We start from the raw sequence: 57,671 nt of genomic DNA, 5'->3' as shown, positions 1-57,671 counted from the left end.
CTGTCCGCCGCCACCTTCATGAACGTGCTCGACTCGTCGATCGCGAACGTGTCGCTGCCGGCCATCTCGGGCGACCTCGGCGTGAGCACCACGCAAGGCACCTGGGTCATCACCAGCTTCGCGGTGGCCAACGCCATCGCGGTGCCGCTCACGGGTTTCATGACCCAGCGTTTCGGCCAGGTGCGCCTGTTCATGGCCAGCGTGATCCTGTTCATGGTCGCTTCGCTGCTGTGCGGCCTGGCGCCCAACATGACCACGCTCATCCTGTTCCGTGCGCTGCAGGGCTTCGTGGCGGGGCCGATGATCCCGCTGTCGCAGACGCTGCTGCTGTCGAGCTACCCGAAGGCCAAGGCCGGCCTGGCCATGGCGATGTGGTCGATGACGACGCTGGTCGCGCCCGTGATGGGACCGCTGCTCGGCGGCTGGATCACCGACAACATCTCGTGGCCGTGGATTTTCTACATCAACATCCCGGTCGGCATCGTGGCCGCGGCCATCACCTGGACGCTGTACCACAAGCGCGAGAGCAAGACGCACAAGGTGCCGATCGACGCCATCGGCCTGGCGCTGCTGGTGCTGTGGGTGGGCTCGCTGCAGCTCATGCTCGACAAGGGCAAGGAGCTCGACTGGTTCCACTCGGCCGAGATCGTCACGATGGCTGTGGTGGCCGTGGTCGGCTTCGCCTTCTTCCTGGTCTGGGAGCTGACCGACAAGCATCCGGTGGTCGACCTGTCGCTGTTCAAGCGGCGCAACTTCTGGTCGGGCGCGGTGGCCACGGCCATCGCCTACGGCCTGTTCTTCGGCAACGTGGTGCTGCTGCCGCTGTGGCTGCAGCAGTGGATGGGCTACACCGCCACGCAGGCGGGGATGATCATGGCGCCCGTGGGGTTGCTGGCGATCTTCTTCTCGCCGGTGGTGGGCCTCACGGTGTCCAAGATCGACCCGCGCCGCTACGCGACCTTTTCGTTCCTGGTGTTCGCGCTGGTGCTGTGGATGCGCTCGAACTTCAACACGCAGGCCGACTTCGTGACGATCATCATCCCGACGATCATCCAGGGCATCGCGATGGCGTTCTTCTTCATTCCGCTGGTGACCATCACGCTGTCGGGCCTCACGCCCGACCGCATTCCGGCCGCGTCGGGGCTGTCGAACTTCCTGCGCATCACGGCGGGCGCCATGGGCACCTCGATCGCCACCACGCTGTGGGACAGCCGCGCGGCGCTGCACCACGCGCAGCTCGTGGAGTCGGTGAACCCGGGCAACAGCGCGGCCACCAGCGCCATCTCGGGGCTGACCGGCAGCGGCTTCAGTTCCGAGCAGGTGCTCGGGCAGATCAACCGCTTGGTCGACCAGCAGTCGTTCATGCTCGCGACGAACGACATCTTCTATGCCTCGGCGGTGCTGTTCCTGCTGCTGATTCCGCTGGTGTGGCTGGCGCGGCCGCAAAAGGGCGGCGCGGGCGGCGACGCGGCCGCCGGCGCGCACTGACAACCGGCAGCGCTCGCGCATGGACCAGTTCGCGGCCATGAAGGCGTTCCGCGCCGTCGTGGAGGCCGGCGGCTTCACCGCCGCGGCCGACGCGATGGACGTGTCGCACACGGTGGTCTCGCGCCACGTCAAGCAGCTGGAAACGGCGCTGGGCGTGCAGCTGCTGAACCGCACCACGCGCCGCTTCGCGCTCACGCAGGCGGGCCAGACCTACTACGAGCACGCGCGGCAGATCCTCGACCAGGTCGAGACCGCGGCGCTGGTCGTGGCGCAGCACCAGGTCGAGCCCACGGGCCTGCTGCGTATCAACGCGCCGATGTCCTTCGGGCTGGAGGAACTGGCGCAGTGGCTGCCGGCTTTTCTCGACGCGCACCCGCAGGTCAAGGCCGACCTCGTGTGCAATGACCGCTTCGTCGACCTGATCGAAGAGGGCTTCGACGTGGGATTGCGACTGGCGTACGCACTCTCGGATTCGACGCTGATCGTCAAGCGCCTCGCCAGCTTCGAGGAGTGGTGGGTGGCATCGCCCGCCTACCTGCAGCGGCGCGGCACGCCGCGCACGCCCGCCGACCTGGCGGCGCACGACTGCCTCAACTATTCATTGGCTGCGAAGGCCGCACAACCCAGCTTCACTGCGCCGGACGGCAGCGTCCACACAGTCGATGTCGGCGGGCGGCTGCAGGCCAACAGCGGGCTCGTGCTGCGCAGCGCCGCGCTGGCAGGCACGGGGCTGGCGGCGTCGCCGGCGTTCCTCGTGCGCGACCCTGTGGCGCGCGGCGACCTGGTGCGCGTGCTGCCCGAATTCCGCCAGCAACCGTTGAACCTGTACGCGCTGTATCCGCAGAACCGGCACCTGTCGCCGAAGGTGCGGGCGTTTGTCGACTTTGCCGCCGCGCGCTACCTGCCCGCGGACGGGCAGGGCGACTGAGCGCGGCAGCCGCGCCTTACTTCGCCGCGGTCGGCACCAGGTCGAAGCGGTCGCTTTGGTACTGGAACAACAGGCAGTTCGCCCCCGGCTCGCAGCCGCTGCGGTGCGGCAGCTGCGCCGGCAGCAGGTAGTACGAACCGGCCGGGTACAGCACCTTCTTGCCGTCATCGAAGATCGCGTAGAACACGCCCGAGAGCACGACGGACGGGAGCGCCTGCGTGTGGCGATGGTGCGGGTTGTCGAAGCCGGCCGGGAATTCGACAAAGGCTTCGTAGGGGCCATTGCCCGTCAGGTTGCCGCGCACGTTGGCGTAGCGGATGCCGCCCGCGAGGGCCTGCCATTGCAACGTGTCGGCGGGCGCCGAGATCGGCGTGCGGGGTGCCGGCGTGGCGGCGGTGGCGAAGCCCGGTGCGCACAGGGCACAGGACAGGGCGAGGAACAGGGCAGAAGAGCGTTTCATGGTCATGGATCGAAGAGAGTGGATTCGTGGGGGCATGCGAAGGGCAGGGCGTCAGTGGCCCGCTTCCAGTAGTTGCAGCACCTCGTCGGTCGAGCGAACCTCGGCCACCACGTCCGACACGCCGCGCAGCGCCGCACGATGCAGCTCGCGGTGGCCCAGCACGCCGCCTTCCTCCAGGTCGAGGTCGCGCGTCGCGCAGGCGTCGCCCACGATGAGGCTCTGGTAGCCGCGCGGTGCGGCGTCGAAGGCCGTGGCCGACACGCACATGTGCGTCATGAGGCCCGCGAGGATCAGCGTCGTGATGCCGCGCGCCTGCAGCTCGGCCTCGAGCGTGGTGCCGGCGAAAGCGCTCGGCGTGGCCTTGCGCAGCACGGCGTGTTGCGGCGCCGGGTGCAGTTCGTCGTGGATGCCGAAGGCGTGGCTGCCGTCCGCGAAGATCGGGCTGTCGGCGGGCGCCACGTGCTGCACATGGAACACCGGCATCGCATGCCGGTCGGCGGCATCGATCAGGCGCCGCGCCTGGCGCAGGGCGGCCAGCCCGTCGGGAATGGGCATGCGCCCGTCGAAGTACTCGTTCTGGAAATCGATCGCGATCAGCGCCGTGCTGGCGGGATCGAGGCGGTTCGTCGGCACAGCGCCGGTGAGGCTGCGGATGCTGGGGTGCTTCATGCGTTCTCTGCGTGAGTGAAAGAAGGCCTGAAGCGTAGGCAGCCCGCGGGCTGCGGGGTAGATGCGTGGCCGCACAAGATTTGTGCGGATCGTGACGATCAGCGTGGCTACTTCACGCCGTGGCCCAGCGCCTTCAGCACGTCATGGCACGCACCCATCGTGTGGTAATCGGTCTTGCCCGCCGGGCTCTTCTCGTCGCTGATCTTCGCGTTCTGCGGCGTGAGGATGCGATACCACGCGCCGTGCGCGTGGTCGACGAAGTGGCCCCAGCTGTAGGCCCAGATCCGGTCGTACCAGTCCCAGTAGCCGACGTCGCCCGTGCGCACCGCGAGCAGGGCGGCGGCGGCGAAGCTTTCGGCCTGCACCCAGAAGTACTTGTCGCCGTCGCACACCGCGCCGTCGGGCCCGAAGCCGTAGACCAGCCCGCCGTGTGCGGCGTCCCAGCCGCGCTGCATCGCGGTGTCGAAGAAGTGGCGTGCGCGCGGCACGAGCCATTCGGTGCCGGGCGCGTCGGGGCCGAGGTGGCCCTCGAGCTGCAACAGCAGCTTGGCCCATTCCGTGAGGTGGCCGGTCTGGAAGCCCCAGGGCCGGAAGATGTTGGTCTTGTCGCCGCGGTTGTAGTCCCAGTCGACCGACCAGTCCTCGCGATAGTGCTCCCACACCAGCCCGTCGGCGAGCGCGGCCTGCCGGCCCGTGATGCTTTCGGCGAGCGTGCGCGCGCGCTCGAGGTAGAAGGGCTCGCGCGTGGCGTCGTAGGCCGCGAGCATCGCCTCGCAGGCGTGCATGTTGGCGTTCTGGCCGCGGTAGGGGCCGACCTGCCAGCTTGGCGTGGCCTCGTCGGCGTACAGCTGGTGCGTGGGCTCCCAGAAATGCCGTTCCATCAGATCGCGGGTGTGCGCGAGGCCGGCGCGTGCTTCCTCGACGCCGGCCATCAGCGCATGCGCGTGCGCGAGCAGCACGAAGGCCAGGCCGTAGCAGTGCTGCGTGCCGTCCTGCACGGTGGCTTGATGGCCATCCCAGTCGATCTGCCATGCATAGCCACCATTCGGCTGCGCATGCGCGGTCTGCAAAAACGCCAGGCCGTGCCGCACCGCCGCGAGGTCGTCGGGCCGGCCGAAGCGGCGCCAGGCCATCGCGTGGTTGAACACGAAGCGCGTGCTGCTCACGAGGTGGCGCGTGCGGCGGTCGTACACGGTGCCGTCGTCCTTGAAGAAATGGAAGAAGCCGCCCGAGGCATCGCGGCTGCGCGGCGCGTAGAACGCCAGCGTGTGGGCGATGTGGCTGGCAAGGAATTCGGGTGAGCGGAAGTTCGGCATGGCGGTGATGGATTCAATCCGGGTGAAAGCGCATCGTGGCAGCGCAGCGGGCACGCGAGTTTTTCACGAAGCGTGCATGCGTGCTCGACATCCTCATGATGGTGCGCGTGCATGCATCGCGCGTTCGCAGGTGTGCGTGCTGCGGTGCGCAATGTCGTCGGGACGACAGTCGCTCGCACAGAGGGTGCGCACTCTGTGAATGGTTGCAGTGCAGCATAGGCATTTGCCCCAGTATGCAATTGCATAGCAGCCACCAACAATCGGTCCGCGCTCGATGGTGGCGCATTGAGATGGACCGCATGACCGATTTCTTTTTTCCGCACACGGACGACGCCGCGAGATGAGCGACGTCATTCTTGAAACACGCCAGCTCACCAAGGAATTCAAGGGATTCACCGCGGTCAGCAAGGTCGACCTCTCGGTGAAGCGCGGTTCGATCCACGCGCTCATCGGCCCCAACGGTGCCGGCAAGACGACCTGCTTCAACCTGCTCACCAAATTCCTCGAGCCCACGGCCGGCACGATCCTGTTCAACGGCCACGACATCACGGGCGAACGCCCGGCGCAGATCGCGCGGCGCGGCGTGATCCGCTCGTTCCAGATCTCCGCCGTGTTCCCGCACCTCACGCTGCTCGAGAACGTGCGCCTGGGCCTGCAGCGCAAGCTCGGCACCTCGTACCACTTCTGGAAGAGCGAGAAGTCGCTCAAGCCGCTCGATGCGCGCGCCCGCGAGCTGCTCGCCGAGGTGGGCCTCGAAGAGCTGGCCGACGAACAGACCGTGAACCTGCCCTACGGCCGCAAGCGCGCGCTCGAGATCGCCACCACGCTGGCCATGGAGCCCGAGCTGATGCTGCTGGACGAACCCACGCAGGGCATGGGCCACGAAGACGTGCACCGCGTGGCCGAGCTCATCAAGCGCGTGTCGGCCGGACGCACCATCCTGATGGTCGAACACAACATGAGCGTGGTCTCGACCATCGCCGACACCATCACGGTGCTGCAGCGCGGCGCCGTGCTGGCCGAAGGCCCGTACGCCGAAGTCTCGAAGAACCCGCAGGTGATGGAGGCCTACATGGGCACCACCGACGGCGAAATGCAGGGGGCTCACTGATGACCGCTGCACTCGAAATCAAGGGTCTGCAGGCCTGGTACGGCGAATCGCACGTGCTGCACGGCGTCGACATGGTCGTGCAGCCGGGCGAAGTCGTCACGCTGCTGGGCCGCAATGGCGCGGGCCGCACGACGACGATGCGCGCCGTGATGGGGCTCACCGGCGCCCGCAAGGGCAGCATCAAGGTCAACGGCGTCGAGACCGTCTCGATGGCGACGCACCGCATCGCCCACCTGGGCATCGGCTACTGCCCCGAAGAGCGCGGCATCTTCGCCAGCCTCTCGTGCGAAGAAAACCTGATGCTGCCGCCCGAACTCAAGGGCGCGGGGCAGGGCATGTCGGTCGACGAGATCTACGCCATGTTCCCCAACCTGGCCGAGCGCCGCCACAGCCAGGGCACGCGCCTGTCGGGCGGCGAGCAGCAGATGCTGGCCGTGGCGCGCATCCTGCGCACCGGCGCCAAGCTGCTGCTGCTCGACGAAATCTCCGAAGGCCTGGCGCCCGTCATCGTGCAGGCGCTGGCCCGCATGATCACCACGCTGCGCGCCAAGGGCTACACCATCGTCATGGTCGAGCAGAACTTCCGCTTCGCCGCGCCGCTGGCCGACCGCTTCTACGTGATGGAGCACGGCCGCATCGTCGAAAAGTTCGGCGCCGCCGAGCTCGAAGCCAAGATGCCCGTGCTGACCGAGTTGCTCGGCGTCTGAGTTCTTTCACCCCTTGCCACTGCTGGAGACATCCATGAAAAATCAGCTCACCGCTTTCGCCCTGGCTTTCAGCGCACTGGCGCTCGCAGCGTCCGCCCAGGCGCAAGGCCAGGACAAGGTCAAGATCGGCTTCATCACCGACATGTCCAGCCTGTACGCCGACCTCGAAGGCAAGAACGGCGCGCTGGCGATCCAGATGGCCATCGACGACTTCGGTGGCAAGGCGGCCGGCAAGCCGGTCGAGCTGCTCACCGTCGACCACCAGAACAAGCCCGACATCGCCGCCTCGAAGGCGCGCGAGTGGATCGACACGCAAGGCCTGAGCATGGTCTTCGGCGGCACCAACTCGGGCGTGGGCCTGGCGCTGGCCAAGGTCGCGGCCGAGAAGAAGCGCGTGTACTTCAACAACGGCGCGGCCTCCTCGGCGCTCACCAACGAACAGTGCTCGCCCTACACCGTGCACTACGCCTACGACACCGTCGCGCTCGCCAAGGGCACCGGCGCCGCGGTGGTCGACGGCGGCGGCAAGACCTGGTTCTTCCTGACGGCCGACTACGCCTTCGGCCACGCGCTCGAAGCCGACACCTCCACCGTCGTGAAGGCCAAGGGCGGCACGATCGTCGGCGCGGTGCGCCACCCGCTCAATGCGTCCGACTTCTCCTCGTTCCTGCTGCAGGCACAGAACTCCAAGGCGCAGATCCTCGGCCTGGCCAATGCGGGCGGCGACACCGTCAACAGCATCAAGGCGGCCAAGGAATTCGGCATCGGCAAGACCATGAAGCTGGCCGGCCTGCTGATCTTTTTGAGCGACGTGCACAGCCTGGGCCTGAAGAACACCGAAGGCCTGCAGTTCACCACCAGCTGGTACTGGGACCTGAACGACGAGACCCGCAAGTTCGCCAAGCGCTTCTTCGACAAGACCAAGCGCATGCCCACCGAGATCCAGGCCGCCGACTATTCGGCCACCATGACCTACCTCAAGGCCGTGGACGCCGCCAAGACCGACGATGCCGACAAGGTCATGGCCGAGCTCAAGAAGATGAAGCTCAACGACTTCTTCGGCACCGGCCAGATCCGCCCCGACGGCCGCTACGTGCACGACATGTACCTGATGCAGGTCAAGTCGCCCGCCGAATCGAAGACGCCGTGGGACTACTACAAGCTCGTGAAGAAGCTGCCCGGCGACACGGTGTTCACCACCAAGGCCGAGTCCAAGTGCACGCTCTGGAAGTGACACCACCGAACACCCCACAGGAACAACATCCATGAAGACCACCACATTCGCTCTCTCCGCCGTTTTCGCCGCCGCTGCGCTGGCCGCCGGTGCCGCCCAGGCACAGGACAAGGTCAAGATCGGCTTCGTCACCGACATGTCGAGCCTGTACGCCGACGTCGAAGGCAAGAACGGCGCGCTGGCGATCCAGATGGCCATCGACGACTTCGGCGGCAAGGTCAACGGCATGCCCATCGAGCTGCTCACGGCCGACCACCAGAACAAGGCCGACATCGCCGCCTCCAAGGCGCGCGAGTGGATCGACACGCAGGGCCTGACCATGCTGTTCGGCGGCACCAGCTCCGGCACGGCCCTGGCCATGGCCAAGGTGGCGCAGGAGAAGAAGCGCGTCTTCGTCGTGAACGGCGCGGGCAGCTCGGCGCTCACCAACGAGCAGTGCTCGCCCTACACCGTGCACTACGCCTACGACACCGTCGCGCTCGCCAAGGGTACCGGCGCGGCCGTGATCGGCCGTGGCGACAAGAGCTGGTACTTCCTGACCGCCGACTACGCCTTCGGCCAGGCCCTCGAAGCCGACGCGACCAAGGTCGTGAAGGAAAAGGGCGGCACCGTGCTGGGCTCGGTGAAGGCGCCGCTCAACACCTCCGACTTCTCGTCCTTCCTGCTGCAGGCGCAGAACTCCAAGGCGCAGGTGCTGGCGCTGGCCAATGCCGGCGGCGACACCATCAACAGCATCAAGGCCGCGAAAGAGTTCGGCATCACCAAGAGCATGAAGATGGTGGGCCTGCTGGTGTTCGTGACCGACGTGCACAGCCTGGGCCTGAAGAACACCGAAGGCCTGCTGCTCACCACCAGCTGGGACTGGAACCTGGACGACAAGACGCGCGCCTTCGGCAAGCGCTTCTTCGAGAAGACCAAGCGCATGCCCACCGACATCCAGGCCGCCGACTACTCGGCCACCATGACCTACCTGAAGGCCGTGCAGGCCGCCAAGACGGTCGATGCCGACAAGGTCATGGCCACGCTCAAGTCCACGCCCATCGACGACTTCTACGCCAAGGGCAGCATCCGCGCCGACGGCCGCTTCGTGCACGACATGTACCTGGTGCAGGTCAAGTCGCCGGCCGAATCCAAGCAGCCGTGGGACTACTACAAGGTGGTCCAGAAGTTGAAGGGCGAAGAAGTCTTCACCACGAAGGCCGAAAGCCGCTGCGCCCTCTGGAAGTGACCTCCCGCGGGCGCCCTTGCGGCGCCCGGGTTCGTTGAAACGCTTATGAACATTTCCCTTCCCGCCTTGTTGAGCCAGCTCCTTCTGGGGCTGGTCAACGGCTCGTTCTACGCCATCCTGAGCCTCGGGCTGGCGGTGATCTTCGGTTTGCTCAACGTCATCAACTTCGCGCACGGCGCGCTGTTCATGCTCGGGGCCGTCCTCACCTGGATGGCGATGGAGTACCTGGGCGTCAACTACTGGGTGATGCTGATCGCCGCGCCGGTCCTCATCGGCCTGTTCGGCGTGGTCATCGAACGGCTGCTGCTGCGCTGGATCTACAAGCTCGACCACCTCTACGGCCTGCTGCTCACGCTGGGCCTCACGTTGCTGATTGAAGGCGTGTTCCGCTCGGTCTACGGCGTGTCGGGGCTGCCCTACGATGCGCCCGAGCTGCTGTCCAGCGCCACCGACCTGGGCTTCATGGTGCTGCCCAACTACCGTGCCTGGGTGGTCGTGGCCTCGTTGGTGATCTGCTTCGCGACCTGGTACGTGATCGAGAAGACGCGCCTGGGTGCCTACCTGCGCGCCGGCACCGAGAACCCGCGCCTGGTGGAAGCCTTCGGCGTCAATGTGCCGTTGATGATCACGCTGACCTACGCCTTCGGCTGTGCGCTCGCCGCCTTCGCCGGCGTGCTGGCCGCGCCGGTGATGCAGGTGTCGCCGCTGATGGGGCAGAACCTCATCATCGTGGTGTTCGCGGTGGTCGTGATCGGCGGCATGGGCTCCATCATGGGCGCCATCCTCACGGGCCTGGGCCTGGGCGTGATCGAGGGGCTCACCAAGGTTTTCTATCCCGAGGCTTCTTCGACGGTTGTGTTCGTGATCATGGTCATCGTGCTGCTCATCCGCCCCGCCGGCCTGTTCGGCAAAGAGAAATAAGGCGAGCGGCATGAACATGAAAAAAATCTCCACCGTCGTCTACGCGCTGCTGCTGGTCGCCCTGGTGCTCGCGCCGTTCTTCGGCGCCTACCCGGTGTTCGTGATGAAGCTCATGTGCTTCGCGCTGTTCGCCGCGGCCTTCAACCTGCTGCTGGGCTACACCGGCCTGCTGTCCTTCGGCCACGCGGCCTTCCTGGGCGGCTCCGCGTACGTGGCGGGCCATGCGATCAAGGTCTGGGGCCTCACGCCCGAGCTGGGCCTGATCGCGGGCACGCTCACCGGCGCGCTGCTGGGCTGGCTGTTCGGCATGCTGGCCATCCGCCGCCAGGGCATCTACTTCGCGATGATCACGCTGGCGCTCGCGCAGATGATGTTCTTCGTCGCGCTGCAGGCCAAGTTCACGGGCGGCGAAGACGGCCTGCAGGGCGTGCCGCGCGGCAAGCTCTTCGGCATCGTCGACCTGTCCAACGACCTCACCATGTACTACGTGGCGCTGGTGATCGTGGTCGCGGCCTTCCTGCTGATCGTGCGCACCATCCACTCGCCGTTCGGTCAGGTGCTCAAGGGCATCAAGGAAAACGAGCCGCGCGCGCTGTCGCTGGGCTACGACGTGAGCCGCTTCAAGCTGCTGGCCTTCGTGATCTCGGCCGCGCTGTCGGGCCTGGCCGGCTCGCTCAAGACGCTGGTGCTGGGCTTTGCCACGCTGTCCGACGTGCACTGGACCGCCTCGGGCCAGGTCATCCTGATGACGCTGGTGGGCGGCCTGGGCACGCTGTCGGGCCCCATCGTGGGCTCGGCGGTAGTGGTGCTGCTCGAGAACAAGATCGGCGAACTCGGCAACTTCCTGGCGCGCATCACGACCGTCGACTGGTTCAACACGCTGGGCGAGTCGGTCACCATGGTCACGGGCCTGATCTTCGTGATCTGCGTGCTGGCCTTCCGCAAGGGCATCATGGGCGAGATCATCGCCTTCATCGAGCGCCGCCGCGCGAAGTAGCGATGCCGGTGGCGTGACAGCGGGGGGGTTACCCTCCCTGCGGCGCCACCGCTTGTGCCCCCCGTGCACGGGGCGCAGAATCCGGCTCCCACTTCGAGGAGCCGGCCATGGCCCTTCTTCCGTACTTTGTCCTCACGCCCGAGCGGCGCGAAACGCCCTTGAACGTGCTCGGCACGCAGGTGACGGTGCTGGCGTCGAATGCCTCGACGCAAAGCTACGGCGTCACCTTCCAGCGCGGCGACGAAGGCACGGGCCCGCCACCGCACAGTCACGACTGGGACGAGTCGTTCTACGTGCTCGGCGGCGAGGTCGAATTCCTCTGCGACGGCCAGGCGCATCGGTGCCAGCCCGGCACGCTGGTGCACGTGCCGCGCGGCACGGTGCATGGCTTTCACTACGGCAAGGGCGGCGGGCAGATGCTCGAGATCACGGGGCAGGATGCGATGGCCGCGCAGATGTTCACCGCCATCGACCGCGAGATTCCGGTCGGGCCGGCGCCCGACATTCCGAAGCTGCTGGCGGTGCTGGCGCGCAATGGGGTGACGGTCTCGGCGTGAGTCGCGGCCCTCATCGGCATTGACAATGCCGACGCTGTCCAAAACCACCGGTTCCCGTGGCGACGCCGCATGCAGCGCTCGGCACAATCATCCGCACCCGGCCGCACAGGCCTACACCGACAAGAAGATGGAGGAGACCCCCATGCGCAGACGGCTGCTCGCACTTTTCGTGGCGCTCGCGCTGACAGGGTGCATGACCCCGCCGCCGCTGCCGCCGAACGGCGGCCAGCTCGCGAAGGGCGCGAAGGTCGGCCTGCTGGTGCGCATCCCCACCGCCTCTGCGGAACACATGCACGTGGGCACGACCGTCTTCAACAACTTCTCGACCACGTACCCGTTCCCCTGGAACCCCACGGCCAAGGTCTACGAGGCCTTCACGTCGGAGCTCGAAAAGGCCGGCTTCCAGGTGGTGCGCCTGACGAGCTTTGCCACGACCTCCGTCAACGCGCTGGCCGTCTTCAAGCACGATCGATGGATCGCGAATCCTGCGCAGGCGTGGGCGACACGCAAGCTGAAGGACGACCAGATTGCCGCGGTGGTCCTCGTCGAGGCGACGCGAACGCAGGCGCGCCTGGAGTGCACCGGCGGGCCCTGTGGCGAGAGCGTCATGCAGAACTCGGGCCTCTTCACGCGCAGCATGCTGGGGTCGACGCGGTACTACGCGGTGCCCGCGATCGAAGCCAAGGTCTTCGTCATGGACCCGCCGCTGAACCTCGCGGCCTACGAGCCGATGCTCGCCCAGCAGCGGCAACGGGTGCGGCAGCTCAAGGATTTCCAGGAGCCGCGCGACCTCAAGCGGTTGAGCACCGCCGAGTTCGCGCCCGTCGCTTCGGCGATCGACGACCACGTCCGCGCGCTGTCGCGCAACACGGCGCAGGCGCTGAGCCAGGGCGTGAAGTAGCCCATCGCGCTGTGCTTCGGCTCACAGCCGCAGCGGCGCCGCGTACCCCGTCATCTCGAGGTAACCGCGCCCCACGCGCCGGCCTTGTTGCGCATCGCGCAGCTCGCTCAACCCTTCCCAGTACACGCCGCCCGTGGAGCCGCGGCTGTCCAGTTCCTGGTCGTCGAGCAGGGCCTGCACCTCGAAGCGGCCCGCGGGCGTGTCGATGCGCCAGTGTGTCGGGTAGCTCGCGCGCGTGCGCGGGCTGGTCCAGCTGCGCAGCGCCTCGAAGCGCACCTCGCCGGGCTGGAAGATGCGCGCCGCGCCGCCGCGCGGGCGGAACGAGCCGCCCGACCACAGCGCGCTGCCGTCGCGGCGGCGCAGGTGGAAGGCGGTGAGCGCGCTGCCGTCGTCGAGGTTCATGCCGATCCAGTCCCAGCCCACGGCCTCGGGGTGCATCAGCGCCTCGCTCCATTCGTGGTCGAGCCAGGCGGTGCCGGCGATCTCGAACGGGGCCTGGCCTTGCAAGGTGAGGCGGCCCTGTGCCTGCAGCTGCGGCTCGCTGTAGTAGTAGCTCGCCTGCTCGGGCTCGGGGCCTTTGCGCGACAGGCCTTCGCGGCCCTGCAGCAGCACGGGCTGCGACGGCGCGAAGCGCAGGTCGAGCGTGAACTCGCCGGCGGGGATGCGCGCGGTGTAGGCGCCGCTGCCGGCGTCGCGCACCAGCGACCAGTCGCGCAGCCGCACGTCGGTGTCGGTCTCGCTGGCCGAGGCCACGTCGAAGCCCGCGCGTGCGATGCGCTGGTCGTGCCGCAGCACGCGGCCTTCGAGGTCGGTGACGGCGGCGTGCGCGAACACCAGCTGCTTGGCGGCGAAGGCCGAGCGCATGGCCTGCGTGGCATCGACGCGCGAGCGGAAGAAGGTCACCTGGAAACCGAACGCGCGCCCCGTGGCGGTCTGGCCGTGGCCGGTGATGTACCACCACTCGGTGCGCAACTCGGGGTGGCTGCCGAAGTCGCGTGGAAACTGCAGCGCCTTCGCGGGCAGGGCCCAGGCGGCATGCGGCGCGCCCGAGGCGGCCAGCGCGGCCAGCAGCAACAGCTGCCGCCGCGCGATGAGGCCACCGGATGCGCGCAGGGCCATCGTCAACCTGCCACCAGCGCGTCGATGCGTTGCTGCGCGGGCGCGATGTCGCCAAAGGCGTTGCGCACCCAGCCGGCGTCGTGGTAGCTCGGCAGGTAGCGTTCGCCCGCGTCGCACAGCAGCGACAGGATCGAGCCTTGCTGGCCGGCCGCGCGCATCTCGTGCGCCACGGCCAGCATGCCCACGAAGTTGGTGCCGGTCGACGGGCCGACCTTGCGGCCCAGCAGCGCCGACAGCGCATGCATGGCGGCCACCGAGTCGAGGTTGGGCACTTCGAGCATGCGGTCGACCAGCGTGCGCACGAAGCTGGGCTCCACGCGCGGGCGGCCGATGCCTTCGATGCGCGAGCCGGGCGCCGTGAGCGTGGCGTCGCCGCTGCGGTGGTAGGCCGAGAACACCGAGCCCTCGGGGTCGGCCACGCACACCTGCGTGTCGTGGCAGCGAAAGCGCAGGTAGCGCCCGATGGTGGCGCTGGTGCCGCCGGTGCCGGCGCCCACCACGATCCACGCGGGCACCGGATGCCGCTCGCGCGCCATCTGCTGGAACATGCTCTCGGCGATGTTGTTGTTGCCGCGCCAGTCGGTCGCGCGCTCGGCGTAGGTGAACTGGTCCATGTAGTGGCCGCCGGTGCGCTCGGCCAGCGCGCGGGCCTCGTCGTACACCTGCGCCGCGTGGTCCACGAAGTGGCAGCTCGCGCCGTAGAAGGCGATCTGCGCGACCTTCTCGGGCGAGGTGCTGCGCGGCATCACGGCGATGAAGGGCAGGCCCAGCAGCCGCGCGAAGTAGGCCTCGCTCACGGCGGTGGAGCCACTCGACGCTTCGACGATGGTCGTGCCTTCGCGCACCCAGCCGTTGCACAGCGCGTACAGGAACAGCGAGCGCGCGAGCCGGTGCTTGAGGCTGCCGGTGGGGTGCGTCGATTCGTCCTTCAGGTACAGGTCGATGCCGTGCGCGGCCAGCGCGGGCAGCGGCAGCGGAATGAGGTGCGTGTCGGCGCTGCGCTGGTAGTCGGCTTCGATGCGGCGGATCGCGCCGGCGAGCCAGCTGTCGCAGGAAGAGGTTGAAGGGGTGGTGGGCTGCATAGCGCGTCAGTCTACAAGTCATGCCTTGTAACCCTGCGGGTGACAGAAATCGGGATACTGCCCGCTGCCAATCCACAACAAGACCGGAGACGAACTGCATGAAGAGAATGAACCATCGGCTTTCCCTGGGCGCCGTGTCGCTGGCGGTGCTCGCCCTCGCAGGGTGTGCGTCCAACGCCCCGGGCGTGAACACGCCCACGCGACCCTCCTCATCCTTCGCGGTGCCCGGCCTCGAGAAGCCCGCCGAAGTGCTGGTCGACCGCTGGGGCGTGCCGCACCTGTACGCGGGCACGCTCTACGACGCCTTCGTGGCGCAGGGCTTCATCGCCGCGCGCGACCGGCTCTGGCAGATGGACCTGTGGCGCAAGCGTGGCCTGGGCGAGATGGCGAAGGACTTCGGCCCCGCCTGGGTCGAGAGCGACCGCGCCGCGCGCGCCGTGCTCTATCGCGGCGACATGTACCGCGAATGGCTGGCCTACGGCTCCGACGCCAAGCGCGTGGCCGAGGCCTTCACGGCCGGCGTCAATGCCTACGTGGCGCAGGTGCGCGCGCAGCCCGCGCTGCTGCCGACCGAGTTCGCGCTGCTGGGCTACCAGCCGGCCACCTGGTCGCCCGAGGACGTGGTGCGCATCCGGCACCACGGGCTCACGCTCAACTTCAGCTCGGAGGTCGACCGCGCACGCGCGTTCTGCGCCGGCGCGTCGGGCGCCAAGGCCGACTGGCTGCGCCGCGAACTCGATCCGCCGGTGACGCCCAAGGTGCCCGACGGCTTGGACCCTTGCACCCTTCCTGCGGCAGAACTGCGCGCGGCCTACCTGCGGGCGACCGATGCGCCGCGCTTCACCAAGGAGAACACGCGCGTGGGCATGAACGCGGGTGCGTCTTCCGCGCCGGTCGCGCTGCTGCCCGGCAGCGCCGAGGCGATGGCCGCGAAGGCCGAGCAGGACGAGGCGTCGCAGGGTGATCCCACCGCCGCCTACGGCAGCAACAACTGGGTCATCGCGCCGAAGCTCACGTCCACGGGCCGGCCCATCCTGGCCAACGACCCGCACCGCGCGCACGGCGCACCGAGCCTGCGCTACATGACGCATCTGAGCGCGCCCGGCATGGACGCCATCGGCGCGGGCGAGCCCTTCCTGCCGGGCCTGTCGATCGGCCACAACGGCACCATCGCCTTCGGCCTCACGCGCTTCTACATGGACCAGGAAGACCTGTACGTGTACGAGCTGAACCCGGCCAACCCCGAGGAGTACCGCTACCAGGGCCGCTGGGAGCCGATGACGCGCGTCACCGAGCGCATCGCGGTCAAGGGCGAGGCCGCGCCGCGCGAGGTGGTCAACACCTTCACGCGCCACGGCCCGGTGCTGGTCGCGGAGCCCGGCAAGCGCCGCGCCTTCGCCTTGCGCGCCGCCTGGCTGGAGCCCGGCATGGCGCCGTACTTCGGTTCGATGGACTACATGCGCGCGCGCAACTGGGACCAGTTCCGCGCGGCCATGAACCGCTGGGGCGCACCGGGCGAGAACCAGGTGTATGCCGACAGCAGCGGCAACGTCGGCTGGATTCCGGGCGGGCTCACGCCGATCCGCCCGAACTGGGACGGCCTCCTGCCCGTGCCGGGCGACGGCCGCTATGAATGGTCGGGCTTTCGCAACGGCGACGAGCTGCCCTCGGAGTTCAACCCCGCGCGCGGCTACGTGGTCACGGCCAACGAGAACAACATCCCGCCCGACCATCCGGCTGCGAAGAAGGGCGTGGGCTACGAATGGAGCGATGCGGCCCGCGCGCGCCGGCTCAAGGAACTGTTCGCGGCCAAGGTGGCGGCGGGTTCGCGCTTCACCATCGAAGACTCGGAGCGCATGCAGAACGACATCGTCGCGACGCCGGCGCAGCGGCTGCTGAAGCTGCTGGCCGGCCAACGCAGCGACGACGCCCAGACCACGGCGGCGCTGCGCTTGCTGCAAGGCTGGGACGGCGCCATGGACCGCGACAGCGCGGCCGCCGCGCTGTACGAGGTGTGGAGCAGCAAGTTCCTGCGCCAGGCCGTGCTCAAGGCGGGGGCGGGCGATGCCGCTGCCGCGCTGGCCGCGCCCGGCGACAACACGCGCATGGTGCTGCTGCTGGAGAACCCGTCCGGCTGGGTGAGCAACGCGCAGCGCGACGCCTTGCTGCTGACGACCTTGCCCGCCGCCATGCAGGAACTGTCCGCCAAGCTCGGGCCCGACCCGGCGGCGTGGAAGTGGGGCGCCTTGCACCGCGCCGAGTTCCGGCATCCGCTGGGCGGCGTGGTCGATGCGGCCACGCGCAAGAAGCTCGAGGTGGGCGACTGGCCGATGTCCGGTTCGTCATTCACGCCGATGGCGGCCACCTACCGCGCGAACGACTACAAGCTGACCTCGGGCGCGTCGTTCCGCATGGTGCTCGACGTCGGCAACTGGGACGCCTCGCGCGTCATCAACACGCCGGGCCAGTCGGGCAACCCCGACAGCCCGAACTACCGCGACCTCGCGCCGCTGTGGCTCGAAGGCAAGTACGTGCCGCTGGTCTACAGCCGCGGCGCGGTCGAGAAAGAAACGGTGGAACGGATCCAGCTGACGCCGGGGCGCTAGCAGGACCGGTCACGCAAGAGGGTGCTGCCCGCGCCCCGCCGCGGCGCGCCCGGCCCTGCCGGTCGTCACGCGGTCGTCATTCGCCGATGTGATGCTTGCAGGAGTTGAAATACTGCCCACAAGCTTGCTGACACGATCCACTTCTTCCTTGTTGACTTCAGCGCATGGTGGTCGTGGGCGAGTGGTTGGACGGGGCTTGGGCCGGGGCAGGGACGACAGGCTCGTGCGGGCCCTTGTCTCCGGCCTCACGTGTACCGTGGTGTGCGTCTGCATCGCCTGGGGATCGACAGCGAAGGCCGTGGCCGCGGGCACCGACGTGCAGTCAGACTCCGCCACCCGCGCGTCGTCCGAATCGCAGATGCTGGACTTCGATCTGCCGGCGCAGCCCTTGGCGGCTGCCCTGGCGCAATACGCCGCGGTGTCGGGGCGATCGGTGATGTTCATCGACGAGTGGGTGGCGGGGCGAACATCCGCCCCGGTGCGCGGGCGCCATACGCCGCATGCCGCCTTGCGGGCCTTGCTGGCCGGCACGGGTTTCACCGCGGATGACGTGGACACGCAGCTTTCCGGTGCGTTCATCCTGAAGCGCGTCGCCGCGGCGCCCGGGGTGGCATCGGCCAGCGGTTCGCCACGCGGGTACGACGCCCTGGTCCAGGCCCGTGTCTGGGACGCGCTGTGCGCCGATCTGCGTACGGCCCCCGGTCACTACCGCGCGATCCTGCAACTGCAGGTGACCGCGTCGGGCCGCATCGGCCAGGCCCGCCTGGTGTCGTCTTCGGGAGACCCTGCGCGGGACGCCGCCATGCTTGCGGCATTGGCCCCTTTGAAGATGGACCATCCTCCGCCGGTGGACCTGGCGCTGCCGCTCACGCTGGCCATCCTCCCGCACGACGTGTTGCCCGGGCCCCGCTGTGCCACGGTGCACTGACGCATGACGGAGAACGTCATCCCGCTGCTGCGCAGCTTCCTGGTGCAGCGCTACGAGCAGCTCAGGCAGCGCCTGGCCGTGCGGCTGGGGAATCGCGAACTGGCGGAAGACGCCTTGCACGAAACCTGGCTGAAGCTGGAGCGCAGCCAGCCCATGGCGGGCCCCATTGCCACGCCCCAGGCGTACCTGCTGCGCATGGCGGTCAATCTGGCCATCGACGTCCGGCGCGCACAGAGCCAGGTCTTGCTGTCCGACGACATCGACATGCTGATGAACGAGCTGCCGGACCCGGCGCCCGGTCCCGCCGAGGTCGCCGAAGCCCGTTCGCAGCTGGAGGCGCTGGACGGCCTGCTGTCGCGCCTGCCGCCGCGCCGCCGCGAAATCCTGCTGCTGGTTCGCCTGGAGGGCTGGTCCCAGCGGGACGTGGCCACGCGGCTTGGCATTCCTGTGCGGACCGTCGAGTACGAACTGAAGGCCGCGCAGGATCTTCTGTTCTCGCGGCTGGAGCCGCGCCCTGGCAGGTCTTCATGACGGCACGAAGAAATAGTTTGCGGATTGCGGTGTCGGCAACCGTCTATCAAGTACGGGGCCCCTGAAACCGACATGACGACGCACCCTTCACCACCGACGCTTCCCGAGACGCTGCGCGAAGACGCGCGCGCGTGGGTGCGCAAGCTGCATTCGGGCGCCGCCACGCAGTGGGAGGCGCAGGCGTTCCGGCGCTGGCGTGACGCGAGTCCCTTGCACCAAGCGGCGTTCATCGAGGCCCGGCAGCAGTGGCGCGTGCTTCAACCCGCGCTGAACAGGCTGGTGCGCACCGACGCCGAAGCGGCGAGCCTTCACCGCGAGACCCTGCGCAAGCCCGCGGCGAGCCGCCGGGCCTTCCTGGGCGTGGCCGGCGCAGCCGCCGCGGCCGGTGTCGCGGGGGTGGCGGTCTATTCGCCCCTGGGGTTGTGGCCCGCGGCCAACGAGTGGAATGCGGACTGGCGCACGGCCGCCGGCGAGCAGCGTGCGATCGCGTGGTCCGACCAGATCGGCGTGACCATGAACACCCGCACCAGCATCCGCCGGGTGGCCTCGGACGACCAGGCCGAGGGGCTGGAATTGCTGAACGGCGAAGCGGCGATCGAGATGCTGCCCAGTGCGCGCACCTTCAGCGTCGTGGCCGGCGCCGGCCGCAGCATTGGCGAATCGGCGCGCTTCGAGATCAGCCGCCTGGAAGGGCGGGTGTGCGTGACCTGCCTGGCGGGACGCGTGCGCATCGAGCATCCGGCCGGCGACCGTGTGCTGCTGGCACGCCAGCAAGCGGTCTACCGCGATCACTCGATCAGCGGCATCGCCGCCGCAGACCCCGAGGTGGCTTCTGCCTGGCGGCGCGGTGAGCTCGTGTTCAAGCAGGCGCCCTTGTCGGTGGTGCTGGACGAGATCAATCGCTACCGCCCCGGGCGTGTGGTGCTGATGGTGGATGCGCTGCGGGGGAAAACGGTCACCGCGACCTTCAAGCTCGACCGTCTCGATCTGGCCTTGCTCCAGATGCAGCGCTCCTTCGGTTTGAACGCCCGGTCGCTCCCCGCCGGCGTGCTGGTCCTGAGCTAGAGGTGGACCTCGGGGTTGGGTGGTGACCCTGTCTCGATGTCGCGGCTTCCCATGGTGGTCGTGCGCAGCCACTGTGAAGCTTTCGTGACTTTGCCGAGGTGCAGCGCGTCCCCGCCGTTGATCTGCAAGGACTTTCCGGACCGAGGCTGCAGCGGCACGCGCGCGCCCACAACGAGGCCAAAAATATTCTTCTGGAATTCGACGTTTCCGTCCCGTCAAGGAACTGACGGCTCCTGTCGCCTTGGCTTTCGATCGCCATCGCAGGGGCTTCTTGAACGGGGCTGGCCTGCGCGACGCGCGCAGCCCCTTCGGCACAGGCTTTACTTCGGCGGGAACGAGAAATGACCATCAGTGGGTGCAACGAAAAGAATCGACCGGCGCGCGCGGCGCAGCAGGTTTTCATGATGGCGCCCCTCGCGCGGGCCATCGCGGTGGCGCTGGCCGCCGGTGGTGTCCTCGGCAGCGCGCACGCCCAGCGGGCGTTCAGCCCGGCGTGGTTCGCCGACAAGGGCGCGGCGCAGGCGGGCGCGATCGCCACGGGCAAGCTGCCGAACGGCGCGCCGGCGTCCAGCCTGATCCACCCGACGCAGCCGTCGTCGGCGGCGAGCCAGCAGCTGCAGACGTCCATCACCAACCTGAACCTGGCCGCGCGCGCGATCGCCGCGCAGCAGGCACAGCAGACACAGAAGCGGGCCGAGGCGCTGGCCAGCGGCGAATCCGCGCCGGACGGTCTTACCGAAGGCGGCCTGAAGGTCGACACGAATTCGCTGACCGCCGGCTGGCTCAACGCCAGGGACCCCGTGCAGGCCGCAGCCAACGGCAGGACCACGGTCACCATCGAGCAGACCGCCGACAAGGCCATCCTGAACTGGGAGACCTTCAACGTCGGCAAGAACACGACGGTGAAGTTCGACCAGCGTGCAGGCACCCACGCCAAGACCGGCGCCAACGAGTGGATCGCGCTCAACCGCATCAACGACCCCAGTGGCCGACCCAGCCAGATCGCCGGCCGCATCGAGGCCGAGGGCAGCGTCTACCTCATCAATCGCAACGGCATCCTGTTCACCGGCAGCAGCCAGGTCAACGTGCGCAACCTCGTCGCCTCCAGCCTGAAGCTCAGCGACGAGCAGTTCAAGGCCGGTCTCAACACGCGCCTGGGCGCGAAATCGGGTGACCCCGGTTACTGGAGCGGCCTCGAAGTGGCCGTCGGCATTCCCACCTTCGGCGAGAACTCCAAGCAGATGCCGGCCGATTCGAACGTGCAGTTCGCCGACATGGGCCCGGCCTTCGATCCGGGCAAGCCGCCGGGCGACGTCAAGGTGGCGGCCGGTGCGCAGATCACGGGGCAGGGCGGCCACGTGCTGATGTTCGCGCCCAAGGTCAGCAACGCGGGCAGCATCCGCACGCCGAGCGGCCAGACGCTGCTGGGCGCCGGCGAAAACGTGTGGCTGGAAGCCAAGGAGATCAGCCCCACCGTGCGCGGCTTCGATGCCGTCACCTCGTCGGTGCGGCCCTGGCTCTTTCCGGCCAAGTTCCTGATCAATCCGCAGACAGCACCCGCCTTCCAGCCCTATCTCATCGGGCGCATCGTGTCCGACATCCTGCCGCTGATGGAGCAGCGCGCGGCCCAGGTCGGCTACAGCGTGCACAACACCGGCATCATCCAGGCCGATCACGGCGACATCACCATGGTGTCGCGCGAGATCCACCAGGGCGGCATCCTGCAAGCCAGCACCGCGCTGAACAACCGCACGGGCTCCATCCGCCTGCGCGCCTGGGGCCAGGGCGTGCACAACATCGACATCAACCTGGCGGCCGACGTCCCGCGCCTGACGGCCTGGTCGGGCGGCACGCTGACCCTGGGGCCGGACAGCATCACCCAGGTCGTCAACGACTGGCAGGACACCACGCGGATCGAGAGCGGATCGCTGGCCAACCGCTACCAGCCCGGGCGCATCGAGCTCTACGGCAAGACCATCGACGTGCAGACCCGTGCGCAGGTCACCGCCGCCGCGGGCCACATCGACATCCAGGCCCAGGCCAACCCTGCGGCCCTGCAGCGCAACACCCAGGTGGGCGACGGCAGCCGCATCCTCATCGGTGAACACGCCACCGTCAGCACCGCGGGACTGATGCAGATGCCGGTGGACATGGCCAGCAACTTCGTCGAGGCCGAACTGCGCATCAACGAACTGCGCGACTCCCACCTGCAGGCGAACACCTGGCTGTACGGCCGGAAGGTCATCGTGGATCGCCGCAGGTCGGGTGCCTTCAAGGGGCTGATGGCGGGCGTCGAATGGGTCACCGACGAGTCCGGCAAGGCGCTCAAGGGCGTCTGGGTCGGCACCCCGCTGGCGGACGTGACGGGCTGGGTGGGCAACGGCCTGGTCGGCTTGTCGGAGCTGGCGGCGCGAGGCGGCGACATCACCATCCAGTCCAACGGTTCGGTGATCACGCGGCCGGGCTCCATCCTGGATGTGTCCGGCGGCTCGGTGCGCTACAGCGACGGCTGGAACACGGAAACCCGGCTGCGCGGTGCGGACGGGCGCACCTACACCATGTCGTCCGCGCCGGCGGACATGACCTACACGGGCATCGCGGGCCAGTACCTGCAGGCGCATGCGCGCTGGGGCGTCACGCAGACCTATGTCAATCCGATGCTGTCGGGGCGGCGCTGGGAGCCGGGCTACGAAGAAGGCCGCAATGCCGGTTCGATCGACATCCGTGCCGGCAGCGCCTTCATCCTGGAGGGTGAGTTCAGGGGCTCGGTGCAGCCCGGCGACCGGGTGCAGGAAGTGGCCGAGCTGCCTCGGGCCGGCCGCCTCACGGTGGGTTCCAACCGGGCGCAAGAGGGCATGTGGACCCTGGGCCAGGTCGTCATCAGCGACAAGCCCGCGTTGCTGCCGGCGGGTTTCAGCATCGACAGCCCGCTGGGCAAGGACGCTTTCCTGACCGAGCCGGAAGGGCAATCCCCCGGCGCGGGCGCGGGCGTGGGCCGCACCACCTGGCTGTCCGCCGCGGGGCTGAGCCATTCAGGCCTGGGCGCCATCGAGCTGAACCTCAACACCGGCTTCGTGCTGGAAGACAGCGCGGTGGTGACTCTGCAGCCGGGGGCGCGCTTCACGGCCGCGGTCTACGACGGCCAGGGCATCCCCGGCAATTTCGACATCCAGGGCAAGCTCATCGCTCCGGGCGGCTCCATTGCGCTGAGCGCCGGCGGCAAGGCGGACAGCGTGCTGCGCCTGGGTGCGAACAGCCTGCTGAGCGTCGCGGGCCAGTGGGTCAACGACACCGGCCAAGGCGTCACGCTGGGCCGCGCCATCCACGGCGGCTCGATCGCACTGGGGACCCCGATGAAAGAGGGCCTGGGCACGGTGTACGGCAATGTGGAGGTGGCCGCCGGCGCGGCGCTGGACGTGTCCGGCGGCGGCTGGCTGTCCGGTGTCACGGCCGGCGGCAAGGCCGGCAAGGTGAAGGCGGGCAACGGCGGGGCCATCAGCCTCACGGCCTTCGACAACACGGCGCTCGAGACGCTGGACCTGCGCGGCTGGGCGGGGGGCGATGCGTCCCGGCTCACCCTCACGGCGATCGGCGACGTGCAGGTGGGCGGCGCCGCGCCCGTGGCCGACGCCACGGGCGGGAAGGCATCGGGCGCAGCCAAGCCGTTGCACCTGCCGCAGACCCTGTACACCGAGCGCGGCTTCGGCACGATCGGCATCCGTTCGCTCGGCGGGGACGTCGTGGTCGCGGAAGGCGCACAGGTGCACATCCAGCCCACGAGCTGGGACATGCTCGCGGCGGTATCGACGCTGCGCACGCTGCCCAGCGGCAGCGCCTTGGGCGATGTGCTGGCCCCCAAGGCACTGGACGAGTTGAGCGGACAGCGCCGCGCCGCGCGCGCGCCCGGTGGCCTGTCGCTGGCGACCGGCGCGACCGGTGGCGGCATCCGCATCGACGCGAACGCCAGCATCCAGACAGAACCCGGCGGCGCGATCTCGCTGGACGCGGACGGGTCCGGGCAGGCTTCCGTGCGGGTGGCGGGCCGCCTCCAGGCGCCGGCCGGCAAGCTGAACATCCGCGCCAAGAACACCTTGACGCTGGCCGATGGGGCCGAGTTGCTGCTGCCCGGCGTGGCGCAGATCTTCCACGACCCGGCCATGCGCCTGCCCCAGGGCAAGGTGCTGCCGGGCGGCACGGTCACGCTGAGCGCCGGCACGCTGGATGCGCAGGCCGGTGCGCTGATCGACGTGTCGGGCGCGCGCGGCACGGTGGCGTATTGGGACCGCGGCACGGGGGCGCTCGGCGCCCTGCGGCGCGTGGACCAGGAACTGGGCAGCGACGGCGGCGCGGTCGTGATGGAGGCCGCGGCCGGCGGCGCCATGAATGCCAGGCTGCGCGCCCACGGCGGCAATGCCCAGGCGGCGGGCGGGTCCTTGTCCATCACGGACACCAGCGCGGCCGGGCGTGCGTCCGGGGACCTGGTGGCGCCGGACATCGGCTCCTTCCTCTACTACAAGAGCCCCACCGGTACGTACACGTTCAACGGAGAAAAGTACGCACGGATCATCGGCACCAGCGGCAACCTCGACGTGCGTGACGAGTACGCCGGCGACGTCAAGATGAGCAGCGCCATGCGCACCGCGATCAACACCATGCTGCCGACGTCGGTGTCCAGCAGCAAGGGGCTCGTCCTCGACGCGGGCGCGGCGCTGGCCGCGGGACCGGGCGCCGACAGGGCGCCGTGGGAGCACGACGCGAGCATCGACAAGCGGGTGGTCGAACTGCTCAACAAGTATTTCTGGAGCGGCACCGGGACGGCACTGAGCCACAAGATCAATATCGGCAACATCGCCACCTCGGACGGCACCCTGCACGTGTCGGCGAAGGCGCTGCAGGACACGGGCTTCTCGGCGGTCGACCTGCGTTCCACGCAAGTGGGCGTGCAACTGGCCGGCGGCGTCGACCTGAGCGTCGCCGGTCGCCTGGGCATCACCGCCCCGGTCATCCAGAGCGACGGGCTGGGCGGCGTGGTGCGCTTGCACGCCCACCATCTGCAACTGAACCCACTGACAGGTGCGGCGGGCGCGGTCGGTGCGGTCGGCGCCCCGGCCCGCAATGCGGGCGAACTGATCCTGTCGGCCACCCAGGCCATCGACATCGCAGGCCGGGGTGCGAAGGGCGAGTCGGCGTTGCCCGTCGACGTCAAGCTGCGCGGCTTCGAACGCACGGTGCTGGACACCGGCGATCTGCGCTTCGTGGCGGGGGCCTACAGCGAAGGCGGCACCGACTACGACGACCCGCAGCTGCGGGCCACGCTGGACGTGGGGGGCGCGCTGGAGATCAAGGCCGCGCAGGTCTACCCGGCCACGGCCGTGACGGCGCGCATCAACTCGGACCACTCCATCACCGTGCGCGGCAACGGGAGCGCCGCGGCGCCTCTGTCGGCCGGCGGCAGCCTGACGCTGAACGCGCCCGTCATCGAGCAGGACGGCGTGCTGCGCGCGCCCTTCGGGCAGATCGCGCTGAATGCCGGCGAGCGCCTGACGCTGGGCACGAACAGCCTGACCTCGGTGTCCGGCGCGGGCCTGGACGTGCTCTACGGCAGCCTGCGCAACGCCGAATACTGGCTGGATCCGGCCAACCCGCAGGGTCGCAACCGTGCCAATGCCGGCGATGCCAATTCCCTGGACGAAAACCGCTACCTGTCGTCCCTGCCGGAAAAGCGCGTGCTCCTGCAAGCGCCGGATGTGGCCATGGCCGCGGGCGCGGTGGTGGACATCGCGGGCGGCGGCGACCTGCATGCGTGGGAGCACGTGCCCGGCTCGGGCGGCTCGCACGACGTGCTGACGTTGCCCGGCATGTACGCCGTGCTGCCGGGCTACCAGGGCCTGTCGCCCGTGGCGGGCGGCGCAGCGGGCCAGAAGGTCTGGCTGGCCGGCGGCGGCCTGGGCGCCGGCTGGTACACGCTTCTGCCGGCACGCTATGCACTGCTGCCCGGCGCCTTTGCAGTGCAGAGCACGGGCCAAGCCTTGCCGGCGTGGGCCGCGTCCCGTGGCGAGGTGGTCAGCCTGCGTGACGGCTCGACGATCGTGGCCGGGCGGGAACAGAACACGGTCAGCGGCGCGCGCGATGCCACGGCCTCGGGCTGGCGCGTGCTGCCCGCCAGCCTGGTGCGCAAGGTCAGCGAATACAACGAAGCGCGGGGCAACGCCTTCTTCTCGTCGGATGCGTTCAAGCTGACGCAATACCGCCTCACAGGGCAGGACGTCGTGACCCCGCGCCTGGCGCGCGATGGCGGCGCCGTGGTGTTCAAGGCCGACCGCGCGCTGACGCTGGACGGCGAGCTGCGCGCGCAACCCGATGCGGGCGGGCGCGGCAGCCTGGTGGACATTGCCGCCGCGAAGATCGCCATCGTCGGCGCGGGGCAGGACAGCAGCGACCTGCGCGCCGATGGCTACCTGGTCGTGGACGCCGGTAGCCTGACGCGCTTCGGCGCGGGCAGCCTGCTGGTGGGCGGCACGCGCACGGGCAACGTGCGCGGCCTGCAGGTGGACGTGGCCGCCAGCGATGTGGTGCTGCGCAACACGGCAGGCACCGCGTTGAGCGGCCCGGAGGTGATCCTGGCCGCGGCGAATGCGGTGTCGATCGAGTCGGGCAGCGTGCTGCGCGCGCACGGCGCCGCGTCGGGCGACGAGGCGAACCTGGTGCTCAAGCCGCAGGTGGCGGCCGTGTGGAGCGACAACAACACGCCGAACGACACCAGCGACGACCACATCGTCACGCCCTCCAAAGACTGGGGTGCGCTGGTGCGCGTGAGCAGCGGCCAGGCCGTGCGGGCGCTGCGCGAGAACGTGGACACCACGGTCGGCGGCCAGGTGCGCATCGGCGCCGGTGCGCTGCTGCAGGGCGGCGAGGCGTTGCTGCTCGACGCCACCAACAACACCGAGATGGCCGCCGGCGCGCAGCTGTCGGGCAAGGCCTTGTCGGTGGCCGCGAGTCGCATCGGCATCGGCGGCGGCAGCGGCGGCCTGGTGCTGGACGCCGACGCCCTGGCGCAGCTGTCGCGCGCGCAGTCATTGACGCTGCACAGCTACGGCAGCCTGGACTTCTATCGCTCGCTGGACATGCGCGGCCTGGCGCAGGTGGTGTTCGACGCCGCAGCCCTGCGGGGTCATGGCGCCGATGCCGTGCAGGTGCAGGCCTCGCACCTGACGCTGCAGAACACGGGCGCGTCGCTCGGCAGCGCGGGCACAGGCAGTGGTCGCCTGGAACTGTCGGCCGGCGAGCTGGTGCTGGGCGCGGGCGACAAGACGATGTCCGGCTTCGACCAGGTGCTGCTGTCGGCCAGCCGGCGCATCGCCGGCGAAGGCACCGGGAGCCTGGACGCCGGTGCGGCGGCGCTGACGCTGCGCACGCCGGTGCTGCAAGGGGTGTCCGGCGCCGACCAGGCCCTGCGAGCGCAGGGCCAACTGGTGTTGCAGCAGGACGCGCAGTTGGATGCGCAAGAGATGGCGTCACTGGGCCGCGCCAGCCTGGGCGCGCGCCTCAACCTGTCGGGCCAGGGCGTGACCGTGGCGCTGCCGGTGCTCGCGCTGGGCGGCAGCATTGCGGTCGATGCCGGCACGGGCAACCTGACGCTGGCAGAGCAGGGCCGCCTGCACGCGGGGGGGCTGGAAAAAGTCTTCTTCGACGCGGCCCAGTACGTGGACGCGGGCCAGATCAGCCTGGCGACCCGAGGCGGCCTGATCGACCTGGCTCCGGGCAGCCTGCTGGACCTGTCCGCCCATCCACACGGTGGCGACGCCGGCCGCCTGACGGTGGACGCATCGGCCGGCGGACGGGTCCACTTCGGTGGCACTGTGCAAGCGCAGGCGGGTGCCGGCGGCAACGGTGGCAACTTTGCGCTGGCCATCGATCGGCTGGACGATTTCGGCGCGCTGGCGCGAACGCTCAACGATGCGGGTTTCAGCCGCTCGCGGCAGTTCCGCGTCCGTCAGGGCGACCTGACGATCGCGGGCACCACGCGGGTGGCCGACTTCGAAGTCATCACCGACCGCGGCGTGATCTCTGTCGACGGCACGGCGCGCGTCGAGGCCAACACAGCGTACGGCGGCAGCATCCGCCTGGTCGGCGGGGCAGGGCTGACGATGCAGTCGGGCGCGGTGCTGGCGGCCCATGCCACCGACGCCATCGATGGCCTGGGCAGCAGCCGCATCGACCTGGAAGCGGTCGACGGCCAACTGAACCTGGCCGGCGGCACGCTGGACCTGAGCGGCGGCGAAGGCGGCAAGCTGCGGCTGCGGGCGCAGCGCACTGCAGGCAACGACGGCCTGAACGTCACGGCGCTGAACGCCGCCGTGCAGGGCGCGCGCTCCGCGGTGCTCGAAGGCGTGCGCCGCCATGCCAGCACGGATGGCACGGTGGAATCCGTGGCCCCGCAGGCGATCGCCGAGGCCAATGCCTTTGCAGGCCACACCGGCATCCTGGCGAGGCTGGGTGGCAACGCCGCCGCCTACACCTTGGCGGCGGGCATCGAGATCACCAGCCCGGGCGACCTGACGCTGGGCCGCGACTGGAACCTGTTCGACAGCTTCGGTGCGGCGCACCGCGAAGGCACGCTCACGCTGCGCGCCGGCGGCAACCTGAACATCGACGGCCATCTGAGCGACGGCTTCGACGTGGCAGGCCGCGACAACGGCGCGGGCCGGGCGGCGCGGCTGCAGCAGGCCGCGTCGTGGAACCTGCGCCTGGTGGCGGGCGCGGACCTGGGGTCGGTCGATGCACTGGCCACGCGGCCATCGGGCGCGCTTGCAGCCGACACCGGCACGATCCGCGTGGGCACGGCCGGCACCGAGTCGGGCGCCGGTAAGCTGGTGCGCACCGGCAGCGGCGACCTGACGGTACGCGCCGGGCGCGACCTCGTGCTGGCGCACAAGGAGTCCGCGCTGTACACCGCAGGCCGGGCCGAGGCCGATCCCGCCTTGGGCGGCGGCTTCGACACCGCCAGCGTCGATGCCCAGTACGGCACCGCAGGTGGCCACGTGGATGTCGCGGTCCAGGGCAGCGTGCGTGCGCCCACCGCGCAGGGCGCGCGTTCGGACCAGATCCTGACCGAATGGCTGTTCCGCCAGGGCCGCTATGGCGGAGATCTCAGCAGTCCCACCGGCTACTACGACGCGTACAACATGGGCGAGAGCTGGGCGCCGGTCATGTCCGCCCGGGGCCAGCAACCGAGCTGGTGGGTGAACCACGCCAGCTTCCAGCAGGGCCTGGGCGCGCTGGGCGGCGGCAACGTGAAGCTGTCGGCGGGCGGCGACCTGGTGAACCTGGTGGTGGCCTTGCCCAGCACCATGCGCGTGACGGGCGGGCGTTCCGCTGGCGATGCCGCGGCCTCCACGGTGACCCGCAACGGCGGGCAGCTGCAGGTGGCGGCGGGCGGCACCCTGAAGGCCGGCCAGTACTACGTGGGCCGCGGCGCCGGCGAGATCGAAGCCGGCGCAAGCGCCTCCGGCTATGCCCTGACCGGCATCTCGAGCAGCTGGCCCAACACCGCCTATTCCTACGACATCGCGCCCGTGCTGGCGCTGTCGGACGCCACGCTCAAGCTGCAGACGCTGGGCGACCTGGTCCTGCAGACCGTGATCGACCCGATGCAGATACGCCGTGCCTACGTCGACCAGGCCGACCGGGACACCAGCGGCGCGTCCAGCCATGCGATGTTCATGAGCAGTCAGACAGAGCGCAGCGCCGTCAGCCTGGTGTCCACCGGCGGCAACGTGCGCCTGGTCAACCAGTCGGAATTCGTGGCAGGAAACGACAGGGAGAACACCACCAGGCTGGTGAGCGGCATGACGGACACCAAGCTCCAGACGGACATGGTGGGCCTGTACCCGGCCAAGGTCAGCGTGTCGGCCCTGAGCGGCAACATCGACGTCGCGGGCCTGCTGGCGATGGCGCCGGCGAACAGCAGCGACCTGTCTTTGCTGGCCGCGAAAGACCTGCGCTTCCTGCGCGGCAGCAGCCTGCAGAACACGGGTGCCATCGTCATGACCCAGACCACGCTGGACAAGTGGCCGTCGATATTCCGGCCGTGGATGGGTTTCACGATCACGCTGGGCGGGGCATCGGCGTTCGGCGCGCCGCTGAAGTCGGTCTATGGCGGCTTCTCGGTGACGAACACGTTCCTGACCAACAGCCTCAATGGCATGGAGCTGTTCGACAACCCCGATGTGCTGCCGATGCAGGTGCATGACTTCACGCCCAGCCGCTTGTACGCGGCGACCGGCTCCATCAGCGACCTGAATCTGATCGCGTCGGAATCGGTGCACGTGCAGGCCGGCACCGACATCCGCAACTTCGAGCTCAGCGCGCGCAACCTGCGCCCCACCGACACCACCATGCTGGCGGCGGGCAACGACATCCTGGCTGTCGCCAACAGGCTCCTGTCGCACCGATATGCGCGATACAGCGGCGACGCGGCGGCCTACTACTACGACAGGGGCAGCCGCACCGCGCTGCAAGGGCCGGGATCCCTGCTGCTGCTGGCCGGGCGCGACATCCAGGGCAACAACCTGTCGCTGTACACCAATGCCAATCGCTATTGGGACTACGTGTCGGCAACGCCGCTCGGCGAAGAATCGAACGTCATCAAGGCCCTGCCCGCCGAGGGCGCCGGCATCACCCTGATGGCCGGCATGAACAAGGCCGCCAGCTACGACGCCTTCGAGCGGGCCTACCTGAACCCGGCCAACGTGGCCGCCATGCCGGACTATCTGAAGACCACCCTGGCCGACGGCACCGTGGCGCCGCTGTACCTGAGCGACGGGGTGGAAAACCGCGGCGACCTGGCCAAGTTGGCGCGCCGGGGCCTGGTGTCCTTCGTGGAAGGCATGCTCGGTGCCGACAAGGTCGCCAGCCTCACCGGCACTGCGGACGGCAAGCTGAGCCCGCAGCAGGCGTGGGAGCAATACCGGCAACTGCCGCCGCTGGTGCGCGAGCAGTTCCTGCGCCAGGTCTTTGTCTACGAACTGCGCGAAGGAGGGCGCGACCAGAACGGGGGCGACGGGCAGAACGGTCCGATCAACGGCGGCTACCGTCGCGGCTCCGCGGCCATCGACACGCTGTTCCGCGGTGCGACGGCCGAAGGCCAGCCCGTGCGCTACGCCGCGGATTTGCCGGACAACTGGCGCAGCAGCTGGTCCGGCGTGGGCAGCATCGCCGCGACCCGGATGGCGGCGCGCACCCACCAGGGAGGCGACATCAACGTCTTCACCCCCGGCGGCGGCCTGCAGGTGGCGGGGCTGGGCGCCGTGGTGCCGGACGGATACGGCCTGGTGACGCTGGCCTCGCCGGGGCAGGTCAATGTGTTCACCGACCGGGACATCATCGTGAACCGCTCGCGCATCCTGTCCTTCGTCTCGCAGGCCGAGCCGCTGGGCAGCGACCAGGTGTTGTGGTCCAGCCAGGGCGACATCGACGCCGGCCGCGGCGCCAAGACCGTGCGCATTCCGCAGGCGCCGGAAGTCACGTCGGACGCCGACGGCAACATCACCGTGGAGGAAAAGCGCGACATGAGCGGCGCCGGCATCGGCACCGTGGGCGAAGGCGACGTGGACCTGGTCGCGCCCCGGGGCACCATCGATGCGGGCGATGCCGGCATCCGGGTCGCGAGCAACCTCAACATTGCCGCACTGCAGGTGCGCAACGCCGACAACATCCAGGTCAAGGGCGAAACGACCGGGCTGCCGGTGGTGGCCGCGGTGAACATCGGGGCACTGACCACCGCCAGCGCGGCGGCGTCGGCGGCGGCCATGGCGGCGCAGGAGTCCATGCGCCAGGAGCGGGCCGCGGCACGGCAGAACCTGCCCTCTGTGTTCACGGTGCGGGTGCTGGGCTTCGGCAACGAAAGCCTGCCGCCGGGCGGTGCGGGTGCATCGTCGCCGCCACGTCCCGGTGCGCAAGCGGGCGCTTCGCCTCGGTACGACCCTGCCAATCCCGTGCAGGTCTTTGGACACGGCAACCAGTTCGACGCGTCGGTGATGTCGTTGCTGACAGAAACTGAGAAGACCAGGTTGCGTCATGCCGGCAAGTAAGACGATGTCCGCGGCTGAGTTCGATCCCGGTCCTTGTTTTCAAGGGCCATTCGCGGGTCACGGCGAGCCCACCGGCGTCGTGCTGCGGGCGTTCCTGACGGCGAACTACACGTACCTGCATCGCCGCTTGGCCCGCGACCTCGGCTGCTCCGACCAGGCCAGCGAGTGCCTGCACGAGGCCTGGCTGCGTCTGGGCGACATGACGGCATCGGAGCCTGTGCGCAGTCCCGGGGCCTATGTCTATCGAACGGCGCGCAACCTGGCGATGGATCGCCTGCGCAGCGATCGGTCCTGGCAGTACGTGGGCGAATGGGATACGGCCCTCGATCTCCTGGCCGATCACGCGCCCGGCCCCGATGCCATCGCCGAGGCGCGTTCGGCCGTGGAGGCCGTCGAGCAGGCGATGCAGCGGCTTTCGCATCGGCATCGTTCGGTGCTCGTGGCACTGCAGATCGAGGAGATGACCCGCCAGGACGTGGCCGACCGGCATTGCATTTCCCTGCGCCGGGTGGACACGGCACTTCGCCAGGCCTTGGACTACTGCGCGCATGCGTCCGGTCACGCCGTGAGGGCGGAGGGCGCTTCGCCGCGGCGCGGTCTTTCGCGGCGATGGCAGGAGAAAGTCGTCGCGCCGATGCGCGCCGGCGCGCCACGCGCGGAGAAATGAAATCCCGCCTGCGGGCGGCGCCGGACCGGTAGCAACTTGCTGCTGCCGATCTCGCCGGCGTTCGGGTGGGAGCGGTTGCGGGACGCACGATCTGTCCGATCGAGCGCCCGATACCCAACGCGTATCGCCCGACATGAAGACGGTATTTCACGGCCAACACCGGTTCCCCTAGCATCGTTCCAACGACACGGGAGACCGAATGGACACAAGGACAGAAGCGGCGGGTCGCTTCCTTTCGCGCACCGCGCTACCGGCTTCGGAAAGCCAGGGGGCCCCATGAGCGGACCCCTCGACGGTGTGCGCATCATCGACATGACCGCGGTGCTGATGGGCCCCTATGCCACCCAGATCCTCGGCGACCTGGGCGCCGATGTCATCAAGATCGAGTCGCCCGGCGGCGACACGGTGCGCGGCATCGGGCCCGGCCGGAACCCCGGCATGGGCGGCATCTTCCTGCACGCCAATCGCAGCAAGCGCAGCGTGGTGCTGGATCTCAAGCAGCCCGACGGTCGCGAGGCGCTGCTGCGGCTCGCCGCCGATGCCGACGTGCTCATCTACAACGTCCGGCCGCAGGCCATGGCGCGCCTGGGGCTGGACTACGCCGCCATTGCTGCCGTCAATCCGCGCATCCTGTATGTCGGCGTGTACGGCTATGGGCAAGACGGGCCCTATGCGGCCAAGCCGGCCTATGACGACCTGATCCAGGGCGCGGCCGCGATTCCCACCTTGGGCGTGCGCGCGGGCGCCGACGTGCCGCGCTACGTGCCCAGTGCCATGGTCGACCGCATCGTGGGCATGAGCGCGGCCAACGCCGTGTCGGCGGGCCTCTTCCACCGCGAACGCACGGGCAGGGGGCAATCGATCGACGTGCCCATGTTCGAGACCATGGCGCAGTTCGTTCTCGGCGACCACATGGGCGGCTGCACCTTCGAGCCGCCGATCGGGCCTGCCGGCTACGCGCGGCTGCTCAACGAGCATCGCCGTCCCTATGCCACGCTGGACGGTCATCTGTGCGTGCTGATCTACAACGACAAGCAGTGGAAGACCTTCTTCGGCCTGATCGGCAAGTCGCAGGAGATGGAGGCCGATCCGCGCTTCAGCACCATCGGCCGGCGCACCGAGAACATCGGCGAGCTGTACCAGCTGGTGGGTCAGGTGATGAAGACCCGCACATCGGCCGACTGGACCGCACGGCTCGAAGCCGCGGACATCCCGGTCATGCCGATGCACACCCTCGAGTCGCTGATGGACGACCCGCATCTCAAGGCCGTGGGGTTCTTCGAAACCGTGGAACACCCCAGCGAAGGACGCCTGCGTGCCATGGCGATCGCGACGCGATGGTCCGATTCGCCCCCCGCGGTGGTGCGCCAGGCGCCCAGGCTTGGAGAGCACAGCGCCGAGGTGCTGGCCGAGGCCGGCTACAGCGCGGCGCAGATCGAGGCACTGGCCGCGCAGGGCGCCACCTTGTTGCCCACCGAACTGATTTCCGAAGCGAGTTGAACCGCCACCGCATGGACCCGAACGGAGCGCACCCTTGATCCAGCTGAACACCGGCTTCCATTTCGACGAGCTGCCATCGGGCATGCGCTTTCGTTCCCGTGCCCGCACCGTGACCGAGGCGGACCTCGTGAGCTTCATCAACCTGAGCTGGCTGAACGAGGAACTGTTCACCGACACCAGCGACCGGGCGCACATGGCGATCGCGGGCCGGGTGGTGCCGGGTGCGCTGGTCTATGCCTTCGCCGAGGGCCTGATCACGCCGTCCATGCAGGGCACGGGCCTGGCGTTCCTGAATGCGGAACTCGACATCGCCGCGCCGACCTTCGTGGGCGACACGATCCATGTCGAATGCGAAGTGATCGAGCGACGCCCCACCGCCAAGCCGGGACGCGGCCTCGTGCGCACCCGCAATTCGGTTCTCAACCAGGATGGCAAGACCGTTCTCACCTACACGCCGCTGCGCATGATGCGCATGAAGCCGGCAGACGAAAAGAAGGCACACTGACATGGAAGACTTCCTCAAGATCGAGCGCGACGGCGGCGTCGCAGTGGTGACGATGAACCGTCCGCAGACCCGCAATGCACTGTCCGACGCGGATGCCGTCGAGTCGCTGATCGCGCTGTGCGACACCGTCAACCGCGACCTGTCCGTGCGCGCCGTGGTGCTGACCGGTGCCGGCACGGCGTTCTCGTCGGGCGGCAACCTAAAGACCTTGCGCGACACCATCGGCAGCGGGCTCGGCGAGCCGGTGCACAGCCGTTACGCCTATCGCGACGGCATCCAGCGCCTGCCGCTGGCGCTGTGCAACCTCGAGGTGCCGACCATCGCGGCCGTCAACGGGCCGGCCTACGGCGCGGGCAGCGACCTGGCCTGCATGTGCGACATCCGCATTGCCTCGCGCACGGCCGTGTTCGCCGAGAGCTTCGTCAAGCTCGGCCTGATTCCGGGCGACGGTGGCGCGTGGCTGCTGCCGCGCGCGGTCGGCATGTCGCGCGCCTGCGAAATGGCCTTCACTGGCGATCCCATCGATGCCGCGCAGGCCCTGCAATGGGGGCTGGTCTCCGATGTGGTCGAGCCCGATGCGCTGATGCCCACGGCGTTGCGGCTCGCGCAGCGCATCGCCAGCAATCCGTCGCACGCCCTGCGCATGACCAAGCGGCTGCTGCGCGAAGCACAGCACGCGCGGCTCGACACGGTGCTGGAGATGTCGGCAGGCTTCCAGGCACTGGCGCACCACACCGCCGCGCACGAGTCCGCGCTCGATGCCTTTCTCGATGCGGCGAAGGCCCGTGCCGCGGCGCGCACCTGACAGCGGGGAATGACCATGTCCTTTCAACGGCGCCACATCCTTGCCGCTGCGGGTGCGCTCGCAGCGATGCCCCTGGCCCGCGCGGCCGATGAACCCAAAGCCTGGCCGCAGAAGCCGATCCGGCTGGTGCTGCCTTACGCTGCGGGCGGGCCCACCGACGTCGTGGCACGCGCCATCGGGTTCAGGCTCTCGCAACTGCTGGGGCAACCGGTGGTCGTCGACAACCGCACCGGCGCCAGCGGCAACATCGCGACCGAGTTCGTGGCCCGCTCGGCACCGGACGGCTACACGGTGCTGTACCACTCGTCGGGCCTGGCCATCAGCCCGGCGCTGCACAAGAACCTGCCCTACGACACGCTGCGCGACCTTGCGCCCGTGGCGCTGCCCGCGTTGATCCCGACCGTGCTCATGGCAAGCCCGAGCTTGCCCGTCGCCAACATCGAGGAATTCGTGCAGTACATGAAGGCGCGGCCCGGCAAGCTCGCCTACGGCTCGGGCGGGCAGGGCAACGTCACACACCTGGGCGTTGCGCTGTTCCTGCAGGCCCTGAAGCTCGATGCGATGCATGTGCCCTACAAGGGCACCGCACCCGCCATGGCAGACCTCATGAGCGGACAGACCCAGTTCCTGCTCGACGCCGTGAACTCGTCGCTGCCCTTCATCCGCGATGGCCGCGTGCGCGCGTTGGCCGTGGCCGGCAAGGCGCGCATCGGCGTGCTGCCCGGCGTGCCGGCGCTGGGCGAGTCGCTGATCCCGGGTTTTGACGCACCCACCTGGCACGGCCTGCTGGTGCCCAAGGGCACGCCGCCGGCCATCGTCAAGGCGCTCAACGAAGCCGTCAGCAAGGTGGTGGCCGACCCGAGCCTGCGCGGCCAGTTCGAGCCGCAGGGCGTGCTGCTCCAATCTTCCACGCCCGAGCAGTTCGGCACCTATCTGCGCGCGGAGCTCAAGCGCTGGGCTGGCGCGGTGCAGGCCGCGGGCATCGAGGCCGAATAAGAAGACAGGCATCGGACCCGCAATGACCGGGCCGGACGACAACTACAAGGAACCAGAGACATGAAGACCCCTTTCCTCACGCGCTGGCTGTTGGCGCTTTCAATGGGTTGCGCCGCCACGCTGGCGGCCGCGGCCGGCTACCCGGACAAGCCCGTCAAGATCATCGTGTCGCTGCCGCCCGGCAGTGGCGCCGACACCACCGCCCGCTTCCTGGCCCGGCACCTGAGCGAAAAGCTCGGTCAGCCTTTTCTCGTGGACAACCGGCCCGGCGCCGACAGCTTCATTGCCGCGCGCGCCGTGGCCACCGCACCGGCCGACGGCTACACGATGTTCGTCGCCAGCAACTCGCCGATGGTGACCAACGTGGCCGTGTTCCGGCAGTTGCCTTACGACGCGGTGAAAGACTTCCAGCCGCTGGCGCGCATCGCCCGTTTTCCGATGGTGCTGGTCGTGCCCGCCAGCTCGCCCTTCAAGACCCTGCAGGACCTGGTGGCGGCCGCGCGCCAGGCGCCGGGCAAGCTCAACTTCGGCAGCGGCACCGCCACCTACCGCGTCGCGCTCGAACTGCTGCACGAGCGCAACCAGATCAAGGCCACGGCCGTGCCCTACAAGGGCACCTCGGCGGCCATGACCGACCTGGCCGGCGGCAACATCGACTACACGATGGCGGAGGTCAGCGCGGTGATGCCGCTGCTGCGCGGCGGCAAGGTGCGTGCGCTGGCCGTCGCCGCCAACGAACGCATCAAGGAACTGCCGCAGGTGCCGACCGTGAGCGAGAGCGGCACGCCTGGCTACGAGTCGTATGCCTGGACCGGCGTGTTCTTTCCCGCGGGCGTACCCGAGCCCGTGCTCACCCGGGCGTCGCAGGCCATCAAGGAGCTGATGGACAGCGACGAGGCCAGGACCTTCATCACCCTGCAGGGCGGGGCGGTGTTCTACGGCGCGCCGCAGGCCTTCGGCGAGTTTCAGCGGGCCGAGATCGAGAAGGCCCGGCGCATCGTGAAGACCGCCAACATCGGCTACGAAGACTGAGCCGGTGGCTGCGTTGCAGAAGGCTGGACAGCAGCATGCGCCACCGCGATGAAATTGCGTGCGGCCGGCGTCAAGGCGTCGGGCAGCGTGGCCATCGCGATGCCCACGGTGTATTTGGACGGCATGTCGGTCAGCGGGATCAGGCGAACGCCGTTGCTGGCGTAGCGCTGCACCACCGCCGGCACCAGCGCCATGCCGAGGCCGCTTTCCACCAGGCCGAGGATCGTCTGGACCTGCACCGCCTCCTGCGTGATGCGCGGCTGCACGCCGGCATCCTGGAACACCTGCATGGTCAGCACATGCATGGTGGGCACCAGCGTGCGCGAGTACGCGATGAAGGGCTCGCCCTCCAGCTCGGCGATGGCGATCTCGCTGCGCTGCGCGAAGGCCGAATCGGCGCTCACGGCCAGCACCAGGTGGTCCAGTTGCAGCACCGTGAGTTCCGCTGCGGTCGGCGTCAATACCGGATAGCGCACCAGTGCGAGGTCGAGCGAGTGGTCCTCGATGCGCCGCAGCAGATCGGTGGTGGTCGACTCCTCGATCTCCAGATCCACGCGCGGGTACTGGCGGTGAAAGCTGCGCACGATCTGAGGCATCAGCGAATAGGTGGCCGAGCCGACGAAGCCGATGCGCAGCAGGCCCTCTTCGCCCGCCACGCCGTCGCGAGCCGCGCGGCGGACCTCGTCGACGAAGAACAGCGCGCGCTTGGCGTTCTGCAGCACGGCTTCGCCGGCGGCCGTGAGCCGCAGACCGGTGGAGAGCCGGTCGAACAGGAGCACGCCGAGTTCTTCCTCGAGCTTCTTGATCGAGGTGGACAGCGGCGGCTGCGCCATGTGCAGCCGCTCTGCGGCGCGGTGAAAGTTGAGCGTCTCCGACAGGACGACGACCTGCCGCAGTTGGCGAAGCTCCATGGGGGCGAATGTCTCGGTGATTGCGGCAGTAACGGGTGGCCCGCTGCGGCTGCCAAACGGTGCAGGAGCCACGCGGATTATGGCGCTTGCACCCACCCGAACGAAGCGGGCAAAACCCGATGAAGCATCTGTGAGGACACACCATTGAACACCCTGCAATCGTTTTCGCTGGTCGCGATTCCACCGGAGGACGAAGCCCTGCGCGCGCCGGTGCGCGCCTTTCTGCAGTCGGCGCTGCACGGCGTTGCGCCGGCCGTGCGGGCGCGCTCCTGGATGGGGTTCGACGCCGACTTCAGCCGCGCGCTCGGGCGCCAGGGCTGGATCGGCCTGACGCTGCCCAAGGCCCATGGCGGCGCCGGGCGCAGCAGCTTCGCGCGCTTCGTGCTGCTCGAAGAACTGCTCGCCGCGGGTGCACCCGTGTCGGCCCACTGGATCGCGGACCGGCAGACCGCGCCGCTGATCCTGCGCTACGGCAGCGAGGCGCAGCGCGCGTTCTTCGTGCCGCGCATCGCGCGCGGCGAACTCTTCACCAGCATCGGCATGAGCGAGCCCGACACCGGCTCCGACCTGGCCGGTGTCCGCTCGCGGGCCGTGCCCACCGCCACCGGCTGGCGCCTGAATGGCCGCAAGATCTGGACGACCAATGCGCACCGCGCGCACTACATGTGCACGCTGGTCCGCACTTCGGGCACGTCGGAAGACCGGCATAAGGGCCTGTCGCAGTTGCTGGTTGACCTGACGCTGCCGGGCATCACCGTGCGGCCGATCCGCGATCTCAGCGGCGACGGGCATTTCTGCGAAGTGCTCTTCGAGGACGTCGAGCTGCCGGCCGATGCGCTGGTCGGCGAAGAGGGCGCGGGCTGGCAGCAGGTGACGGCCGAACTGGCCTTCGAGCGCAGCGGGCCCGAGCGCATCTACTCCAGCCTCGTGCTCGCCGAAGCCTGGCTCGCCGAATTGCGCCAGGGCCCGGCGCCGGCGGCCGGCGCACAGGTCATCGCGGGCCGCATCGCCGCGCGCATGGCGGTGCTGCGCGCGATGTCTCTGGCGGTGGCGGAGCAGTTGGGCCGCGGGCTCGATCCCGCCTTCGAAGCCTCGCTGGTGAAAGACCTGGGCACCGAGTTCGAACAGGCGGTCCCCGGATGGATCGAGGAAGCCTTCGACGCGCCCGGCCATCCCGTGCCGTCGGCTGGCCTGTTGCAGACCCTGGCCTACGTGACGCAACTGGCGCCGAGCTTTTCCCTGCGCGGCGGCACGCGCCAGATCATGCGCGGCATCATCGCCCGCGGGCTGGGCGTTCGCTAGCAGCGCCGCACACAAGGACACATGATGGACGACACACTCCTTGACGAATTCGAACGCCCGCTGCGCGCGCTGTGCACGGACGACACCTTGCGCGCCGTCGAAGCCGGCGCGCCCACCGACGCGCTGTGGCAGGCCATCGATGCGCTCGGCTACACCGATGCACTCGTGGCGGAAGCGCAGGGCGGCGCGGGCCTGTCGCTGCGCGAGCTGTTCGCGCTCGTGTTCGCCGCCGGCAAGGCCGGGCTCGGGCTTCCCTTCGGCGAGACCGCCGTCGCGCGCGCACTGCTGGCTGCGGCGGGGCATGGCGAGCGGCGCGGCGCCGGCCCCATCGCGATCGCACCGGGTGTTCCCGGCGACGCGGGTTCCATCGTTTGCCGCGACGTGCCCGGCGGCGCGCTCGCGCAGCAGGTGCTCGTGAGCTGGCAGGGCGAATGGCTGCTGCTGCCGCGCGAGCGTGCAACGGCCACGCCGGGTGCGTGGCGCCCGCAGGCTTCGGCCACCCTGCTGTGGCACACACCCGATCTCGCCGTGGCGCGCTTCGATGCGGGCGCGGCCGACGCCGTGGCGCTTTGCAACGCGCTTCACGCCGCAGGCATGGCGGGCGCCATGGCGCGCGTGCTCGAACTGGTGACCGACTACGCGCGCGACCGCAAGCAGTTCGGCCGGCCGATCGCGCAGTTCCAGGCCGTGCAGCAGGAACTCAGCGTGCTGGGCGAGCAGGCGCATTCGGCCACGCTGGCCGCACGCCTGGGATGCAGCGCTGCGGGCGTGCAACCCGATCCGTTGCTGGCGGCCACCGCGAAGCTGCGGGCCTGCGAGGCGGCGCGCAGCGTCTGCGCCATCGCGCACGCCGTGTTCGGTGCCATCGGCATCACCGAGGAACATGTGCTCGGCCTGTACACGCGCCGCCTGCATGAGTGGCGGGCCGTGCCGGGCACGGAGACGCAGTGCGCGCGCCTGTTGGGCGAGGCCCTGCTGGCGCAACCCGACGGGCTGTTCGATTTCGTTCGGCTGCGCTTGTCCGCGCCGGCCCTGGCCTGAGTTTTCACCAATCCGCGTGGGCGGCAGTCGCCACGCATCGAAGGAGACAAGCGAATGGGACCCTTGCAAGGAATCAGGATCGTGGAGCTCGCCGGCATCGGCCCGGGCCCCATGGCCTGCATGCTGCTGGCCGACCTGGGCGCCACGGTGCTGCGCATCGATCGCACCGAAGCGGCCGACCTGGGCGTCAAGCGCCCGGCCAAATACAACCTGCTGCTGCGCAACCGCCAATGCGCGATGCTCGACCTCAAGCAGCCCACGGCCGTCGAGCAGGTGCTGGAACTCGTGGAGAACGCCGACGTGCTGATCGAGGGGTTCAGGCCCGGCGTGGCGGAGCGCCTCGGGCTCGGTCCTGAAATCTGTCTCGCGCGCAATGCACGCCTCGTGTACGGCCGCATGACGGGCTGGGGCCAGACCGGCCCGCTCGCGCACGCCGCGGGCCACGACGTGAACTACCTCGCGCTCACCGGCGCGCTGAACGCCATCGGCCGCAAGGACCAGGCGCCTTCGATTCCCCTGGCCCTGGCCGGCGACATGGGCGGCGGCGCGCTCTACCTGGTGATGGGCGTGCTGGCGGCGCTGCTGGAAGCGCGCGGCTCCGGCCAGGGCCAGGTCGTCGATGCCGCCATCGTCGACGGCGCGGCCTCGCTGGCCACCTCCTTCTACGGCCTGCATGCCGCGGGCTTGTGGGACGAGCGGCGCGGCACCAACATCCTGGACACCGGCGCGCCGTTCTACGAGGTCTACGAATGCCAGGACGGCGGCTGGATCTCGGTCGGCCCGATCGAGGCGCGCTTCTATGCGCAGCTGCTGCAGAAGCTGGACCTCGATGCCGCAGCGCTCGGCGACCAGCACGACCGCGGCGCATGGGCACAGGCCAAGGTGCAGATCGCGCAGCGTTTCAAGTCGCGCACGCGGCAACAGTGGTGCGACCTGCTCGAAGGCAGCGATGTCTGCTTTGCGCCGGTGCTGTCCTTTGCCGAGGCGCCGCAGCATGCGCACATGAAGGCGCGCGGCACCTTCGTCGAGGTCGAGGGCGTGGTGCAGCCGGCCCCGGCGCCGCGCTTCAGCCGCACCGTGCCCGCCATGCCCAGGGCGCCCCAGGAACGGCCGGACGCCGACCTCGCCGCCATCGCCGCCGAATGGCGCACCGCGCGACGCTGACTTGCGCATCGGCGCTCCATACTGCGGGGAGTTTCTTCCTTCGTGTCCATGGATGAATCCTTGAACCCCAGCCTTGCGACGGTGCCGGAGCGCAGGATCGAACCGGTCGCCAGCACCAAGCTGCTTCCGCCACGCCCGTCGCGCCGGCTGGTGCCGCGCGACGCCTTGCAGGCGCGGCTGCTGGAGGCCCGGCGCCAGCGCTGCGTGGTCGTGCAGGGGCCCGCGGGCAGCGGCAAGACCAGCACGCTGGTGGCCTGGCGGCAGGCCCTGCTGGCGCTGGACTTCGACGTCGCCTGGCTGTCGCTGTCCGCCGAAGATTGCGAGCCGACACGCTTCTTCGACTGCCTGCTGGCCAGCATCGGCGAGGTCGATCCCGAGGCGGTGCGCGAAGCGGCGCTGCTGATGGGGCGGGACAGCGACGAGTCGGCGCTCGAGCATGCCGTGATCACCGTCGTGCAGGCCATCTCGTCGCGCTCGCGGGAGCTGGTGCTGATGCTCGACGATCTCCAGCACCTGGAGGACGCGCGCATCTTCCAGGTGCTGCAGTGGCTGCTCGACTACGCACCGCCGCGGCTGCACCTGGCCTTCGCTTCGCGCACCGCCTTGCCGCTGTCGTTCGCGCGGCTGCGCTCCCAGGGCCTCGTGAGCGAGTTCGACCTGCGCGACCTGCGCTTCACCGCCGAGGAAACCGAGCGCTTCCTGCGCGAGCAGCTGGCCAGCATCGACAAGCGCGACGTGCAGGTGCTGCACGAGCTCACCGATGGCTGGGTGGCCGGCCTGCAGCTGTTCGTGGTCGACATGCAGGCCAAGCGGGGCGCCCCGTATGCCCGGGTGCAGGTGCGCGACGCGCAGGCCTTCGCCAGCTACTTCGAAGGCGAGGTGCTGGCGCACCTGCCGCCCGATGAGCTGGCGCTGCTCACGCGGCTGGCCCTGTGCAACCGTTTCTGCGCCTCCCTGTGCGCCGCGTTGCTGGTGTTGCCGCACGCCGGTGCGGACATGGCGTTGCGGCTGGCACGCCTGGACAGCGAGAACCTGTTCATCAGCCAGGTCAGCAGCCACGACCGCGAGACCTGGTATCGCGTGCATCCGCTGCTGCGCGAGATCCTGCTGGCGCGCCTGGAAAGGCTGCCGGGCGAGGAACGCGGTGCACTGCATGGCGCGGCCTGGCGCTGGTTCGAGGCGCACGGGCACTTCGACGAAGCCGTGCGCCATGCGGTGCTGGCGGGCGATGCGCACGCGGCAGCCGACATCGTGGAGGCCTGCGCGTCCGACCTGCTGGCCCGGGGCGAACTGACCTCGCTGGGTGGCCTCATGCGGCGGCTGCCGATGGCCCAGGTGCAGGCGCGCTTCGGGCTGCGGCTCGTGGCGGCCTACCTGCGCCTGTATGCGCGCGATATCGAAGCGCTGGAGGGCAGCATCTCGCAGCTGGAGGCGGAATTCGACACGCTGGACGCACTGCAGCGCCGGGGTCTCACGCTGCTGCGCGGCGGCCTGGCGCTTCAGCGCGACGACACCGAGACCCTGCTGGCGATCGCGCCGCAGCTCGAAGCCATTCCCGACGACGCACAGGCCATCTTCGCCGGGCGCAACCACCTGCTGGCCTGGATGCACATGTACCGCGATGCCTACGCCGAGGCCCGCGCGCTGCTGGAAGAGGCCGCGCAGCAGCACGGCACCTCGACCGGGCGCGGCCTGATTGCGCGCTGCCTCGCCGGCATGAGCTTTGCGCTCGAAGGCCGCATGACTGAAGCGGAGCACCTGTTCCGCGCGGTACTGCAGGAGGCGCAAGGACACGGCGCCGCCCGCATCGGCGTGGCCAGCATGGCCGCGGGGCTGCAAAGCGACGTGCTCTACGAGTGGAACGAACTCGAGGCCGCCTGCAGCCTGCTCGAACCGCGCATCGAAGTGCTGGAGCGCGCCTCGATTCCCGATGCCGTGCTGCGCGCCTTCGTCGTCCTGGCGTGCGCGCACTGGCTGGCGGGCCGGCGCCTCGAAGCGCTCGACCACCTCGACCACCTGGAGGACTACGCCGTGCGCCACAGCCTGGACCGCCTGCTCGCGCATGCGCTGGTCCTGCGCCTGCGCCTGTATCTCAAGCAAGGCGAGACCGCGCAGGCCGACCAGGTGTTCGAGCGGATCAAGGTGCTGAACGTGCGCCATGCCGATGCGGGCAAGGGCACGGCCGCCGAAACCTGGCGCATCACCGAGCGTGCGCGCGCCGACATGTGCCTGCACTGGAACGACTTCGACGGCGCCGTCGATTGCCTGAAGCCCCTCGTGGCGTGCACCGAATCGGCTGGCCGGTTGCGCATCCTGGCGGCCCTTCGGCTGCAACTGGCCATCGCGGAGTCGGGGCGCGGCAACCAGCGGCCCGCGCGTGAGCAGGCGATCGAAGCCTTGCGGCTGGGCCATCGGCTCGGTCTCGTGCGCAGCCTGCTGGACGTATCGGCGAACGTGCCGTCGCTCCTCGATGCGCTGCTGGCGGATGCGGCACTCGACCCGGTCCTTGCGTTCTATGCACGGCGGCTGCTGGAGGCGGCCGCGGCCACGCGACGCGCACGCGCGGCCGTCCGCATGGCCAAGAGCGCCGCAGCCGAAGGCGTGGCCGTCGACCTGCTCAACGAGCGCGAGCGCGAGGTGCTCGACCTCGTGGCGCAGGCCATGCCCAACAAGAAAATCGCTCGCGTGCTGGGCGTCACGCCCCACACCGTGAAGTGGCATCTGCGCAAGATCTACAGCAAGCTGGGCGTCGCCGAGCGCGACGAAGCGGTTGCGCGCATGCGCGATCTCTCGCTGGTCCGGGAAACCCCCAGGCTGCACTGAACACCGGCTAGCCATCGCGGCTAGTGGCTCGCGGCCTTCGGCTTCGCATCATCGATGCATGCGACAGCGCCTGTCAGGCGACTGCCGCTGCGGACCGCCCGGTCCGGCACATCGATCCCAGCGAAACGAAAGGAATGGAGATGCAACAGCTCTGCAAGGACCGCGTGGTCGTCATCACCGGCGCCGGCCGCGGCCTCGGCCGCGAATACGCACTGGAGTTCGCGCGCCAGGGCGCGAAGGTGGTCGTCAACGACCTGGGCGCCAGGCCCGACGGCACGGGCGCCATGAACGGCCCCGCGCAGGAAGTGGTGGCCGAGATCCGCGCGATGGGCGGCGAGGCCGTGGCCAACACCGACGACGTGTCCGACTGGGAGGGCGCCAGGCGGCTGATCGAGGCCGCGATCACCGCGTTCGGCGGGCTCGACGTGCTGGTCAACAACGCAGGCATCCTGCGCGACAAGACGCTCGTGAACATGGACATCGACGATTTCGACGCCGTGATCCGCGTCCACCTGCGCGGCACCTTCGCACCGATGCGCCATGCCGCCGCGTACTGGCGCGAAGAGGCCAAGGCCGGCCGGCCGCGCGTGGCGCGCGTCGTCAACACCAGTTCGTCGTCGGGCCTGTACGGCATCGTCGGGCAGACCAACTATGGCGCGGCCAAGGCCGGCATCGCCAACATGACCATCGTCGCGTCGCGCGAGCTGGAGCGCTATGGCGCGACGGTCAATGCGATCTACCCGACCGCGATGAGCCGCCTCACGGAAGACCTGTTCAAGAGCGGCCAGCTCAACCCCAAGGCACCGGCCGGCGCCGCGGGGTTCGACCCGCTGGACGCGGCGAACGTGGCGCCGCTGGTCGTCTGGCTGGGCAGCGTGCATTCCGGCGCCGTCACCGGCCGGGTGTTCGGCGCCAAGGGCGGGCGCATCACGGTGGCCGAAGGGTGGCGCGCCGGTCCTCACGTGCAGAAGGACAGCCGCTGGACCGTCGCCGAGCTGGGCGAGGTGCTGCCCGGCCTCGTCGCGCGCGCGGCGCCGAACGCCGACCTGAGCGGCCAGCTGAATGCGTCGAACGCGTGACATGAACAAGGACTGCGGACACCGGTCCGCGCGAGGAGGCACCGCATGAAAACGGCGAACTACCTTGGAGACTTTGCCGCCCTGACGCCGGACAAGCCCGCCGTCATCAACGGCAGCAGCGGCGAGCGCCTCAGCTACCGCGAACTGGACGAACGCTCCAACCGGCTCGCGCAGGTGCTGTACGCGCAGGGCCTGCGCCGCGGCGATTGCATCGCGATGCTGCTGGAGAACCACATGCGCTGCTTCGAGGTGGCCTGGGCCGCCTTCCGTTCGGGGTTGCTGCTGACGGCGGTCAACCGGTTCCTCACGGCGGGGGAGGTGGCCTACATCGTGGAGGACAGCGGTGCGCAGGTGCTGATCTCCTCGGTCGCGATGGCCGGCGTCGCGGCCGAACTGGCCGGCATCACGCCGCACTGCGCGCGGCGGCTGATGATCGACGGCGTCGTTCCCGGATGGGAGTCCTACGAGCAGGCCGTGGCCGCCGCACCGGCGCAGCGGCTGGCCGAGGAGTGGGTGGGCGGCACGCTGCTGTACAGCTCCGGCACGACCGGCCGGCCCAAGGGCATCGTGCGCGCGGCGGCCCGTGCGCGCTTCGACGACGACGTGGCCGACCCGCGCCTGATGATGATGCACCGGTACAAGTTCGACGCCGGTTCGGTCTACCTGTCCACGGCGCCGCTGTACCACGCGGCCCCGCTGTCCTATGCGACCAACACGCACTTCTTCGGCGGCACCGTGGTGTTCATGCCCAAGTTCGATGCGGTCGAGTCGCTGGCGCTGATCGAGCGTTACCGCGTCACCCACAGCCAGTGGGTGCCGACCATGTTCATCCGGTTGCTGAAGCTGCCGGACACATCGCGCAAAGCCTTCGACCTGTCCAGCCACCGCGTGGCCATCCATGCCGCGGCGCCGTGTCCCGCCGAGGTCAAGCGGCGCATGATCGATTGGTGGGGCCCGATCGTGGTGGAGTACTACGGCGGCAGCGAGGGCAATGGCCTGACCTCCATCGACAGCCGCGAAGCGCTCGCGCACCCCGGCTCCGTGGGCCGCGCCGTGCTGGGCGTGCTGCGCATCTGCGACGACGACGGCAACGAACTCGCGGCGGGCCAGGACGGGCTGATCTATTTCGAGCGCGACACGCTGCCCTTTCACTATCACCGCGACCCCGGCAAGACCCGCGCGGCCCAGCATCCACGGCACCCGAACTGGACCGCGATCGGCGACATCGGCCACCTGGACACGGACGGCTACTTGTACCTGACCGACCGACTCTTCTACATGATCATTTCGGGCGGGGTGAACATCTACCCGCAGGCCATCGAGGATGCGTTGGCCCTGCACCCCAGCGTGCAGGACGCCGCCGTGATCGGCGTGCCCGACGCCGAGATGGGCGAGGCCGTGAAGGCCGTCATCGAGCCCGCGCCCGGCGTGGCGCCCACGCCGGCCTTGGCCGAAGCGCTCATCGCCTTCCTGCGCGGCAAGGTCGCGAGCTACATGCTGCCGCGCTCGGTGGACTTCATCGACGAGATGCCGCGTCTCCCCACCGGAAAGCTCTACAAGCGCGCGCTGCGCGAGCGCTATGCCAAGCCTGAACTGAACCAGGAACCACAGACATGAACGACACCACCGAAACCCTGCGCGCGTCGCAGCTGCGCATCGAAGGCGGCATCGCCGAACTCAGTCACCAGCGACCGGCGCTGCGCAATGCACTGTCGACCGAACTGCAGATGGACTACGTCGACGTCATCGCGCGCGTCGAGAGCGACCGCGAGATCCGCGTGCTGCTGATCACCGGCTCGGGCGGCAGCTTCTCGGCCGGCGGCGACGTCAAGTTCATGCGCGAACGGCTGACCGACCCGAGCGTGGCGACGGCGGACTACATGCGTGGCCGGCTGCGCAAGGCGCACCAGTGGCTGACCCGCCTGCGCGAACTCGAGGTGCCGGTGGTTGCCGCGGTCGACGGGCCGGCCTACGGCGCGGGCTTCGGCCTGGCATTGCAGGCGGACTTCGTGCTCGCGTCGACACGCGCGGTGTTCTGCGCCTCGTTCGCGCGCCTGGGTGCCGTGCCCGACTTCGGCCTGCTGCACACGCTGCCGCGCATCGTGGGCCTGTCCCGCGCGAAGGAGCTCATGCTGACGGCGCGCCGCTTGGGGGCCGAGGAGGCGCAGGCCTGGGGCCTCGTGCATGCGGTCCATGCGGACGATGCGTTGCAGGCCGAGGCGAGGGCGTTCGCGCAGCGCCTGTGCGCAGGCCCGCGCGAGGCGGCCGGCATGACCAAGAACCTGGTCAACCGAAGTTTCGAGACCGACTGCGCCGCGATGTTCACGGCCGAGGCCAGCGCGCAGGCCGTGGCCATGCAGACGCCTTATCACGCCCAGGCCGTGGCCGACTTCGCGCGCGACGGCGCCTTCCGCTACGACTGGGACCGCATGGCGGCCGGGCGGTCCACCTCCTGAATCGCGAAGGAACAAGCGCATGACTGACAACGTTCTGGTCGCCGGCGTGGGCATGGTGCCTTTCACCAAGCCCGACGCGGGCCCCAGCTACCTCGAGATGGGCGGCGATGCCGTGCGCCTGGCGTTGGCCGACGCCGGCATTGGCTACGGCCAGTTGCAGATGGCCTTCGCCGGCTATGTCTACGGCGACACTAGTTGCGGGCAGGGCGTGCTGTACCGCGTGGGCCGCACGGCCATCCCCGTGTTCAACGTCAACAACGCGTGTGCCACCGGCTCCAGCGCGCTCTACCTGGCGCGCGCCGCGGTACAGAGCGGACAGGTCGAGTGCGCGCTGGCACTGGGCTTCGAGCAGATGCAGCCGGGCGCCACGCGCTCCAACTTTCCGGATCGCCCGATCCCGCGCGGCGACGTGCTGCCGATCCAGGACGCGCTGTGCGGCGATGCCGGCGAGATCCCGCGCAACCTGGTGACCTTCGGCGGCGCCGGCCGCGAGCACATGCGCCAGTACGGCACCCGGATGTCCACCTTCGCCGCGATCCGCGCCAAGGCCAGCCGCCATGCGGCGAACAACCCGCTGGCGCTGTTCAGGAAGATCGTGACGACCGAAGACGTCATGAACGACCAGGTCATGTGGGACGGCGTGATGACCCGCATGATGGCCTGCCCGCCCACCTGCGGCGCGGCGGCAGCGGTCGTCTGCTCGCCCGCGTTCGCGCGGCGGCACGGCCTGCGCACCGACGTCGCGATCCTGGCGCAGGCCATGGTCACGGACCCGCAGGAGTCCTTCGAGCCGCCGACCATGAAAGGCTTCGTCGGCAGCTACATGGCTCAGCGCGCCTCGCGCGCGGTCTACGAGCAGGCCGGTGTCGACCCACGGGATATCCCGGTGGTCGAACTGCACGACTGCTTCGCGCACAACGAACTGCTGAGCTACGAATCGCTGGGCCTGTGCCCCGAAGGCGGTGCCGAGCAGTTCGTGCTGGACGGCGACAACACCTACGGCGGCCGTGTCGTCACCAATCCTTCCGGCGGCCTGCTGTGCAAGGGCCATCCGCTGGGCGCCACCGGCCTGGCGCAGTGCTACGAGCTGACGCACCAGCTGCGCGGCACCGCGGACAAGCGCCAGGTCGAGGGCGCGCGGCTGGCGCTGCAGCACAACCTGGGCCTGGGCGGCGCCTGCGTGGTCACGCTGTACGGCAGGCATTGAGTTTTTCAGACGGTTCCCGTCGTTGCGGCTTTCCGACTTTCACCAGGAGACAAGACCATGTTCACGCACTCGCAAGATGCCACCACCCTGCACCGGCGGGTCCTGCGGCTCAGCCTGTGGGGGGCCTTGCTGGGCCTTGCCGCATCGGCGACGGCGCAGCCCGCGGCCTACCCCGACCGGCCGGTGCGCATCGTGTCGGTCAGCGGCGCGGGCACCGGGGTCGACGACTTCACCCGGCTGGCCGCCAAGTACCTCAGCGACAAGACCGGCAAGTCGTTCTATGTGGAGAACCGGCCTGGCGCCAACAGCATCCTGGCGTCGGACCACGTGGCCAAGGCGGCGCCCGACGGCTACACGCTGCTGCTGGCGGTGGCCAGCGCCGTGGCCGCCAACCCCTACATGTTCAAGAGCCTGCCCTACGACGCGAACAAGGATTTGCTGCCGATCGCGCGCATGTCCGTGGTCCCCATCGTGGTGACGGTGCCGGCCACGTCGCCGTACCGCAGCCTGGACGCCTTGCTGGCGGCCGCGCGCGCCCATCCCGGAAAGCTCAGCTATGGCACCAGCACATCGGGCTACAAGGTCATGACCGCGGCGATCAACGGCCTGGCGAAGGTCCAGGCGCTGGACGTGCCCTACAAGAGTTCGTCGGGCATGCTGCCCGACCTGCTCGCCGGCACCATCGACTACGCGATGCTGGAGGTGTCGCAGGCCGTGCCGCAGGTGGAAGGCGGCAAGCTCCGGGCACTGGCGGTGTCGAGCCCGGTGCGCGTTGCGGCGCTGCCCGATGTACCCACGCTGGGCGAGCTGGGCCTGGGCGATGCCACCCTGACGAGCTGGCTGGGCCTGTTCGCGCCGGCCGGCACGCCGCGGCCCATCGTGGACAAGCTCTCGCTGCTGGCCGTGGAGTTCGTCGCGTCGCCTGAAGCCCAGGCGCATTTCGCGCGGCGCGGCACGGCGGCCTACCCGGCGGCCTCGGCTGAGTTCACGAAGGCCATCCGCGAAGACCAGGCGCGCTGGAAGCACTACATCACGACCACGGGCCTTCAGCCGGAGTAGCACGCCGGCGGCCCTTTCGCGTTCGACCTGTCCGTCTTGCCATCTGTCCGGACCGTGCGTCCGGCGAGGAACCCGCCATGAACCGCATCCAGACCTTCGTGCTCGCCGCCGCCCTGGCGTGCAGCGCTCCGGGCTTCGCCCAGGGCTTTCCGACCCGTTCCATCACCATGGTTGTGCCCGCGCCGGCCGGCGGCGCGTCGGATGCCATTGCACGCTCGCTGGCCGACGCGATGGGCAAGGCGCTGGGGCAGATCATCGTCGTCGACAACAAGCCCGGCGCGTCGGGCATGCTGGCCACGCAGCTCGTGGCGCGCGCGCCTGCCGATGGCTACACGCTGCTGGTGACGCACACCACGCCCATCTACTACGCGCACCACACGTTCTCGAAGGTGCCCTACGACGTGCGCCGGGACCTCGCGTTCGTGACGCACATCTGCGATGCGAGCCTGGTGCTGGCGGTGCACAAGGATGTGCCTGCCAGGAACATGACGGAGTTCATTGCATGGGCCAGGTCCAACAAAGGCAAGGTCAGCTACGGCTCCTATGGGGTGGGCTCGTCCGGGCACCTGATGAGTTCCTACCTCGGCGAATCACGGCAACTCGGCATGTCGCATGTGCCCTACAAGGGCGAGGCGCCCATGATTCAGGACCTCATCGGCGGCCACATCCCATGGGCCTTCGCCACGGCCGGCTCCCTGTCGCCGCACTTCGCGAGCGGCCAGCTGCGGCCGCTGGCCGTGGTGGGCGAGCAGCGGCTCGACGACCTGCCGAGCGTGCCGACGCTGATCGAGGCCGGCTTTCGCGACCCGGAGTTCAAGATCATCGGCGGGCTGACCATGATGGTGGCCGCGGGCACCCCGGCGCCCGTGCTCGCCCGCCTGGAGAAGGAGGCGAGGGCGGCCATTCAAACCGTGCAGCTCAGGGCGCGGTTCCAGGTCTTCGGCCTGATCGGCGTTGGCAACAGCGCCAGGGAAGCGCGCGAGGGCTTCGAAGCCAGCGGGCCGGTCATCGAGAAGCTCGTGCGGATCTCCGGGGCAAAGATGGACTGAATGCGTGCGCCGACTCGCCATTACGGCTAGTGAATCTTGCGCTGCGAGTGGCGATCATGAACCCCAAGGCGACCGGTTTCCCCAACGCCGAAGTTCCATCAACAGACGCATCGAGAGGAGCTCCCAGTGGATGTGAATCGCACGGTCTTTCGCGAAGACCACGAAATGCTCAGGCCCAGCGCACAGCGCTTCTTTGAACGCGAGTGCGTGCCGCGCCAGGCCGCGTGGGACCAGGCCGGCCGGATCGACCGCGAGACCTGGCTCAAGGCCGGCCGCGAAGGCCTGCTGTGCGTGACGGTGCCGGCCGAATACGGCGGCGGTGGCGGCGACTTCGGCCATGCGGCGGTCGTGCTCGAAGAGGTGCACCGCGCGGGTGTGTCGGGCGCGGGGTTCTCGCTGCACTCCGACATCATTGCGCCGTACATCGTGCGCCTGGGCACCGAAGCGCAGAAACAGCAATGGCTGCCAGGCATCTGCCGCGGCGAGCAGATCCTGGCGGTGGGCATCACCGAGCCGGGCGGCGGCTCCGACGTGAAGGCGATCCGCACCACCGCCGTGCGCGACGGTGACGACTACGTTATCAACGGCAGCAAGATCTTCATCAGCAACGGCCTGAGCTGCGACATGGTGCTGCTGGTGTGCAAGACCGATCCGGCCGCCGGCGCCAAGGGCGTGAGCCTGATCATGGTCGAGGCCGACCGCGCAGGCTTTCGCCGCGGCCGCAAGCTCGACAAGGTGGGCCAGCCCGCGGCCGACACCGCCGAACTGTTCTTCGACAACGTGCGCGTGCCCGTGGCCAATCGCCTGGGCGAAGAGAACCAGGGCTTCGCCTACCTCATGCAGGAGCTGGCACAGGAGCGCCTGATCATCGCCCTGTATGCCGCTGTTGCGCTGGAGCGCCTGCTCGGCCTCACGCTCGAATACGTGAAGGACCGCCGCGCCTTCAACCAGACCGTGTGGGACTTCCAGAACACGAAGTTCAAGCTGGCCGACGTCAAGGCGCAGTCGGTGGCCGTGCGCACCTTGGTCGACTACTACCTGGGCGAACACCTGCGCCGCAAGCTCAGCGTGCAGGAGGCGGCCATCGCCAAGATGTACGCCACCGAGGCGCTGTGGAAGTGCCTGGACGACATGGTGCAGCTGCACGGCGGCTACGGCTACATGCTGGAGTACCCCATCGCACGCGCCTTCACCGACTACCGCGTCTCGCGCGTGGTGGGCGGCGCCAACGAGGTCATGCGCGACCTCATCGCACGCAAGCTGTAGGCGCCGCGCTGCCTACGACTTTCCTTCCTTCTTCCCCCTTACTGAACTGGAGAAACCATGAGTGAAAAAGTCCTGGTCGGCGGTGTCGGCATGATCCCGTTTGCCAAGCCTGGCGCGAGCCCGAGCTACACCGACATGGGCGCCGACGCGGTGCGCCGCGCGCTGGCCGATGCCGGCATCGGCTACGAGCTGGTGCAGCAGGCGTACGTGGGCTACGTGTACGGCGACTCGACCTGCGGGCAGACGGCGCTGTATGAAGTCGGGCTCACCGGCATTCCGGTCGTCAACGTCAACAACAACTGCTCGACCGGCTCGACCGCGCTGTACCTCGCGCGCCAGGCCGTCGCGCTGGGCGACGCCGACTGCGTGCTGGCACTGGGCTTCGAGCAGATGCAGGCCGGCGCGCTCAAATCGCACTGGGACGACCGGCCCCGCACGCGGGCCCGCGTCTCGCACATCGTGAGCGACCTCACGGCCGACGTGCCCGAGCTGCCACAGGCCCTGCGCACCTTCGGCGGCGCGGGCCGCGAGCACATGCAGAAGTACGGCACGAAGATGCAGACCTTCGCCGCCATCCGCGCCAAGGCCAGCCGGCATGCTGCCGCCAACCCGCTGGCGATCTTCAGGAACGTGCTCAGCACCGAGGACGTGATGAACGACAAGGTGATGTGGCCCGGCGTGATGACGCGCCTGATGGCCTGCCCGCCGACCTGCGGCGCGGCCGCCGCGCTGATCGTGTCCGAGAAGTTCGCGAAGAAGCACGGCCTGCGCAGCGACGTGCAGATCCTGGCGCAGGCGATGACCACCGACCCGGTCGCGTCCTTCGACCCGCCCTCGATGATCAGCTACGCCGGCTTCCACATGGCACAGGCGGCGGCGAACAAGGTCTATGAGAAGGCCGGCGTCGACCCCGCGGACATCCGCGTCTGCGAATTGCACGACTGCTTTGCCCAGAACGAACTGCTGACCTACGAAGCACTGGGCCTGTGCCCGGTGGGCGAGGGCGAGAAGTTCGTCGAGGACGGCGACAACACCTACGGCGGGCGGGTGGTGACCAACCCGTCGGGCGGCCTGTTGTCCAAGGGCCATCCGCTGGGCGCAACGGGTCTCGCGCAGTGCTACGAGCTGACGCACCAGCTGCGCGGCACGGCCGACCAGCGGCAGGTGGACGGCGTGACGCTCGCGCTGCAGCACAACCTGGGTCTTGGCGGCGCCTGCGTGGTGACGCTGTACGGCCGCAACTGAGCGGGGAGGCGACATGCTCGACCGCAACCTCATCGGCCACGCCCTCGGCAAGCGCAGCCTCGCCGTCGAAGAGGGGGCAGTGCGCTCGTATGCGCAGGCCATCGGCGAGACCGATGCCACCTACCTCGATGCGTCGGCCGCACGCGACGCTGGCCACCGCGCGCTGCGCGTGCCGCCCACCTTCCTGTCGTGCCTGGAAGGCCGGCTGTTCCAGACGCGCGCGCTGCTGGACCTGGCCCGCATCGACCTCAAGCGCCTGCTGCACGCGGAGCAAAGCTACGAATACCACGCGCAGGCCTATGCCGGCGATGTCCTCAGCTACGAGCCGAAGATCGTCGACGTCTACGACAAGAAGGGCGGCGCGCTGGAGTTCCTGGTGAAGCAGACCCGCGTGACCAACCAGGACGGCGTGCACATCGCCGACCTGCGCACGGCCCTCGTGCAACGCCAGCTTGCGGAGGCATGACCACATGACGACCCCGGCACTGAAAGACCTGCAGGTGGGCGACAGCATTCCCGCGCTGCAGTTGCCCGCGATCTCCCGCACCACGCTGGCGCTGTATGCCGGCGCCTCGGGCGATCACAACCCGATTCACATCGACATCGACTTCGCCCGCAACGCCGGCCTGGACGACGTGTTCGCGCACGGAATGCTCTCGGCCGCCTACGTGGGACGGCTGGTCACGAACTGGGCAGGGCAGGAGCGGCTGCGGCGCCTGCATGTGCGCTTCACCGGCATCACGCAGGTGCACGACGTGCCGCTGTGCACCGGCCGCGTGACCGAGCGCTTCGAGCACGAAGGCGAGCCGCGCCTGCGTGTCGAAGTGCAGTGCGCCAACCAGAACGGCGACGTGAAGATCCTCGGCGAAGCCGTGGTGGCCGCCCTTTGAAATTCATCCATAGGAGAAAGCAAGCATGAACAGAAATCTCGAAGGCAAAGTGGCCATGGTCACCGGCGCAGGACGCGGCATCGGCCGGTGCATCGCGCTGAAGCTCGCCCATGAAGGCGCCAAGGTGGTGGTCAACGACCTCGACGCCGCACCGGCCGAAGAGGTGGTGGCCGAGATCCGCGCCGCCGGCGGCCAGGCCGTCGCGTTCGCCAGCAGCGTGACCGCGCCGGACTTCGGCACCAACTTCGTCAAGGCGACGCTCGACGCCTTCGGCGCCATCGACATCATCGTCAACAACGCCGGCTACACCTGGGACAACGTGATCCAGAAGATGAGCGATGAGCAGTGGGACGCGATCCTGGACTGCCACCTGAAGGCGCCGTTCCAGGTGCTGCGCGCCGCGCAGCCGTACTTTCGCGAAGTGAGCAAGGCCGAGGCCGAGAACGGCAAGGAGGTGTTTCGCAAGGTGGTGAACATCTCCTCGATCTCGGGCACGCAGGGCAGCACGGGACAGGTCAACTACTCGGCGGCCAAGGCGGGCCTGGTCGGCATGACCAAGACGCTGGCCAAGGAATGGGGCCGCATGAAGGTCAACGTGAACTGCGTGGCCTTCGGCTTCATCGCCACCCGGCTCACGCAGCCCGTGAAGGAAGCCAAGACGATCCAGATCGAGGGCAAGGAAATCCGCATCGGCGTGCGCCCCGAGACCATCGAGCGCGCCAGCAGCGAGATTCCGCTGGGCCGCCCCGGCACGCCCGAGGAAGCGGCGGGCTCGGTCTACATGTTCTGCATTCCGGAGTCGAACTACGTCACCGGCCAGACGCTGATCTGCGGCGGCGGGCGCGGCGGTTTCTAGCCAGGCACGCCTCAAGGCAGCTTTCATGGCACGGTTGACCCGCCACTACGCACACTGGCCCGCCGGCGTTCCGCAGACGCTGGAAGTGGCCGATCGCAACCTGTTCAGCCACCTCGCCAGAAGCGCCGAGGCCGCGCCGGACAAGGTCGCGATCTCCTACTACGGCCGCTCGACCAGCTACCGCAGCCTGCATGCGGATGCACTGGCGCTGGCCGGCTACCTGCAGCAGCGGCTGGGCGTGCGGCGCGGCGACCGCGTGATGCTGCTGATGCAGAACTGCCCGCAGTTCGTCATCGCCTACTACGCGGTGCTGCGGTGCGATGCCGTGGTGGTGGCGATGAACGCCATGAGCACCGCCGAGGAGGTCGCCTACTACGCCAGCGATTCCGGCGCGCGGGTGCTGATCGCCACGCAGGACATGATGGACCGGGCGCAGTCCCTGCTCGACGACAACCGCCTGGACGGCTGCGTGGTCGGCGCGGTCTGCGAGCTGGCCGGAAGGGCGCAGGATGTGCCCTTCCTCGAGATTCCCGAGTTCGTGCGCGAAGCGCGGCGGCCGTTGGCCGGCCCCGGGCTGCACACGTTCTCCGGCGCGCTCGCGGCAGGCATCGCGCCGACCCCGATGCAGGGCGGGGGCGGCGACCTTGCCGTGGTGGCCTACACCTCGGGCACCACCGGCAAGCCCAAGGGCGCCATGCTGACGCACCGCAACTTTGCCCATGCATCGCTGCAGCGCGTGCAGTGGCTGTCGGAGCAGGCCGACCAGTCCGAGCTGCTGGTGCTGCCGGCCAGCCACCTGGCCGGCATGAACGTGATGAACCTGGCGATCTACGTCGGGCGCACCGTCGTGCTGCTGTCGCGCTGGGATGGCGACGCGGTGGTCGAGCTGATCGAGCGGCTGCGCCTGTACGCCTGGTGCGCCGTCACGCCGATGCTGGCCGAGGTGTTCTCGCGGCCCGACATCGCGCAGCGCGACCTGTCGTCGCTGCGGCGCCTCTATGGCGGCGCCACGGCCATGCCCGAGGCGCTGATCCGCAAGATCGAGGAACGGCTGGGGCTGTCCTTCATCGAAAGCTACGGCCTCACGGAGGCCTGCGGCGCCTCGCACATCAACCCACCCCACGCGGCGCGGCGCCAGTGCGCGGGCGTGCCGCACATCAACTGCGATGCCCGCGTGATCGATCCGGACTCGGGCGCGGAACTGGGGCCCGCGCACCCCGGGGAAATCGTGATCCACGCGCCCACCCTGTTCGAGGGCTACTGGAACCAGCCGGAGGCCACGGCGGCGGCGACCATCGAGATCGACGGCAAGCGCTTCCTGCGCAGCGGCGACATCGGCCATCACGACGAGGACGGCTATTTCTATGTCACCGACCGGCTCAAGCGGATGATCAACGCGGCGGGCCTGAAGATCTGGCCCGCCGAGATCGAGACCTCGCTGTACGGCCATCCGGCGGTGCAGGAGGCCTGCGTGATCTCGGCCTTCGATGCGCGCCGCGGCGAGACCGTCAAGGCCTTCGTCGTGCTGCGTCCGGTGGCGCGCGGCACGCTGGCGCCGGAGGCGGTGACGGAATGGGCGCGCACCCGCCTGTCGGCCTACAAGGTTCCGCGCCTGGTCGAGTTCGTCGAGGCCCTGCCCAAGACCGCGACCGGAAAGATCCTGTGGCGCGAGATGCAGGCGCAGCAGGACGCGAATGACCAGGCCGCGCGCGCTGCCGCACTCGCGCTCACGTGAAGACCCTCCAAGGAGACAAGACATGAACAAGAAGATCGGTGCCGTGTGGCTGGCCCTGGCCGCGGCCGTCCCCACGCTCTCGCAGGCCCAGGTCGATGAGGCCTATCCCTCCCGTGCGGTGCGCTTCATCGTGCCCATCGGGC

At 69.2% G+C, this 57,671-nt stretch carries 43 protein-coding genes (1 of these 43 running past the window's edge); 37 read left to right on the top strand and 6 right to left on the bottom strand.

Annotated features, from left to right (window positions below):
* Together VBO01S_RS11455 and VBO01S_RS11450 are read left to right on the top strand one after the other, a co-directional pair.
* Positions 1 to 1,488, top strand: the 3' portion of a protein-coding gene (locus tag VBO01S_RS11455; protein ID WP_062474087.1) for a DHA2 family efflux MFS transporter permease subunit. Its footprint begins 75 nt before the window's first position; only the last 1,488 of its 1,563 coding nucleotides appear in the window; its start codon lies beyond the left edge, outside the window; its stop codon occupies positions 1,486 to 1,488.
* Positions 1,489 to 1,507: 19 nt separating this feature from the next.
* Positions 1,508 to 2,416 carry a LysR family transcriptional regulator gene (locus VBO01S_RS11450; RefSeq protein ID WP_062474085.1) on the top strand — a complete coding sequence of 303 codons (909 nt, stop codon included), beginning with the start codon at positions 1,508 to 1,510 and terminating at the stop codon, positions 2,414 to 2,416.
* Between the two features lie 16 nt (positions 2,417 to 2,432).
* On the opposite strand, the gene VBO01S_RS11445 is transcribed toward VBO01S_RS11450, so the two are convergent.
* The 3 genes from VBO01S_RS11445 to VBO01S_RS11435 all read right to left on the bottom strand — a co-directional run bounded on the left by VBO01S_RS11445 (position 2,433) and on the right by VBO01S_RS11435 (position 4,861).
* A complete protein-coding gene (locus tag VBO01S_RS11445; protein ID WP_082818095.1) occupies positions 2,433 to 2,876 on the bottom strand; it encodes a cupin domain-containing protein in 444 nt (147 codons plus the stop codon).
* Between the two features lie 51 nt (positions 2,877 to 2,927).
* Positions 2,928 to 3,545: a cysteine hydrolase family protein gene (locus tag VBO01S_RS11440; protein ID WP_062474081.1), complete on the bottom strand. Its 618-nt coding sequence runs from the start codon at positions 3,543 to 3,545 to the stop codon at positions 2,928 to 2,930.
* Positions 3,546 to 3,652: 107 nt separating this feature from the next.
* Entirely contained in the window at positions 3,653 to 4,861 is a 1,209-nt protein-coding gene (locus tag VBO01S_RS11435; RefSeq protein ID WP_062474079.1) for an AGE family epimerase/isomerase, read from the bottom strand.
* 340 nt (positions 4,862 to 5,201) lie between these two features.
* Here VBO01S_RS11435 and VBO01S_RS11430 point away from each other — a divergent pair, with 340 nt between their 5' ends.
* The 8 genes from VBO01S_RS11430 (at position 5,202) to VBO01S_RS11395 (ending at position 12,517) form a co-directional block, all read left to right on the top strand.
* Entirely contained in the window at positions 5,202 to 5,972 is a 771-nt protein-coding gene (locus tag VBO01S_RS11430; RefSeq protein ID WP_062474077.1) for an ABC transporter ATP-binding protein, read from the top strand.
* Complete coding sequence (locus VBO01S_RS11425; protein WP_062474075.1) at positions 5,972 to 6,679, top strand: ABC transporter ATP-binding protein; 708 nt, start codon at positions 5,972 to 5,974, stop codon at positions 6,677 to 6,679. Before VBO01S_RS11430 ends, VBO01S_RS11425 begins: the two co-directional genes overlap by 1 nt.
* 34 nt (positions 6,680 to 6,713) lie before the next feature.
* Entirely contained in the window at positions 6,714 to 7,913 is a 1,200-nt protein-coding gene (locus tag VBO01S_RS11420) for an ABC transporter substrate-binding protein (protein ID WP_062474073.1), read from the top strand.
* 31 nt (positions 7,914 to 7,944) lie between these two features.
* Positions 7,945 to 9,141, top strand: coding sequence for an ABC transporter substrate-binding protein (locus tag VBO01S_RS11415; protein WP_062474071.1), 1,197 nt, complete (start codon positions 7,945 to 7,947; stop codon positions 9,139 to 9,141).
* 45 nt (positions 9,142 to 9,186) lie between these two features.
* A complete protein-coding gene (locus VBO01S_RS11410; RefSeq protein ID WP_062474069.1) occupies positions 9,187 to 10,062 on the top strand; it encodes a branched-chain amino acid ABC transporter permease in 876 nt (291 codons plus the stop codon).
* Positions 10,063 to 10,072: 10 nt separating this feature from the next.
* Entirely contained in the window at positions 10,073 to 11,059 is a 987-nt protein-coding gene (locus VBO01S_RS11405) for a branched-chain amino acid ABC transporter permease (RefSeq protein ID WP_174543646.1), read from the top strand.
* A gap of 107 nt (positions 11,060 to 11,166) precedes the next feature.
* Positions 11,167 to 11,616, top strand: a complete 450-nt coding sequence (locus tag VBO01S_RS11400) for a cupin domain-containing protein (RefSeq protein WP_062474067.1) — start codon at positions 11,167 to 11,169, stop codon at positions 11,614 to 11,616.
* A gap of 25 nt (positions 11,617 to 11,641) precedes the next feature.
* A complete protein-coding gene (locus VBO01S_RS11395) occupies positions 11,642 to 12,517 on the top strand; it encodes a hypothetical protein (RefSeq protein ID WP_255221099.1) in 876 nt (291 codons plus the stop codon).
* Positions 12,518 to 12,538: 21 nt separating this feature from the next.
* Here VBO01S_RS11395 and VBO01S_RS11390 read toward each other — a convergent pair whose 3' ends face one another.
* A complete protein-coding gene (locus tag VBO01S_RS11390; protein WP_062474063.1) occupies positions 12,539 to 13,636 on the bottom strand; it encodes a lipocalin-like domain-containing protein in 1,098 nt (365 codons plus the stop codon).
* A gap of 2 nt (positions 13,637 to 13,638) precedes the next feature.
* Positions 13,639 to 14,718, bottom strand: a complete 1,080-nt coding sequence (locus VBO01S_RS11385; protein WP_062474061.1) for a PLP-dependent cysteine synthase family protein — start codon at positions 14,716 to 14,718, stop codon at positions 13,639 to 13,641.
* 98 nt (positions 14,719 to 14,816) lie between these two features.
* Here VBO01S_RS11385 and VBO01S_RS11380 point away from each other — a divergent pair, with 98 nt between their 5' ends.
* The 11 genes from VBO01S_RS11380 (at position 14,817) to VBO01S_RS11330 (ending at position 37,445) form a co-directional block, all read left to right on the top strand.
* Positions 14,817 to 17,324: a penicillin acylase family protein gene (locus tag VBO01S_RS11380; protein ID WP_062474058.1), complete on the top strand. Its 2,508-nt coding sequence runs from the start codon at positions 14,817 to 14,819 to the stop codon at positions 17,322 to 17,324.
* A 298-nt stretch (positions 17,325 to 17,622) separates the two neighbouring features.
* Positions 17,623 to 18,252: an STN domain-containing protein gene (locus VBO01S_RS11375; protein ID WP_169805046.1), complete on the top strand. Its 630-nt coding sequence runs from the start codon at positions 17,623 to 17,625 to the stop codon at positions 18,250 to 18,252.
* Positions 18,253 to 18,255: 3 nt separating this feature from the next.
* Positions 18,256 to 18,783, top strand: coding sequence for an RNA polymerase sigma factor (locus VBO01S_RS11370; RefSeq protein ID WP_062474055.1), 528 nt, complete (start codon positions 18,256 to 18,258; stop codon positions 18,781 to 18,783).
* A 72-nt stretch (positions 18,784 to 18,855) separates the two neighbouring features.
* Positions 18,856 to 19,848 carry a FecR family protein gene (locus tag VBO01S_RS11365; RefSeq protein ID WP_062474053.1) on the top strand — a complete coding sequence of 331 codons (993 nt, stop codon included), beginning with the start codon at positions 18,856 to 18,858 and terminating at the stop codon, positions 19,846 to 19,848.
* Between the two features lie 401 nt (positions 19,849 to 20,249).
* A complete protein-coding gene (locus VBO01S_RS11360; protein ID WP_169805045.1) occupies positions 20,250 to 31,940 on the top strand; it encodes a filamentous hemagglutinin family protein in 11,691 nt (3,896 codons plus the stop codon).
* Positions 31,927 to 32,607, top strand: a complete 681-nt coding sequence (locus tag VBO01S_RS11355; protein ID WP_062474049.1) for an RNA polymerase sigma factor — start codon at positions 31,927 to 31,929, stop codon at positions 32,605 to 32,607. The genes VBO01S_RS11360 and VBO01S_RS11355 overlap by 14 nt, the downstream gene beginning before the upstream one ends.
* A gap of 276 nt (positions 32,608 to 32,883) precedes the next feature.
* Positions 32,884 to 34,107 (top strand): CaiB/BaiF CoA transferase family protein, encoded by a 1,224-nt coding sequence (locus VBO01S_RS11350; RefSeq protein ID WP_062474047.1) that lies wholly within the window; start codon positions 32,884 to 32,886, stop codon positions 34,105 to 34,107.
* An 82-nt stretch (positions 34,108 to 34,189) separates the two neighbouring features.
* Entirely contained in the window at positions 34,190 to 34,612 is a 423-nt protein-coding gene (locus VBO01S_RS11345) for a hotdog family protein (protein WP_082818094.1), read from the top strand.
* Position 34,613: 1 nt separating this feature from the next.
* Entirely contained in the window at positions 34,614 to 35,417 is an 804-nt protein-coding gene (locus VBO01S_RS11340; RefSeq protein WP_062474043.1) for a crotonase/enoyl-CoA hydratase family protein, read from the top strand.
* A gap of 15 nt (positions 35,418 to 35,432) precedes the next feature.
* Complete coding sequence (locus VBO01S_RS11335) at positions 35,433 to 36,413, top strand: tripartite tricarboxylate transporter substrate binding protein (RefSeq protein WP_062474094.1); 981 nt, start codon at positions 35,433 to 35,435, stop codon at positions 36,411 to 36,413.
* Positions 36,414 to 36,473: 60 nt separating this feature from the next.
* Positions 36,474 to 37,445, top strand: a complete 972-nt coding sequence (locus VBO01S_RS11330) for a Bug family tripartite tricarboxylate transporter substrate binding protein (protein WP_062474042.1) — start codon at positions 36,474 to 36,476, stop codon at positions 37,443 to 37,445.
* Here VBO01S_RS11330 and VBO01S_RS11325 read toward each other — a convergent pair.
* The gene (locus VBO01S_RS11325; protein WP_062474040.1) at positions 37,433 to 38,356 is read right to left on the bottom strand and encodes a LysR family transcriptional regulator; all 924 of its coding nucleotides are present in this window, start codon (positions 38,354 to 38,356) and stop codon (positions 37,433 to 37,435) included. The genes VBO01S_RS11330 and VBO01S_RS11325 overlap by 13 nt on opposite strands.
* Before the next feature lie 144 nt (positions 38,357 to 38,500).
* Here VBO01S_RS11325 and VBO01S_RS11320 point away from each other — a divergent pair, with 144 nt between their 5' ends.
* The 16 genes from VBO01S_RS11320 to VBO01S_RS11245 all read left to right on the top strand — a co-directional run bounded on the left by VBO01S_RS11320 (position 38,501) and on the right by VBO01S_RS11245 (position 57,528).
* Positions 38,501 to 39,658 carry an acyl-CoA dehydrogenase family protein gene (locus VBO01S_RS11320; RefSeq protein ID WP_062474038.1) on the top strand — a complete coding sequence of 386 codons (1,158 nt, stop codon included), beginning with the start codon at positions 38,501 to 38,503 and terminating at the stop codon, positions 39,656 to 39,658.
* Between the two features lie 24 nt (positions 39,659 to 39,682).
* Positions 39,683 to 40,699 (top strand): acyl-CoA dehydrogenase family protein, encoded by a 1,017-nt coding sequence (locus VBO01S_RS11315; RefSeq protein WP_062474036.1) that lies wholly within the window; start codon positions 39,683 to 39,685, stop codon positions 40,697 to 40,699.
* Between the two features lie 54 nt (positions 40,700 to 40,753).
* Positions 40,754 to 41,863: a CaiB/BaiF CoA transferase family protein gene (locus tag VBO01S_RS11310; protein ID WP_082818093.1), complete on the top strand. Its 1,110-nt coding sequence runs from the start codon at positions 40,754 to 40,756 to the stop codon at positions 41,861 to 41,863.
* Between the two features lie 60 nt (positions 41,864 to 41,923).
* Entirely contained in the window at positions 41,924 to 44,686 is a 2,763-nt protein-coding gene (locus VBO01S_RS11305) for a winged helix-turn-helix domain-containing protein (protein ID WP_082818092.1), read from the top strand.
* Positions 44,687 to 44,826: 140 nt separating this feature from the next.
* Entirely contained in the window at positions 44,827 to 45,765 is a 939-nt protein-coding gene (locus VBO01S_RS11300) for an SDR family oxidoreductase (RefSeq protein ID WP_062474091.1), read from the top strand.
* Positions 45,766 to 45,810: 45 nt separating this feature from the next.
* Positions 45,811 to 47,382 (top strand): acyl-CoA synthetase, encoded by a 1,572-nt coding sequence (locus VBO01S_RS11295; RefSeq protein WP_062474032.1) that lies wholly within the window; start codon positions 45,811 to 45,813, stop codon positions 47,380 to 47,382.
* Complete coding sequence (locus tag VBO01S_RS11290; protein ID WP_062474030.1) at positions 47,379 to 48,221, top strand: enoyl-CoA hydratase/isomerase family protein; 843 nt, start codon at positions 47,379 to 47,381, stop codon at positions 48,219 to 48,221. Before VBO01S_RS11295 ends, VBO01S_RS11290 begins: the two co-directional genes overlap by 4 nt.
* A gap of 19 nt (positions 48,222 to 48,240) precedes the next feature.
* On the top strand, positions 48,241 to 49,428 hold the full coding sequence (locus VBO01S_RS11285; protein ID WP_062474028.1) for a lipid-transfer protein: 1,188 nt from the start codon (positions 48,241 to 48,243) through the stop codon (positions 49,426 to 49,428).
* 57 nt (positions 49,429 to 49,485) lie between these two features.
* Positions 49,486 to 50,487, top strand: coding sequence for a Bug family tripartite tricarboxylate transporter substrate binding protein (locus VBO01S_RS11280; protein WP_062474026.1), 1,002 nt, complete (start codon positions 49,486 to 49,488; stop codon positions 50,485 to 50,487).
* Positions 50,488 to 50,564: 77 nt separating this feature from the next.
* A complete protein-coding gene (locus VBO01S_RS11275) occupies positions 50,565 to 51,536 on the top strand; it encodes a Bug family tripartite tricarboxylate transporter substrate binding protein (protein ID WP_062474024.1) in 972 nt (323 codons plus the stop codon).
* Between the two features lie 126 nt (positions 51,537 to 51,662).
* Positions 51,663 to 52,802, top strand: coding sequence for an acyl-CoA dehydrogenase family protein (locus VBO01S_RS11270; protein ID WP_062474022.1), 1,140 nt, complete (start codon positions 51,663 to 51,665; stop codon positions 52,800 to 52,802).
* 57 nt (positions 52,803 to 52,859) lie between these two features.
* Complete coding sequence (locus VBO01S_RS11265; RefSeq protein WP_062474020.1) at positions 52,860 to 54,047, top strand: lipid-transfer protein; 1,188 nt, start codon at positions 52,860 to 52,862, stop codon at positions 54,045 to 54,047.
* A 13-nt stretch (positions 54,048 to 54,060) separates the two neighbouring features.
* Positions 54,061 to 54,513 (top strand): MaoC family dehydratase N-terminal domain-containing protein, encoded by a 453-nt coding sequence (locus VBO01S_RS11260; protein WP_062474018.1) that lies wholly within the window; start codon positions 54,061 to 54,063, stop codon positions 54,511 to 54,513.
* A gap of 4 nt (positions 54,514 to 54,517) precedes the next feature.
* Positions 54,518 to 54,937, top strand: coding sequence for a MaoC family dehydratase (locus tag VBO01S_RS11255; RefSeq protein ID WP_062474016.1), 420 nt, complete (start codon positions 54,518 to 54,520; stop codon positions 54,935 to 54,937).
* Positions 54,938 to 54,962: 25 nt separating this feature from the next.
* Complete coding sequence (locus tag VBO01S_RS11250) at positions 54,963 to 55,793, top strand: SDR family NAD(P)-dependent oxidoreductase (RefSeq protein WP_062474014.1); 831 nt, start codon at positions 54,963 to 54,965, stop codon at positions 55,791 to 55,793.
* A gap of 25 nt (positions 55,794 to 55,818) precedes the next feature.
* On the top strand, positions 55,819 to 57,528 hold the full coding sequence (locus VBO01S_RS11245; RefSeq protein ID WP_062474012.1) for an AMP-binding protein: 1,710 nt from the start codon (positions 55,819 to 55,821) through the stop codon (positions 57,526 to 57,528).
* The last annotated feature ends 143 nt before the right edge of the window (positions 57,529 to 57,671 follow it).

Source organism: Variovorax boronicumulans NBRC 103145 (genome assembly GCF_001591345.1).
GTDB lineage: Bacteria > Pseudomonadota > Gammaproteobacteria > Burkholderiales > Burkholderiaceae_C > Variovorax > Variovorax boronicumulans.
Note: the sequence above shows the minus strand (reverse complement) of the source record. Positions and strands in the feature narration are given on the sequence as shown.

What these genes read in the sequence shown, in the direction of transcription:
- VBO01S_RS11450 (WP_062474085.1), top strand. Translation starts at nt 1,508, where the DNA reads ATGGACCAGTTCGCGGCCATGAAGGCGTTCCGCGCCGTCGTGGAGGCC.
- VBO01S_RS11445 (WP_082818095.1), bottom strand. Translation starts at nt 2,876, where the DNA reads ATGAAACGCTCTTCTGCCCTGTTCCTCGCCCTGTCCTGTGCCCTGTGC.
- VBO01S_RS11440 (WP_062474081.1), bottom strand. Translation starts at nt 3,545, where the DNA reads ATGAAGCACCCCAGCATCCGCAGCCTCACCGGCGCTGTGCCGACGAAC.
- VBO01S_RS11435 (WP_062474079.1), bottom strand. Translation starts at nt 4,861, where the DNA reads ATGCCGAACTTCCGCTCACCCGAATTCCTTGCCAGCCACATCGCCCAC.
- VBO01S_RS11430 (WP_062474077.1), top strand. Translation starts at nt 5,202, where the DNA reads ATGAGCGACGTCATTCTTGAAACACGCCAGCTCACCAAGGAATTCAAG.
- VBO01S_RS11425 (WP_062474075.1), top strand. Translation starts at nt 5,972, where the DNA reads ATGACCGCTGCACTCGAAATCAAGGGTCTGCAGGCCTGGTACGGCGAA.
- VBO01S_RS11420 (WP_062474073.1), top strand. Translation starts at nt 6,714, where the DNA reads ATGAAAAATCAGCTCACCGCTTTCGCCCTGGCTTTCAGCGCACTGGCG.
- VBO01S_RS11415 (WP_062474071.1), top strand. Translation starts at nt 7,945, where the DNA reads ATGAAGACCACCACATTCGCTCTCTCCGCCGTTTTCGCCGCCGCTGCG.
- VBO01S_RS11410 (WP_062474069.1), top strand. Translation starts at nt 9,187, where the DNA reads ATGAACATTTCCCTTCCCGCCTTGTTGAGCCAGCTCCTTCTGGGGCTG.
- VBO01S_RS11405 (WP_174543646.1), top strand. Translation starts at nt 10,073, where the DNA reads ATGAACATGAAAAAAATCTCCACCGTCGTCTACGCGCTGCTGCTGGTC.
- VBO01S_RS11400 (WP_062474067.1), top strand. Translation starts at nt 11,167, where the DNA reads ATGGCCCTTCTTCCGTACTTTGTCCTCACGCCCGAGCGGCGCGAAACG.
- VBO01S_RS11395 (WP_255221099.1), top strand. Translation starts at nt 11,642, where the DNA reads ATGCCGACGCTGTCCAAAACCACCGGTTCCCGTGGCGACGCCGCATGC.
- VBO01S_RS11390 (WP_062474063.1), bottom strand. Translation starts at nt 13,636, where the DNA reads ATGGCCCTGCGCGCATCCGGTGGCCTCATCGCGCGGCGGCAGCTGTTG.
- VBO01S_RS11385 (WP_062474061.1), bottom strand. Translation starts at nt 14,718, where the DNA reads ATGCAGCCCACCACCCCTTCAACCTCTTCCTGCGACAGCTGGCTCGCC.
- VBO01S_RS11380 (WP_062474058.1), top strand. Translation starts at nt 14,817, where the DNA reads ATGAAGAGAATGAACCATCGGCTTTCCCTGGGCGCCGTGTCGCTGGCG.
- VBO01S_RS11370 (WP_062474055.1), top strand. Translation starts at nt 18,256, where the DNA reads ATGACGGAGAACGTCATCCCGCTGCTGCGCAGCTTCCTGGTGCAGCGC.
- VBO01S_RS11365 (WP_062474053.1), top strand. Translation starts at nt 18,856, where the DNA reads ATGACGACGCACCCTTCACCACCGACGCTTCCCGAGACGCTGCGCGAA.
- VBO01S_RS11360 (WP_169805045.1), top strand. Translation starts at nt 20,250, where the DNA reads ATGATGGCGCCCCTCGCGCGGGCCATCGCGGTGGCGCTGGCCGCCGGT.
- VBO01S_RS11355 (WP_062474049.1), top strand. Translation starts at nt 31,927, where the DNA reads ATGCCGGCAAGTAAGACGATGTCCGCGGCTGAGTTCGATCCCGGTCCT.
- VBO01S_RS11350 (WP_062474047.1), top strand. Translation starts at nt 32,884, where the DNA reads ATGAGCGGACCCCTCGACGGTGTGCGCATCATCGACATGACCGCGGTG.
- VBO01S_RS11345 (WP_082818094.1), top strand. Translation starts at nt 34,190, where the DNA reads ATGCGCTTTCGTTCCCGTGCCCGCACCGTGACCGAGGCGGACCTCGTG.
- VBO01S_RS11340 (WP_062474043.1), top strand. Translation starts at nt 34,614, where the DNA reads ATGGAAGACTTCCTCAAGATCGAGCGCGACGGCGGCGTCGCAGTGGTG.
- VBO01S_RS11335 (WP_062474094.1), top strand. Translation starts at nt 35,433, where the DNA reads ATGTCCTTTCAACGGCGCCACATCCTTGCCGCTGCGGGTGCGCTCGCA.
- VBO01S_RS11330 (WP_062474042.1), top strand. Translation starts at nt 36,474, where the DNA reads ATGAAGACCCCTTTCCTCACGCGCTGGCTGTTGGCGCTTTCAATGGGT.
- VBO01S_RS11325 (WP_062474040.1), bottom strand. Translation starts at nt 38,356, where the DNA reads ATGGAGCTTCGCCAACTGCGGCAGGTCGTCGTCCTGTCGGAGACGCTC.
- VBO01S_RS11315 (WP_062474036.1), top strand. Translation starts at nt 39,683, where the DNA reads ATGGACGACACACTCCTTGACGAATTCGAACGCCCGCTGCGCGCGCTG.
- VBO01S_RS11310 (WP_082818093.1), top strand. Translation starts at nt 40,754, where the DNA reads ATGGGACCCTTGCAAGGAATCAGGATCGTGGAGCTCGCCGGCATCGGC.
- VBO01S_RS11300 (WP_062474091.1), top strand. Translation starts at nt 44,827, where the DNA reads ATGCAACAGCTCTGCAAGGACCGCGTGGTCGTCATCACCGGCGCCGGC.
- VBO01S_RS11295 (WP_062474032.1), top strand. Translation starts at nt 45,811, where the DNA reads ATGAAAACGGCGAACTACCTTGGAGACTTTGCCGCCCTGACGCCGGAC.
- VBO01S_RS11290 (WP_062474030.1), top strand. Translation starts at nt 47,379, where the DNA reads ATGAACGACACCACCGAAACCCTGCGCGCGTCGCAGCTGCGCATCGAA.
- VBO01S_RS11285 (WP_062474028.1), top strand. Translation starts at nt 48,241, where the DNA reads ATGACTGACAACGTTCTGGTCGCCGGCGTGGGCATGGTGCCTTTCACC.
- VBO01S_RS11280 (WP_062474026.1), top strand. Translation starts at nt 49,486, where the DNA reads ATGTTCACGCACTCGCAAGATGCCACCACCCTGCACCGGCGGGTCCTG.
- VBO01S_RS11275 (WP_062474024.1), top strand. Translation starts at nt 50,565, where the DNA reads ATGAACCGCATCCAGACCTTCGTGCTCGCCGCCGCCCTGGCGTGCAGC.
- VBO01S_RS11265 (WP_062474020.1), top strand. Translation starts at nt 52,860, where the DNA reads ATGAGTGAAAAAGTCCTGGTCGGCGGTGTCGGCATGATCCCGTTTGCC.
- VBO01S_RS11260 (WP_062474018.1), top strand. Translation starts at nt 54,061, where the DNA reads ATGCTCGACCGCAACCTCATCGGCCACGCCCTCGGCAAGCGCAGCCTC.
- VBO01S_RS11255 (WP_062474016.1), top strand. Translation starts at nt 54,518, where the DNA reads ATGACGACCCCGGCACTGAAAGACCTGCAGGTGGGCGACAGCATTCCC.
- VBO01S_RS11250 (WP_062474014.1), top strand. Translation starts at nt 54,963, where the DNA reads ATGAACAGAAATCTCGAAGGCAAAGTGGCCATGGTCACCGGCGCAGGA.
- VBO01S_RS11245 (WP_062474012.1), top strand. Translation starts at nt 55,819, where the DNA reads ATGGCACGGTTGACCCGCCACTACGCACACTGGCCCGCCGGCGTTCCG.